43 protein-coding genes, 2 tRNA genes and 1 pseudogene are annotated in these 46,805 nt (G+C 72.3%); 14 read left to right on the top strand and 32 right to left on the bottom strand.

Translation table 11 applies throughout. The annotated features are described in order from the left end of the window. Window positions 1-579: 579 nt before the first annotated feature. Window positions 580-807, top strand: a complete 228-nt coding sequence (locus ACFYZF_RS29300) for a hypothetical protein (protein WP_387026197.1) — start codon at window positions 580-582, stop codon at window positions 805-807. A 76-nt stretch (window positions 808-883) separates the two neighbouring features. On the opposite strand, the gene ACFYZF_RS29295 is transcribed toward ACFYZF_RS29300, so the two are convergent. The 6 genes from ACFYZF_RS29295 to ACFYZF_RS29270 all read right to left on the bottom strand — a co-directional run bounded on the left by ACFYZF_RS29295 (window position 884) and on the right by ACFYZF_RS29270 (window position 6,348). Then, entirely contained in the window at window positions 884-1,681 is a 798-nt protein-coding gene (locus tag ACFYZF_RS29295) for a carbon-nitrogen hydrolase family protein (protein WP_387026195.1), read from the bottom strand. Between the two features lie 96 nt (window positions 1,682-1,777). Next, the gene (gene clpX / locus ACFYZF_RS29290) at window positions 1,778-3,082 is read right to left on the bottom strand and encodes an ATP-dependent Clp protease ATP-binding subunit ClpX (protein WP_387026193.1); all 1,305 of its coding nucleotides are present in this window, start codon (window positions 3,080-3,082) and stop codon (window positions 1,778-1,780) included. 208 nt (window positions 3,083-3,290) lie between these two features. Then, entirely contained in the window at window positions 3,291-3,953 is a 663-nt protein-coding gene (locus ACFYZF_RS29285; protein ID WP_350886248.1) for an ATP-dependent Clp protease proteolytic subunit, read from the bottom strand. Window positions 3,954-3,967: 14 nt separating this feature from the next. Then, window positions 3,968-4,609 (bottom strand): ATP-dependent Clp protease proteolytic subunit, encoded by a 642-nt coding sequence (locus ACFYZF_RS29280; protein ID WP_161684732.1) that lies wholly within the window; start codon window positions 4,607-4,609, stop codon window positions 3,968-3,970. Between the two features lie 170 nt (window positions 4,610-4,779). Then, on the bottom strand, window positions 4,780-6,132 hold the full coding sequence (gene tig, locus ACFYZF_RS29275; protein ID WP_387026191.1) for a trigger factor: 1,353 nt from the start codon (window positions 6,130-6,132) through the stop codon (window positions 4,780-4,782). Between the two features lie 142 nt (window positions 6,133-6,274). Beyond that, window positions 6,275-6,348, bottom strand: a tRNA-Pro gene (locus tag ACFYZF_RS29270). A gap of 479 nt (window positions 6,349-6,827) precedes the next feature. Between ACFYZF_RS29270 and ACFYZF_RS29265 the strand changes: the two genes are divergently transcribed. Further along, window positions 6,828-6,901 (top strand) — tRNA-Gly (locus ACFYZF_RS29265). Window positions 6,902-6,979: 78 nt separating this feature from the next. Here the strand turns inward: ACFYZF_RS29265 and ACFYZF_RS29260 are convergent. Next, complete coding sequence (locus ACFYZF_RS29260) at window positions 6,980-7,492, bottom strand: hypothetical protein (protein ID WP_387026189.1); 513 nt, start codon at window positions 7,490-7,492, stop codon at window positions 6,980-6,982. Beyond that, window positions 7,489-7,950: a hypothetical protein gene (locus ACFYZF_RS29255; RefSeq protein WP_387026187.1), complete on the bottom strand. Its 462-nt coding sequence runs from the start codon at window positions 7,948-7,950 to the stop codon at window positions 7,489-7,491. The genes ACFYZF_RS29260 and ACFYZF_RS29255 overlap by 4 nt, the downstream gene beginning before the upstream one ends. 77 nt (window positions 7,951-8,027) lie before the next feature. Between ACFYZF_RS29255 and ACFYZF_RS29250 the strand changes: the two genes are divergently transcribed. From ACFYZF_RS29250 to ACFYZF_RS29240, 3 genes are all read left to right on the top strand, one after another. Beyond that, entirely contained in the window at window positions 8,028-8,492 is a 465-nt protein-coding gene (locus ACFYZF_RS29250; protein ID WP_387026185.1) for a hypothetical protein, read from the top strand. Between the two features lie 390 nt (window positions 8,493-8,882). Beyond that, complete coding sequence (locus tag ACFYZF_RS29245) at window positions 8,883-9,263, top strand: hypothetical protein (protein WP_387026183.1); 381 nt, start codon at window positions 8,883-8,885, stop codon at window positions 9,261-9,263. Between the two features lie 6 nt (window positions 9,264-9,269). Next, window positions 9,270-10,283: a caspase domain-containing protein gene (locus ACFYZF_RS29240; protein WP_387026181.1), complete on the top strand. Its 1,014-nt coding sequence runs from the start codon at window positions 9,270-9,272 to the stop codon at window positions 10,281-10,283. Window positions 10,284-10,383: 100 nt separating this feature from the next. On the opposite strand, the gene ACFYZF_RS29235 is transcribed toward ACFYZF_RS29240, so the two are convergent. Both ACFYZF_RS29235 and ACFYZF_RS29230 read right to left on the bottom strand, forming a co-directional pair. Next, on the bottom strand, window positions 10,384-11,850 hold the full coding sequence (locus ACFYZF_RS29235; protein ID WP_387026180.1) for an ATP-binding protein: 1,467 nt from the start codon (window positions 11,848-11,850) through the stop codon (window positions 10,384-10,386). Window positions 11,851-11,861: 11 nt separating this feature from the next. Continuing rightward, on the bottom strand, window positions 11,862-16,433 hold the full coding sequence (locus tag ACFYZF_RS29230; RefSeq protein ID WP_387026178.1) for a hypothetical protein: 4,572 nt from the start codon (window positions 16,431-16,433) through the stop codon (window positions 11,862-11,864). Window positions 16,434-16,698: 265 nt separating this feature from the next. Here ACFYZF_RS29230 and ACFYZF_RS29225 point away from each other — a divergent pair, with 265 nt between their 5' ends. Next, on the top strand, window positions 16,699-19,485 hold the full coding sequence (locus tag ACFYZF_RS29225) for an Hsp70 family protein (protein ID WP_387026177.1): 2,787 nt from the start codon (window positions 16,699-16,701) through the stop codon (window positions 19,483-19,485). Between the two features lie 103 nt (window positions 19,486-19,588). On the opposite strand, the gene ACFYZF_RS29220 is transcribed toward ACFYZF_RS29225, so the two are convergent. Together ACFYZF_RS29220 and ACFYZF_RS29215 are read right to left on the bottom strand one after the other, a co-directional pair. Continuing rightward, the gene (locus ACFYZF_RS29220; RefSeq protein ID WP_387026176.1) at window positions 19,589-21,469 is read right to left on the bottom strand and encodes a propionyl-CoA synthetase; all 1,881 of its coding nucleotides are present in this window, start codon (window positions 21,467-21,469) and stop codon (window positions 19,589-19,591) included. 286 nt (window positions 21,470-21,755) lie between these two features. Then, window positions 21,756-22,322 carry a hypothetical protein gene (locus tag ACFYZF_RS29215; protein ID WP_387026174.1) on the bottom strand — a complete coding sequence of 189 codons (567 nt, stop codon included), beginning with the start codon at window positions 22,320-22,322 and terminating at the stop codon, window positions 21,756-21,758. A gap of 109 nt (window positions 22,323-22,431) precedes the next feature. Between ACFYZF_RS29215 and ACFYZF_RS29210 the strand changes: the two genes are divergently transcribed. Together ACFYZF_RS29210 and ACFYZF_RS29205 are read left to right on the top strand one after the other, a co-directional pair. Next, window positions 22,432-23,667, top strand: coding sequence for a GNAT family N-acetyltransferase (locus tag ACFYZF_RS29210; RefSeq protein WP_387026172.1), 1,236 nt, complete (start codon window positions 22,432-22,434; stop codon window positions 23,665-23,667). Window positions 23,668-23,744: 77 nt separating this feature from the next. Further along, entirely contained in the window at window positions 23,745-24,083 is a 339-nt protein-coding gene (locus tag ACFYZF_RS29205) for a hypothetical protein (protein ID WP_387026170.1), read from the top strand. Window positions 24,084-24,087: 4 nt separating this feature from the next. Here ACFYZF_RS29205 and ACFYZF_RS29200 read toward each other — a convergent pair whose 3' ends face one another. From ACFYZF_RS29200 to ACFYZF_RS29185, 4 genes are all read right to left on the bottom strand, one after another. Further along, window positions 24,088-24,555: a ribose-5-phosphate isomerase gene (locus tag ACFYZF_RS29200; RefSeq protein ID WP_387026168.1), complete on the bottom strand. Its 468-nt coding sequence runs from the start codon at window positions 24,553-24,555 to the stop codon at window positions 24,088-24,090. A 111-nt stretch (window positions 24,556-24,666) separates the two neighbouring features. Continuing rightward, window positions 24,667-25,866 (bottom strand): DUF1015 family protein, encoded by a 1,200-nt coding sequence (locus tag ACFYZF_RS29195; RefSeq protein ID WP_350886224.1) that lies wholly within the window; start codon window positions 25,864-25,866, stop codon window positions 24,667-24,669. 11 nt (window positions 25,867-25,877) lie between these two features. Then, window positions 25,878-26,177 (bottom strand): hypothetical protein, encoded by a 300-nt coding sequence (locus ACFYZF_RS29190; protein WP_387026167.1) that lies wholly within the window; start codon window positions 26,175-26,177, stop codon window positions 25,878-25,880. Window positions 26,178-26,428: 251 nt separating this feature from the next. After that, complete coding sequence (locus ACFYZF_RS29185) at window positions 26,429-27,028, bottom strand: disulfide bond formation protein DsbA (protein WP_387026203.1); 600 nt, start codon at window positions 27,026-27,028, stop codon at window positions 26,429-26,431. A gap of 248 nt (window positions 27,029-27,276) precedes the next feature. On the opposite strand from ACFYZF_RS29185, the gene pepN reads away from it, so the two are divergent. Beyond that, on the top strand, window positions 27,277-29,829 hold the full coding sequence (gene pepN, locus ACFYZF_RS29180; RefSeq protein WP_387026165.1) for an aminopeptidase N: 2,553 nt from the start codon (window positions 27,277-27,279) through the stop codon (window positions 29,827-29,829). A gap of 66 nt (window positions 29,830-29,895) precedes the next feature. Here pepN and ACFYZF_RS29175 read toward each other — a convergent pair whose 3' ends face one another. The 15 genes from ACFYZF_RS29175 to ACFYZF_RS29105 form a co-directional block, all read right to left on the bottom strand. Further along, entirely contained in the window at window positions 29,896-30,303 is a 408-nt protein-coding gene (locus tag ACFYZF_RS29175; protein WP_387026163.1) for a DUF5130 family protein, read from the bottom strand. Then, on the bottom strand, window positions 30,290-30,574 hold the full coding sequence (locus tag ACFYZF_RS29170) for a hypothetical protein (RefSeq protein WP_387026201.1): 285 nt from the start codon (window positions 30,572-30,574) through the stop codon (window positions 30,290-30,292). Before ACFYZF_RS29170 ends, ACFYZF_RS29175 begins: the two co-directional genes overlap by 14 nt. 238 nt (window positions 30,575-30,812) lie before the next feature. Next, window positions 30,813-31,241 (bottom strand): PIN domain-containing protein, encoded by a 429-nt coding sequence (locus tag ACFYZF_RS29165; RefSeq protein ID WP_387026162.1) that lies wholly within the window; start codon window positions 31,239-31,241, stop codon window positions 30,813-30,815. Continuing rightward, window positions 31,238-31,456, bottom strand: coding sequence for a type II toxin-antitoxin system VapB family antitoxin (locus ACFYZF_RS29160; RefSeq protein WP_161684768.1), 219 nt, complete (start codon window positions 31,454-31,456; stop codon window positions 31,238-31,240). Before ACFYZF_RS29160 ends, ACFYZF_RS29165 begins: the two co-directional genes overlap by 4 nt. 29 nt (window positions 31,457-31,485) lie before the next feature. After that, window positions 31,486-32,511, bottom strand: a complete 1,026-nt coding sequence (locus ACFYZF_RS29155) for an amidohydrolase family protein (RefSeq protein ID WP_387026159.1) — start codon at window positions 32,509-32,511, stop codon at window positions 31,486-31,488. Then, window positions 32,511-33,035: a 3-hydroxyanthranilate 3,4-dioxygenase gene (locus tag ACFYZF_RS29150; RefSeq protein WP_387026157.1), complete on the bottom strand. Its 525-nt coding sequence runs from the start codon at window positions 33,033-33,035 to the stop codon at window positions 32,511-32,513. Before ACFYZF_RS29150 ends, ACFYZF_RS29155 begins: the two co-directional genes overlap by 1 nt. Then, entirely contained in the window at window positions 33,032-33,460 is a 429-nt protein-coding gene (locus ACFYZF_RS29145) for a RidA family protein (RefSeq protein ID WP_387026155.1), read from the bottom strand. The genes ACFYZF_RS29150 and ACFYZF_RS29145 overlap by 4 nt, the downstream gene beginning before the upstream one ends. Then, window positions 33,457-34,230, bottom strand: coding sequence for a 2-keto-4-pentenoate hydratase (locus tag ACFYZF_RS29140; protein ID WP_387026153.1), 774 nt, complete (start codon window positions 34,228-34,230; stop codon window positions 33,457-33,459). Before ACFYZF_RS29140 ends, ACFYZF_RS29145 begins: the two co-directional genes overlap by 4 nt. Further along, window positions 34,227-35,300: a 4-hydroxy-2-oxovalerate aldolase gene (gene dmpG / locus ACFYZF_RS29135; RefSeq protein WP_387026151.1), complete on the bottom strand. Its 1,074-nt coding sequence runs from the start codon at window positions 35,298-35,300 to the stop codon at window positions 34,227-34,229. Before dmpG ends, ACFYZF_RS29140 begins: the two co-directional genes overlap by 4 nt. Next, window positions 35,297-36,268, bottom strand: coding sequence for an acetaldehyde dehydrogenase (acetylating) (locus ACFYZF_RS29130; protein ID WP_387026149.1), 972 nt, complete (start codon window positions 36,266-36,268; stop codon window positions 35,297-35,299). Before ACFYZF_RS29130 ends, dmpG begins: the two co-directional genes overlap by 4 nt. Next, entirely contained in the window at window positions 36,265-37,059 is a 795-nt protein-coding gene (locus ACFYZF_RS29125) for a 2-keto-4-pentenoate hydratase (protein WP_387026147.1), read from the bottom strand. The genes ACFYZF_RS29130 and ACFYZF_RS29125 overlap by 4 nt, the downstream gene beginning before the upstream one ends. A gap of 55 nt (window positions 37,060-37,114) precedes the next feature. Next, on the bottom strand, window positions 37,115-38,596 hold the full coding sequence (locus tag ACFYZF_RS29120; protein WP_387026199.1) for a 2-hydroxymuconic semialdehyde dehydrogenase: 1,482 nt from the start codon (window positions 38,594-38,596) through the stop codon (window positions 37,115-37,117). A 23-nt stretch (window positions 38,597-38,619) separates the two neighbouring features. Continuing rightward, complete coding sequence (locus ACFYZF_RS29115; RefSeq protein WP_387026145.1) at window positions 38,620-39,957, bottom strand: FAD-dependent oxidoreductase; 1,338 nt, start codon at window positions 39,955-39,957, stop codon at window positions 38,620-38,622. Then, on the bottom strand, window positions 39,954-41,255 hold the full coding sequence (gene kynU / locus ACFYZF_RS29110; protein ID WP_387026143.1) for a kynureninase: 1,302 nt from the start codon (window positions 41,253-41,255) through the stop codon (window positions 39,954-39,956). The genes ACFYZF_RS29115 and kynU overlap by 4 nt, the downstream gene beginning before the upstream one ends. A 14-nt stretch (window positions 41,256-41,269) precedes the next feature. After that, entirely contained in the window at window positions 41,270-42,172 is a 903-nt protein-coding gene (locus ACFYZF_RS29105; RefSeq protein WP_387026141.1) for a tryptophan 2,3-dioxygenase, read from the bottom strand. A 147-nt stretch (window positions 42,173-42,319) separates the two neighbouring features. Between ACFYZF_RS29105 and ACFYZF_RS29100 the strand changes: the two genes are divergently transcribed. From ACFYZF_RS29100 to ACFYZF_RS29090, 3 genes are all read left to right on the top strand, one after another. After that, window positions 42,320-42,772 (top strand): Lrp/AsnC family transcriptional regulator, encoded by a 453-nt coding sequence (locus tag ACFYZF_RS29100; protein WP_387026139.1) that lies wholly within the window; start codon window positions 42,320-42,322, stop codon window positions 42,770-42,772. 141 nt (window positions 42,773-42,913) lie between these two features. Further along, window positions 42,914-43,438, top strand: a complete 525-nt coding sequence (locus tag ACFYZF_RS29095; protein ID WP_387026137.1) for a hypothetical protein — start codon at window positions 42,914-42,916, stop codon at window positions 43,436-43,438. Between the two features lie 10 nt (window positions 43,439-43,448). After that, on the top strand, window positions 43,449-44,288 hold the full coding sequence (locus tag ACFYZF_RS29090) for a class F sortase (protein ID WP_387026135.1): 840 nt from the start codon (window positions 43,449-43,451) through the stop codon (window positions 44,286-44,288). 24 nt (window positions 44,289-44,312) lie between these two features. Here the strand turns inward: ACFYZF_RS29090 and ACFYZF_RS29085 are convergent, their stop codons facing one another. Beyond that, entirely contained in the window at window positions 44,313-44,855 is a 543-nt protein-coding gene (locus tag ACFYZF_RS29085) for an HNH endonuclease (protein ID WP_387026133.1), read from the bottom strand. A 906-nt stretch (window positions 44,856-45,761) separates the two neighbouring features. Between ACFYZF_RS29085 and ACFYZF_RS29080 the strand changes: the two are divergent. Next, window positions 45,762-46,082 (top strand): annotated as a pseudogene (locus ACFYZF_RS29080) (transposase); the annotation flags it as partial. 23 nt (window positions 46,083-46,105) lie between these two features. Beyond that, complete coding sequence (locus tag ACFYZF_RS29075; RefSeq protein ID WP_387026131.1) at window positions 46,106-46,420, top strand: hypothetical protein; 315 nt, start codon at window positions 46,106-46,108, stop codon at window positions 46,418-46,420. The last annotated feature ends 385 nt before the right edge of the window (window positions 46,421-46,805 follow it).

Below are 46,805 nucleotides of genomic sequence, written 5' to 3'. Positions count from 1 at the left end.
GCCCTAAAGCCCCAACCAGCCCGGGTATAAATCATATTGGCACTGGCTTATCAAGCACCCTGTTGAGTTCTCAAAGAACAACCACACACCATCCGGTGAATCCCACTGATGGGACCCCCTTCCGGGGCAACCTCGCTAACCTACCCGATCGACTCTTCGCGGTCAACCTCGTTGCCGAGGTTTTCTTTGTTGATTCGATCGAAACCACGTCTACGCACGCCATCACTGGCGGTCGCTGCTGTCGTGGGAAGCCGCAGACCGGCCGATCGCCGCTTCGCGGCCACCCGCCCGGCTCCTGCCGGCTTCAGCACTCTACCCGGTCGGCTTCGCGATCGCAACTCCGTCTCACCGGCGTTGCTCGCACCACCCAGGTTCCCAGCCTCGCTCGGCGTGTCCGCCACGAGCCTGGTGCCCGCTCTCGGCCGGTTTGTCCGGCCTCCCGCTTGCAGAGAGAAAGTTACGCGTACGGCCAACAGAAGGCAAATCAGCCCTCATCGATGTCGTTGTGGGCTCGTCGCCCCGAGGACCGTCCGCACGGCTCACCCACACACCATGCGCCGGCGTGCCAGAGTGTCTGGCATGGATGACGCTCCCGCCCTACCGGCGGCCACCCTCGCCGAGGAAGCCCTGCTCGGCCTGCTGATGCCCTTCTGGCAGCTGGTCATCGGCGCCGTCGTACTGGTCGTCATCCTGGTGTCGGTCGGCCGGCTGGCCCGTCGAGGAAGGTCCCGGATGACCACCGCCCTCCTGGTCACCGCCGGCGCCATCGCCGGTCTCACCGTGATCGGCGTTCTGCTCCAGGGCTGACGACCGGCCACACGCGACCTCTTACGGGCCCTGGGCGCCGGCCGCAGACTCCGGAACGGCCTCCCGGTAGCGGCGCTCAGAGGCGGCGGTTCGCCAGGCTCGGCAGTTCGGCGCGGATCACCCGGAGCCGCTCCAGGTCGAGGTCGACGACGGTCAGGCCGGGGCCGTCCGGCACCTGACCGAGGACCGTCCCCCACGGGTCGACCACCATGCTGCGGCCGAAGCAGGTACGCCCCGGCTCGTGGTCGCCGGTCTGACCGGCCGCCGCCACGAAGCACTGGTTCTCGATGGCGCGGGCCCGCAGCAGGACCTCCCAGTGGTCCCGCCCGGTGTGCAGCATGAACGCCGCCGGCAGCACCAGCAGTTGCGCGTCCCCGTCCGTGACCAGTTGCCGGTAGAGCTCGGGGAACCGCAGGTCGTAGCAGATCGACAGGCCGACCCGGACGCCCTCGACGTCGACCACCACGGGCTTCTCCCCTGGTGCGACCGTCGCCGACTCCAGGTAGGAGACCCGCCCCGGGATCTCCACGTCGTACAGGTGGATCTTGCGGTAGCTGGCGACCAGCGTGCCGGACCGGTCGAAGACCAGCGACGTGTTGAAGGTGTGTTCCGGATCCGGGCCGACCTCGTGGAAGGATCCCGCGACCAGCCAGATGCCGAGCCGGCGGGCCACGTCGGCGAAGAACCGGCCCACCGTGCCGTCGACGGGCTCCGGCGCGGGCAGTCCGGCGGCGGGGCCCAGGTAGTCGACGTACTCCGGGAGGACGGCCAGGTCCGCTCCGGCCGCCGCGGCGCGGGACAGCAAGGCCTCCGCGGCCGCGAGGTTGGCCGCCCGGTCATCGCGGGCGTTGAGCTGGCAGACGGCGACGCGCATGGCCCTCAGCGTACGGCCGAAGAAACGCCCGCGACAGCCTCGGACTTCTCCGGGGCCGTCGCGGGAACACGCTCCCCCGGTCCGGGGGAGAACGGGTCAGGCGGACTTCTCCTCGCGGTCCCCGCGGTCGCGACGGGCCCGGCGGCCGGTGAACTCCCGCGGCACGATCGTCGGGTTGACGTTCTCCAGGACCACCTCGCGGGTGATCAGCACCCGGGCGGCGTCGGGGTTGCTCGGCACCTCGTACATCGCGGAGAGCAGAACCTCCTCGATGATGGCTCGCAGGCCACGGGCCCCGGTGCCGCGCAGCATCGCCTGGTCGGCGATCGCCTCCAGGGCCGGTTCGTCGAACTCCAGCTCGACGCCGTCCAGCTCGAAGAGGCGTTGGTACTGCTTGACCAGGGCGTTGCGCGGCTCGGTGAGGATCCGCACGAGGGCCGTCCGGTCGAGGCTGCGGACGTTGGTGATCACCGGAAGCCGGCCGACGAACTCGGGGATCAGCCCGAACTTCAGCATGTCCTCCGGCATCACCTGGCTGAAGACGTCGTCGGACGAACGGTCGGAGATCGACCGGAGCCGGGAGCCGAAGCCGGTGCCGCCGTGGCCGGTGCGAGCCTCGATGATCTGGTCGAGACCGGCGAAGGCGCCACCACAGATGAACAGCACGTTGGTGGTGTCGATCTGGATGAACTCCTGGTGCGGGTGCTTCCGGCCGCCCTGCGGCGGCACGTTGGACACCGTGCCCTCCAGCATCTTCAGCAGGGCCTGCTGGACACCCTCGCCGGAGACGTCCCGGGTGATCGACGGGTTCTCCGACTTGCGGGCGATCTTGTCGACCTCGTCGATGTAGATGATGCCGGTCTCGGCGCGCTTGATGTCGTAGTCCGCGGCCTGGATCAGCTTGAGGAGGATGTTCTCCACGTCCTCACCGACATAGCCGGCCTCGGTCAGCGCGGTGGCGTCGGCGATGGCGAAGGGGACGTTCAGCATCCGTGCGAGGGTCTGCGCCAGGTGCGTCTTGCCACAGCCGGTCGGCCCGAGCAGCAGGATGTTCGACTTGGCCAGCTCGACGGCGTCGCCACCGGAGCCCGGCGCGCCGGCCGCCTCGGCCTGGATCCGCTTGTAGTGGTTGTAGACCGCGACCGCGAGCGCCTTCTTGGCCTGGTCCTGGCCGACCACGTAGTTGTCGAGGAACTGGCAGATCTCCATCGGCTTGGGAAGCTCTTCCCACTTCACCTCGCCGGACTCGGCCAACTCCTCCTCGATGATCTCGTTGCAGAGATCGATGCACTCGTCGCAGATGTAGACCCCAGGGCCCGCGATGAGCTTCTTGACCTGCTTCTGCGACTTGCCGCAGAAGGAGCATTTGAGTAGGTCGCCGCCGTCACCGATCCGTGCCACCTACGTTCTCCCTGCACTCATCGGCCGTGCGCCGGCCATGACTTGCGGACGCTGCGCTCCGTCCGGCTCTGCTCGCTCGCCGGACCGTCCCGACGCAGCGGTACGAACCCGACGTTACCCGCTGGCGGGGGTTTCTCCGACCCCCAATTCGGGCGTGTCAGAGGCCGACCGGGAACCCGCCCGGCCGGCCTCTGATTCGATGCTCGCCTCAGCCGGCCGCGTTGGCGGCCAGCAGGCCCTTCTTGCGACTGCTGAGGATCGTGTCGACCAGCCCGTACTCGCGGGACTCCTCGGCCGTCATGATCTTGTCACGGTCGATGTCCTTGCGGACCAGGTCGACCGCCCGGTTGCAGTGCCGGGAGAGCATGTCCTCCAGCTGCGTCCGCATCCGCAGGATTTCCCGGGCCTGGATCTCGATGTCCGAGCCCTGCCCGTAGCCGCCCTCGGTGGCCGGCTGGTGGATGATGATCCGCGAGTTCGGCAGCGCCATCCGCTTGCCCGGCGTGCCGGCGGCCAGCAACACGGCGGCCGCGCTGGCGGCCTGGCCGAGGCAGACCGTCTGGATGTCCGGCCGGACGTACTGCATGGTGTCGTAGATCGCCGTCATGGCGGTGAACGAGCCACCGGGCGAGTTGATGTACATGATGATGTCGCGGTCCGGGTCGGTGCCCTCGAGCGTCAGCAGTTGCGCCATCACGTCGTTGGCGGACGCGTCGTCCACCTGGACACCGAGGAAGATGATCCGGTCCTCGAAAAGCTTGTTGTACGGGTTGGACTCCTTCACCCCGTACGACGTGCGCTCGACGAACGACGGCAGGACGTAGCGGTTGTGCACGGCCGCGAACTGGGGCGGCAGGCTCAGGTCGGTCATCGTCAGCTCCTCGCTCAGCTCAGGGTCCCGGCGCCTTCCGGAACCTGGGTGGCTCCGGTGATCACCTTGTCGATGAAGCCGTAATCCCTGGCCTCCTGGGCGGTGAACCAGCGGTCGCGGTCCGAGTCCGCCTCGATCTGCGCCTGGGTCTGGCCGGTGTGGTGCGCGACCCGCTCCTGGAACATCCGCTTCGTGTAGAGCATCTGCTCCGCCTGAATGGCGATGTCGGAGGCGGTGCCGCCCATGCCGCCGGACGGCTGGTGCATCATGATCCGCGCGTGGGGCAGGGCGTACCGCTTGCCCTTGGTGCCCGCGCAGAGCAGGAGCTGGCCCATGGAGGCCGCCATGCCCATCGCCACGGTCGACACGTCGTTGTCGATGAACTGCATGGTGTCGTAGATCGCCATGCCGGAGTAGACCGAGCCACCCGGCGAGTTGATCCAAAGGTTGATGTCGCGGTCCGGGTCCTCCGCGGCGAGCAGCAGCAGCTGCGCGCAGATGCGGTTGGCGACCTGGTCGGTCACCTCGCTGCCCAGGAAGATGATGCGCTCCTTGAGCAACCGGTTGTAGACCGAGTCGTCGAGGTTGCCAATGTTGTCGCCACCGCGGGCCTCGATCGCCCGGAGCGGCTTCGCTGGGATGTGCATGTCGGTCATGGCAGCCCTTCGCTCTCCGTACCGTCTTCCACGACACTAACCGCTCGCCCGGGTGGCACAGTCCCGGTCGGGGCGCTTTTCGCTCTCAGCGCAGCCCCTCGCAGACGTACCCGGAAAAGGGTTTCGGCCGCCGTCCACCGGTCCCGGTGGACGGCGGCCTCAGCCGACGATCAGTGCTCGTGGTCGTGGTCGTGGGTCTCGTCGCTCTCCGCGCGGATCGCGTCGAGGCTGACCTCGTTGCCCGCCGAATCCTTGATCTTGATGCGCTCCATCACCGAGGCGAGCGCCTTGCCCCGCCGCACGTCGCCGAAGACGGCGGCCGCCGCGCCGGAGCGGACGAGCTGGTCGTAGTACTGCTGCGGGGCCATCCCGGCGCGCTGGGCGCGGTGGACGATCTCGTGGCCGAACTCGTCGTCGGAGACCTGAACGTCCTCGGCGTCGGCCAGGATGTCCAGCAGCAGCTGGATCTTGACCCCGTCGGTCGCCGCCTCGTTCAGCTCGGCGTCGATCTGCTCCTCGGTCTTCTCCTCGGCGGCGAGGTACTCCTCCAGCGAGGCGCCGATCCGCTCCAGCTGGTCGACCATGGCCTGCTTGCGGCTCTCGACCTCCTCGCGGACCACGCCCTCCGGCGCCGGCACCTCGGCGGCCTCGACGAGCTGCTCGAGGGCCTTGTCCCGGGCGGCGTAGATCTGCTCGACCCGCTTGCCCCGGGTGACCTTCTCACGCAGGTCGCCGCGCAGCTCCTCGATCGTGTCGAACTCGCTCGCCAGCTGCGCGAAGTCGTCGTCGAGCTCGGGCAGCTCCTTCTCCTTGACCGTACGCACGGTCACCGCCACCTCGGCGTCCCGGCCGGCGAAGTCGCCGCCGACGAGCTGGGTGGTGAAGGTGGTGCTCTCGCCGGCGGCGAGGCCGACGACCGCCTCGTCCAGCCCCGGCAGGAGCTGCTTGCTGCCGACCTCGTGGGAGAGGTTGGTCGCCTGCCCACCGGGGACGTCCTCGCCGTCGACCGTGGCGTTCAGGTCGATCTGGACGAAGTCGCCCTCGGCGGCGGCCCGCTCGACGGTCTTCAGGGTGGCGAACCGGTCGCGCAGGCTCTTCACCTGCTCGTCGATCTCGCTGTCGTCGATCTGGAGCTCGTCGACGGTGACCTCGATGCTGTCCAGGTCCGGCAGGGTGATCTCGGGCCGGACATCGACCTCGGCGGTGAAGTTCAGCGAGTCACCGTCGTTGAACTCGGTGATCTCGACCTCGGGGCGGCCGAGGGTCTTCAGGTCGTGCTCGCGGACCGCGGCGAGGATGTTCTGCGGGATGGCCTCCTGCACCGCCTCGTTGAGGACGGTGCCCCGACCCACCCGCTGGTCGATCACGGCGGTTGGCACCTTGCCCCGGCGGAAGCCGGGCACCTGCACCTGCGACCCGATCTCCCGATACGCCTTCTTGAGGCTCGGCTCGAGCTCGACGAACGGCACCTCGATGGCGAGCCGTACGCGCGTCGGGCTCAGAGTCTCGACGGTGCTCTTCACAGGCGTACTCCTTGACGGATCTCAGTTGAGTCTGGGCGAAATTCGGCCCATCGAGTGTAGGTGAGCCGGCGCGGCTCTCCGGCAGCGCCCGGGGACCGCGCGGAAACGACGGCTCCCGGGACGCCCCGGCCGCGGACGACAGTCGGGGTGGCGGGATTTGAACCCACGGCCCCTCGCTCCCAAAGCGAGTGCGCTACCAAGCTGCGCCACACCCCGTGGCGACGAGAAGTGTATGCCTTGGCCGCCTGCCGGGAGTGCCGGGGCGTCGCCCGACACCCCGGAACCACCCCGACGGGAACACCGGACCCCATTCGGCGCACGCCCCGCACCCGCCCAACGGCGGCACCCCGACTGGCCGGCGGCAGTCCATCCGGCGTCCCGCAGGCCGCCCGTGGGCTGCGCCCCAGGCCCGGCGCCGGGCCTGGGGCGCAGCCAGGCGCTCGGTCCCGCCCCCGCCGGCCCGCCCTCGCCCGCTCGGCCCCGCCCGCCCGGGCCCGGCCTCGGCCTCGGCGTGGACAACTTCAGGGAAAGTGTGGCCATGCCGCGCTGGGAGGCCATACATTCCCTGAATCTGTGCGGATCTTGGTACGGGAGAGGCCAGGCGGGCGGGGCCGAGCGGGGTAGGGAGATACGGATGCGCGGTCGGGCCCGGGCACCGGGTAGGCTGTCGGCGCGCCCTGTGCTGCGGGGCGCACGCGGGCGTAGCTCAATGGTAGAGCTTCAGTCTTCCAAACTGACGGTGCGGGTTCGATTCCCGTCGCCCGCTCCATAAATACATGCAGGTCAGCGGCATGATCAGCGATCATGCCGCTGACCTATCAACGACGGCCGCTTTTCCACGGTTGTGTCACATGAGGTTGTTGATCATGCGGGCCCCGGCTGCCCGAGCGAGCGCCTCGCTCAAGCCGGAGTTGATACCCCCATCGCTCTCCCCTGCCGCCCAACGTGGCTCGATCTCACAGCCCTGCAGCCCAGCAGGCGACAGCGTGATGAAGATGGACCGCTCTCGGTTTCGCCCTGCGGCAGGCACCGGCTGCTCGACGGCCCGCCCACGTGCGTTCCGCAGGGCCTTGAGCACGTCCTCGGTCATTGCCAGGACATCACGGGGCTGGCCGCACACCGGGGCCTCAGGCGTCGGGCTCACAGGTGCGCCCTCGTTCTGCTGCTCGCCTCGTGTCTCGACGCGCTCAGCCTCGGCCAGCCACGAGGCGCTGTCGAACCCCTCCGACCATGCGCGCTGGCCCTCGGTCCCTGTCGCCTCCTCCGGGGGCGTCTGAGCCTGGACCGAGGCCATCAGGGCAGTCAGGTCCGACGTGTACTGGTGCAGCCGGCGCAGCTTGTCGGTGATCTCGTCGCTCATCTACCCGTCACCGCGTGACGGACCGCACGGGAGGCCTGCCTCGCGGGCCACGACACAACGGCTGCCAGCAGCGCCGTCACGAACGCGACCGCGAGCGCCGCCTGCGTATCCGGGGAACCGAACGCTGCATCAGCGGCAACCTCCGGAAAAGAGGTGACGGCCATAGCTGTCACCGGCAGCCCGAAGGCTGGACCGAGCGCCCAAAGCACGATCAATGTTGATGTCTCGCGTCTGCGGCCAGCCGTCGAAGTCGAACCCACCGTCTCCCCCGTACGCCCGACCGCAAGGGCACCCGTCACCCCTGCGCGATCGATCAGTAGCTGTCGGTGGCCAGCCACCTTGCCGCACCACCTGACCGGGGTGCAACCCCGTCGGTCGGAGCCGAGTCCCCGCACCATGCGGCTCATCTTGCCCCGATTCAGGACCTCTTCGCCGACCGTCGAATCGAAGTTGTCCACAATGCGCGTTTCGGCTAGCGTGCGCGCCTGTGAAGCGTTTTCGGGTTACCTCCACTCTCTTGATCTGTGCCTCCCTGATGGCTCTCACCGCCTGCGGTGGGGAGGAGACCACGACCACGGCCGGGTCCACGCCGTCCGCCTCCACGGCGCCCACCTCGGCGGCCGCCTCCGCCTCCTCGGCGCCCTCCCCGTCAGCCGCGGCGGGTGCCACGGACGGCACGAGCGACAAGAAGCTCTGCGAGTCGGCGAAGAAGGCCGGCGACGACATGAAGGCACAGCTCGTCGCTGCCCTGCAGTCCGGCGAACCGTCGCCGGCCGTGTTCAAGAAGATCCTCACCGATCTGGAAGGGAAGATGACCACGTTGGCCTCCACCGGGGGCGACAGCAAGGTGGCCACCGCCCTGAAGCAGTTCGGGGTGGAGGCATCCAAGGCGGCAGCGGAAGCGGACCCGGCGAACGCCGCCGACAACCCCGCCTTCGAGAAGGCCGGCGCGGACATCACGGCCGCATGCAAGGCTGCCGGAGTCAGCGTCAACTTCTGACGACGCCGCCGCCCCTCAGCGGCTGATTCGCCACCATCGCGGCTGTGTCGCGGGCCACACGACCGGCCCGCGACACAGCCGCACTCGGTTCACGGTCCCCAGACACAGCGGGGGACACCGTTTTCTTCTCGCCGGCGCGGCGGCTCGTGCTGTACGAGCCATGTGGTGCAAACCATGGCCGCCGGGAACGGTCCCGAGACGGGCGGTGGGGGTACGACTCCTGTCGTCCGCTCCATACTCGACTCACCCGGTTGGCGGTCAGAACGGGCACCGACGGGACGGGAGTCGTAGATCGGTCACTCGGCCCGGATCTCCCACGGCCTTCGGAACTGCCCCCGTTGGTCGGCCTCGGCTAGCCTGGATCACACGCGGTCGAAACCGGGAGGCGCAATGGAACTGTGGCTCAGAATCGACAACGATCCGGCGGGGACCGAGGCGACGACGCTCTACCGTTGGCTCGCCCGCGACCGGCAACTCGCCCGGCACGCGCGGCTCTCGCCGGCCGCCGCAGCGCCGACCGACGGGGAAATGAGCGGCGGCTCGCTGGAAACGATCAATGTCATTCTCTCCAACAGCATCGCGCTGGCCAGCCTGATCACCTCGATCGTGGCGTTCCGGAAGGCCCAGAAGCAGCAGCGGGGCGGGCCCGGGGATCCGATCGTCGTGCTGCTGGAACAGCCGGGCAGGTCCATCGCCATCGACGACGACTCCACGGCCGAGGGCGTGGTCGAACTGCTCGACGCGGCGGATCCCGCCCCCCGGTCGAGGTGACCTCCGATGGCAACGCTCGCTGACCCGACCGCCTCCCGAGCGGTACTGGTGGGAGTGCCGGAGTACAGGTCGCTGCCGCCCCTGCCGGCGGTGCGCGAGAACGTCGGCGCGCTACGCCGGCTGTTCGCCGACCCGGCGGTGTGGGGATTGCCCACCGAGAGCATCCTCGTGCCGGACCTGTCCGGCCCGGACCCGCTCGACGCCGTGATGGGGGCGCTGCGCTCGGCCGCCCGGGAGGCCACCGACACCCTGCTCGTCTACTACGCCGGTCACGGCCTGACGAACATCCTGACCGGGGATCTGACCCTCGCTCTGCCCGGCGTCGAGGATCTCGACCAGTGGTGGCGGGCGCTGTCCTTCAACCACATCCGTCGCGCACTCACGGACCCCGCCCTGGCCGCCACCCGCCGGGTGGTCGTCCTGGACTGCTGCTACTCCGCGCTGGCGCTGGACGGTGACATGGGCCCGGCACCGGCGAGCATCGACGTGGCCGCGCTCACCGAGGTCAACGGGGCCTTCGTGCTGACCGCCTGCGCCGAGTCGGAGACGGCGAAGGCGCCGCCCGGCGCGCGGTACACCGCCTTCACCGGTGAACTGATCACCGCCTTGGAGGAAGGTGTCGCCGACGGTCCGGAACTGCTCGACCTGAACACGCTCTACCGCCACCTGGCCGCAGCCCTGGCCGAGAAGCGCTGGCCGGTCCCTCAGCAGCGCAGCCGCAACTCGATCGGGGACCTGGCCCTGGCCCGCAACCGGGCCTGGTCGGCGCCCGTCGCCGCCGCAGGCGGCAGCGGCGACGCGGGGCGGGGAGGACCCGTCCTCCGGCGTGTCGCCGTGCCGGCTACCGAGCGCGCCCGACTGCTGCAGCGCGTGGGCAACTTCCCGGGTGCGGCGGCGGCGCTGCGCGAGGCAGCGGTCGACCAGGAGCCCGAGGCGCTACGCCAACGCATCAGGCAACTGCGTCGCGCGAATCGGCACTCGGAGGCCGCCGCGCTGTGGCGGCTCGCCGAAGGCGTGTAGGACGCCGAACCCACACAGGCCGCTGAACACACACAGGACGCCGAGCACACGCAGGGCATCGAGGGTCCGACGTCCTCGCCGCCCGGAGAACCCGGCCGGGTCAGGCCGGCAGTAGCCCGTCGAGGCTGCGTTCGGCCCGGCGGCGCAGGTCCGCGTCCAGCGGGCTGCCGCGATCGGCGGCCTGCCGGGCCTGCGCAACCGCTTCCGAACGTTCCTTCCAGGTGGCCGGGTCACCGCCGAGGTGGGACTCGAACAGTTTCCAGTTCAGTAGCACGAGGTCGATGACTTCGGCGGTGTCCAGGCGGTCGAGCGGGTCGAGCCGGTCAGCCGGGACGAGCGGGACGCCCTCCGGCCCGCCGTACCAGCGCCCGGCGGCGGCCGCCGCGCCACCGACCCGCCGGCTCACCTCCGCACCCCAGCCCTCGCCCCACGAGCGGGTCAGCCGCTCGCGGACGTGGGCGCGCAGCGCCAGGTCCCGGTCGATCCACCAGCCGTGCAGCGCATTGGTCAGCACCGTGCGGCGTACCTGCTGAGCGAACTCCGGGGACAGCAGCGCCACCGTGGCCCCGTCGGGGCGGATGAGGCCCAACCGGCGCAGCAGCGCGATGTCCTGCGAGTCGATCGTCAGGTAGGTCCGGGTGAGAACCTGGTACAGCAGATCTCCCCCGCGCTCGCCGGTGTCCGCGTTGAGGTTCGCGATCGAACGGGTGAACTGGTCACGGAACTGCGATTCCACCTGCTCCCAGGCCAGCTCCGCGTCCAGCCGGTCGGTCAGGTGCGTCTCCACGAGTTCGTGGCAGAACAACTCGATCAGGTAGGGGTGGTTCCCGGCCCGCCGGACGATCTCGGGCCGCAGGTCGGTGAGGTCGACGCCCGCATCGTCGGCCCGGGCCAGCATGGCGGCGACCTCGTCGTCCCGGAAGGGGCCCACCGGCCGTCTCATCCCCATCACCCCGTCGAGCGTCGAGTGGGCCACGGCGGCCAGCTCGATCGACTTGATCGACCGACGGGACAGGGTCACCAGCCCGGCGGAGTAGTTCTTCTCGCTGACCAGGTCCCGTAGGAGCTGGAACTCGACGCGCCGGAAGACCTCCGCCTGGTCGAACTCGTCGAGGATGACGCCGACGCCGACGCCGACGCGGTGCAGGGCGGTGAAGAACGCCTCGAAGCACTCCTTCAGGTCCAGCCACTCGGTGCTGCCGTGCACCGACAGCTCGATGTCGTTGAGGCCGGCGAGCCAGTCGGGCGGCCCGCCGTCCCCCGGCTGGTTGAGCCGCTCGGCAGCCTGACGCACCCGGGCGACGACGGCCCGGAACACGTCGGCGCCGGTCTCGTACCCGGCGACGCTGAGGTAGACCACGAGCAGGTCGGGGCGGTCGACCGCGAACAGTTCCTGAGCCCGGCGTACGACGCTGGTCTTGCCCATCCGGTGGTTGCCCTGGAGGCTCAGGTTGGCCGGGCGCGGGCCCCGCCAGGAGTTCTCCAGCAGGCGCAGCAGGTCGCGCCGGCCCACGAATCGTTCGGCGGTGGCCACCTGCCCGACGCCGAGGTACGGATTGACCGTCATGGCAGCCGACCCTAGCGCCCCAGTTCGATGGACGCCCCGACGTGGTGCATCAGCAGCCAGTCCTGGTAGAGGCGGACGACGATCCGGTACGCACCCCCCTCCTTACGGACGACGTCCCGGATCACCAGGTCGTTCAGCAGCTCGGTGAGGTCACCCCTGCCGAGGTAGACGGCCTGCACCCGTTCGATGGTGGCCAGGCCCTGCCGGGAGGCGACCGCCACCGCCAGCAGGACGGGGCGGAAGTGCTCGGCGGTGGGGGCGTCAGGTTCGGTGTAACCGGCGGTCTCCAGGTTGTCGAAGTCCTCCTCGCCGAGCGAGTCCAGCAGTTGTTCCCGGACGAGTTCCACGTCGGCCTCGGTGACCAGCGGGGCCCGGTTGAGGTTCATCTGCTCGACCAGGGAGAAACAGAACTTCTGGATGTAGAAGGCGCTGCCGCCGGTCAGCTCGACGATCCGGTCCACGGCGTGCTGCCGGTACCGGCTGTGCCCGTCCCGGCCCCCGATGAGGATGGGCAGCTCGATCAGCTTCCGGGCGTTGATGTCGTCGAGGTAGGTGACCCGTTCCCGGGCGAACACCACGAAGACGTTGGCGTGCTCGCGGATCACCCGTTCCAGCGCGTCCTGGCCCACCACCACGAGGTGGAAGACGCGCCGCTCGATGATCGCCTTCAGCGCCTGCATGAACGACTGCGGCAGCAGGCGATTGCGGATCCACTCGTCGAAGTACTGGAACTCGTCGATCAGGACGACGACGTGTGGTGGCCGGTCGAGCGTGGCGAAGTAGTCCTCGATGATGGAGATGAAGTCCACCACCGGCTGCGGGCTGGCAGCGAACTGTTCCCGGGTGACGTGCGCGGCCAGGCGGGGCCGACCGGCGCCGGCCGGGTCTTCGAGTAGTTTGCGGCCCGTCCGGTTGAGGATCTCCCAGAGCAGCTCGCCGAGCAGGGCGTGCGGGCCGCGGCCGACGAGGCCACCCTCGGGGCTGAAACTGCCGATGTTGCCGAGGTCGACCACGATCAGGTTGTTGGACGCCCGCCGCTCGCTGAGCCGGTCGATCAGCCGGAACCGGATGGAGGACTTGCCGGCCCGCTTCTGGCCGAAGATCGCCACACCGGTGCCCGGCACCGGGGCGAGCCGGAGCCGGCGTTCGATGTTGTCGAGCAGTTCCTCCCGGCCGAAGAACATCTCCGGGTCCTGCACCGGGGCGCCCGTGGAGCCCTGGAAGAACGGGTTGTCGATCTCCTCGAACTTCGACGGGTCGGCGAGCTGGACGGCCAGGCTCGCCTCCACCTGGTCGTACTCGTCGTCGGAGCGGGACCGGTACAGCAGGGTCACCGGCAGCGAGAAGGCGCCGGCCCGGACCCCGCTGTCGCTGACCCGCAGCTTCACCACCAGCACCCGGTGCTGCCCGCCGCTCACCGCGCTGGTCAGCCGCAGCACCTCGTCCTGGGGGATGAACAGGTCCGGCTCGCTGCGGATCCGCAGTTCCCCGGACTCCAGCGGGGCCATGCCCTCCTTGTTGCGAATCTCGATCTGCACCGTCACCAGCCCGTGCTGGTCGCGGTTGCTCTCGGCCAGCGCGAGCGCCAGGTCCGGCTTGGGGCGGCGCTCGGCCAGCAGGTGGTCCTGTGCCTGCTCCACCAGCGAGGCGATGCGGACGGCGATCGGCTCGACGCCCTCGACCGCGAAGCTGGTGGGCGCCTTCGCCACCTCGCTGCGTACCCCCTTCATGGTGTCCGTCACCCGGCGCAGGGAGGCGTCGCGTTCCTCGAAGGACTGGGCGTAGATGAACTGGAGCAGCTCGCGCAGGGCGTCATCGACCCGGCTGAGGCTCTCGCTGTCCGAGTCGACCTCCGGGCGCACCTCGGAGAGCCGGACCAGCGCGGTCTTGATGACGTCCTCGGCGATCGTCAGCTCGTGCAGGGGCGCCAGGGCCGCGACCTTTCGTCGCTGCTCCCGCCCCCAGGCCGCGCCGTACCGCTGCCACGCCTCACGCATCACCTCGAAGGGCGGCCGACCCGACGGGTGCTCGTCGGGCCAGTCGTCGAGCAGGTCGCCGTCGAGGTAGCCGCGGTCGGCGAGGTACCTGGCGGCGGCGGTACGCAGCTCCGGGTCCTCCTGGATGACCGCGGTGACCCGCTCGGCCGCCACGTCCGTCTGGGCGACGAGCTGCGCCACCAGCGGGAAGATGGCGAAGCCGTGCTGGTCGAGCTGTTTGCGCAGGATCGGCGCGACAACCTCGTCGATGGGCGCGCCGTCGGGGGTGGAGTCGCGCCGCCAGCTCAGTGCCGGCCGCCCGTCCAGGGAGAGGAAGAACCGGCCGATGGCCAGCCGGGCGTCGCCGCCCCGGGCGGGGTTGCGCAGCCGCTCGGAGGCGGCCAGCGCCTCGCAGTACAGGTCCCGGGCGGCCTCGCTGGCCTGCCGGTCCAGCACCAGGTCGGCCAGCGCCGTGAGGCCGCTGCACAGCCAGCCGTGCAGCTGGTCCTCGTCGTCGTCGCGCCCGTTGGCGCCGTACTCCCGCAGGATGGCCGCGGCGGAGATGTAGCCGTCGGCGCTGTTCTCCCGCTGGTACCCCCGCGAGTGCCCGGCGTTGTCGGCGAGCCGCAGCGCGTCGCGGAAGATGGGCTGCTTGTTCTCCCGCTTGCGCTGGTCCTTGATCCCGGCGGCCTGCTCGGAGTACCGGTCCATCACGTAGGCCACCAGGGCCGAGGTGAACAGGCGGTCGATGAACTTGGGCGTGCTGAGGGACAGCTCGTTGCCCTGCCGGATCGCGACGACCTGGCGGCGGATGTCGTCCGCCCGGTCGGTGCTGTCGTCGCGGATCAGGTTCTCGGCCTCGTCCAGGCTCGCCGACGTCCGCTGCTGCACGTACGCCATGGCCAGGCCGCGCCGGACGGCGGGATTCGCCGGGGTGGCGTCGAGCAGTGTCCTCCACTCGGGGATCGAGTCCTGCCCGGCCGAGAACTTCACGAACGCGATCTGGTGGAGCAGGTGCCGCCCCTTGGAGCTGGACGGGTCCCGGGAGGCGAGCTGCCGGTGCAACGCCTCCAGCGCGTCGCGGTACCTTCCGGCGGCGATGTAGAAGTCGATCAGGATGTTGTCCAGGGAGTCGCCGGGCGGCACCACCCCGGGGAACTCGACCTCCAGGACCCGCAGCGCGGCCTCCGCGCCGTCGAGCCGTTTGATCAGCCAGGCGAGGTCCTTCACCGCGCTCTCGCGCTTCGGCCCGCCCGAACGGATCTCCTCCCGGTACGCGGCCTTCGCCCCCTCGAAGTCGCGCTTCTTCTTGTTCAGGTGGTCGGCGCGGGCGAAGTGGTCGCTGGCCGCCCGCGCGGGTGCGGCGGGCGGCCGGGGCGCGGGATCGGGCGGCTTCCCCACGGTGCGACGCGGGGTGGGCAGGAGCCGGCCGGGTGTGCCGGGGCGGCCCGGCGTACCCGGCCGGACGGCCGGCGGGAAGCCCGCGGCCCGGAACCGGATCGGACGCGGCTGTGCCCCCTCGGGGCGGGCGCGGGGCTCCGGCGTCACGCCGCCGGGGCAGGCCTCCTCCACCGCCCGCCGGGTGATGGGCGGCAGGTTGGGGGCGAGGAGCAGGTCGCCCAGGGGCGCCCGGGAGCCGGCCGCGTCCAGCACGCCCAGCAACGCGTGCCAGGCCGCCGAGTCGATCATGGGGGTGATGTTGCGGAAGTACCGGAGCAGGGCGTACACCACGGCGTCGCTGTCCGCGTTCTTCGCCGCGGCGACGGCCAGCAGCCGCCAGCTCTCCGGGTCGGCGGTGAGGTCCGCCGCGGTGGCGAAGTACTGCTGGGCGGTCGCCGGCGCGGCGTTGAGCAGCTCGATGACCCCGATCAGGTGGTAGAGGTCGCCGTTGACCGGGTCTGCGGTGAGGATCCGGCGCAGGCCCGTGGCGATCTGACCCAGCCGGCCGAACTTGGGTGCCAGCTCGTTGATGTTCGCGGCGTTGCGGTACCGCTGGTACTCGGAGTGCAGGCCGCTGTACTGGTCCTGCGGGACGTCGATGTCGAAGGACACCTCCACCGGCATCGAGGCCACGGCGCGCAGGGCCAGGTCCGAGGTGACCGCGGTGGAGGCGGCGGCCACCTCGACCGGCGCGAACGGCGGGCCGCCCTCGGTCACGGGCATCGCCTGCCGCAGGGGTTGCTCGACGGCGGCCGGCGGAACGGGGTCGTCCGCAGCCGGTGCCGGTCGCGGGTCGGGCGCCGCCGCCGGGATGGGCTCGGCCGTCGGGGTGGACACCGCCACCGCCGCCGCCGACGCGGGCTCCGCCGTCGGGGTGGGCTCGGCGGCCGACACCGCCGCCGGGCCGGGCCCGTCCGGCTGCGTCGGCGGGACGGGCCCGGTCGGCGGCGCCACCGGGGCCGGCTCGGCCGGGGGCATCCCCACCAGGGTCCGCAGCCCGAGGATGCCCGCGAGGGCCAGGACGCTCCGCCCGCCGTCCGGCTGCTGGAGCACGAGCCGGTTGAGCGTCAGCTCCACGAGTTGTCCGACGAACGGGTCGCCGGAGATGAGACGGACCTCGACGTGGTCGCCGACCCGCGCGACCGACTGGACAAAGTCAGCGTCCATCACACTCCACAGTCGAACGTTGGCCGGACAGATGATCCGCCTACCAGCTAGCCCGGCCCATGGCAGCAGTGTCAAGCACAAAGCCGACAGTAATCACCGACACCGGGCTCCTCCGGGCGGCGCGGGAGGCCACCTCCCCGGCTCGTCGGACCGGCCCCGGCTCCCGTCGTGCCTGGCCGCCCCGCAGGCGCTGGCCGGACGGGTGTTCCGCCTGCGTACGATGCGGGGCCGGACATCCCCTCGTCCCCGGCGGAGGTAGCGGCACATGGCAGGCCAGCACGAGGGCTTCGCCCTCGGCGTCGACCTCGGCACGTCCAACACCGTGGCCGTGCTCCGCTGGCCGGACGGGCGGACCCGGCCGCTGCTCGTCGACGGGCAGCCGGTCGTCCCCTCCGGGGTGTACGCCGACGCCGACGGACGCCTGCACGTCGGCCGGGACGCGCAGCGGCTGGCGCAGGCCGACCCGGGCCGCTACGAGCCGAACCCGAAACGCCTGATCGACTCCCCCACCGTGCCGCTCGGCGACCGCGAGTACGCCCCAGCCGACCTGCTGGCCGCGATCCTGCACACGGTGGGCCAGACGGCGGTCGCCACGGTCGGTTTCCTCCCCCCGGCGGTGCTGACCTGCCCCGCGTCCTGGAACGACGCCCGGCGTCAGGTCCTCGCCGACGCGCTGCTGCGGGCGGGCTGGCCGCAGGCTGCCGAGCACACCCTCTCCGGCCCCACCCCGCTCGGCACCCGGCTGCTGCGCGAGCCCGTGGCCGCCGCCCGCTACTACGCCCAGGTGCTGCGCCGGCCGGTGCCGGTCGGCGGCTCCATCGCCGTGTTCGACCTGGGCGGCGGCACCCTGGACGTGGCGGTGCTGCGCAACGAGGGCGCCGACCCGTGGGGCGACTCCGGCTTCGCCGTGACCGCCACCGGGGGCGTGCCCGACCTCGGCGGGCTCGACCTGGACGCCGCCCTGACGAGCCGGCTCGGCGAGCTGGTGTCCGCGACCGACCCGGCGCGGTGGGCCGCGCTGACCCAGCCGGCCGACGCCGGGCAGCGGCGGGACCTGCACCGGCTCCGGGAGGGCGTCCGCGAGGCGCGGGAGATGCTGTCCAGGGCCCCGGTCGCACCGGTGGTCGTGCCGGGATCGCAGGAGGTCGTCCAGCTCACCAGGGAAGACCTGGAGCGGGTGGCCACCCCGCTGCTGGCCCGGGCCGTGGCCGAAACCGGGCGGGTGATCGCCGCCGCCGGCCTCACCCCCGACCGGCTCGTCGGCCTGTTCCTGGTGGGCGGCCCGACCCGGATGCCGCTGGTGGCCCGGATGCTGCACGCCGAGTTGGGCGTCGCGCCGACCGTGCTGGAGCAGCCGGAACTGCCGGTGGCCGAGGGGGCGCTGACGGACCTGCCGGCCCCCCGCCCGCCACGGCAGGCGGCGCCGGCCGCGCCGGCGGGTGGCGCCGGGGGCGTACCGGCGACCGCGCCTGCGGTGGCCGGGGCCGGCGGCCTGCCACCCACCTGGGTCGACGGCGGGCCGGGGCTGCCGCCGACCGTAGCCGCCGGGCCCGGGCAGGCGCCGACCACGCCCGCCGGGCCTGGGATACCACCGACCGCGCCCGCCGGGCCGCCCGGGATGCATGGAACGCCGGAAGCCCCGTGGGGCGTGCCCGTCTCCGGTACGCCGACGCCGCCGGCCGCCCCCCGGCGGCGGGCGCTGTGGATCACGGTCGCGGCGGTGCTCGCCCTCGCCGGGGTGGCCGGCGGCGTCGCGCTGTGGTACACCCGGGACCGCTACCCGGGCCTGGAGTTCCAGAAGACCCTGACCGAGGTCAAGCGCGTCCCCGCCGGGACGGACCGGCCGGCGGAGACCTTCACCGCGCTGCTCGGCGACACCGGCTACGCGGCGTACCCGCTGCCGGACGACCGGCTGGAGATCGTGGCGGTCGACGCGGAGACCGGCGCGCAGCGGTGGCGCAAGCAGACTACGCAGACGTCAGAGCGGTGGCAGTCGCTCGTCGCCGTGCCCGGGGCGGTGGCGGCCTTCTCCGACGCGTCCGGCGTCGGCGCCTCCCGCACGCTGGTGGTGCACAAGGCCGCCTCCGGCGAGCAGCGGTGGTCCCGGACGATCCAGGACGACGACCGGGTGTTCTTCGGCGAGGATGTGGCGGTACTCGTCGACCGGGACGGCAACCGGCTCGTCGGCCTGCGGATGAGCGACGGCACGGAGGCATGGAAGCTGGACAACCCGCGCGACGGGTCGGGCGACGCCCGCAGCACCGTGCTGCGCGTCGAGACCGCCGAGGGGGCCGGCGGGCCGGCGTACGCCGACGGGACGCCCCGCGACCCGTGGCGCGGGAAGGCCGACCGGCTCGTGCAGATCGGCGCGGACCGCTCGGCCCGGCTGATCGACCTGGACACCGGCTCGGTGCTGCGCACCTGGTCCGGGGTCGCGGACCGCGACGACCTCCTGGTCGCCCGGGACGACCGGCTGTACGTGGTCGACGATTCCACCGTCGGCCGGTACCGGCTGCTCGGCTACGACCTGACCCGGGTGGCCCAGCCGACGATCCTGCACAGCGCCACCGAGGACGGGCGGCGGGCGGAGGCGCTGGTGGCCTGCGGCGAACACCGGGCGTGCGTGCTGGAGGTGCCGTCCGGCGACGCGGACCGCGCCGAGGTGGTGGCGGCCACCGAGGGCGCGGGCCCCCGGCGCTGGTCGACGCCGGGGGCGAAGGACCTGGTGCCGGTGGGCGAGCATCTGCTCGTGCGGCGTCAGTACCCGGAGTCGACGTCGACCCTGTTCGACCCGGAGGGCAAGGCGGTGCTGCGGGACCGGGACGGGGTGGCGGTCCGGCTGGACGCCGGCAACATCCTGGTCTTCGCCGACAGGCTGAGCGGCAGCGAGGCGGACCCCAGCATCGCCGGGATGACGGTCGACTCCCCCGACCCCGCCGAGCTGGGCCGGGCCAAGGACGTGCGCGGCGAGTCCTGCTCGTGGAACACCAGCGTGCTGTTCTGCGGCGCGGCGAAGGACTTCGTGCTGTACCGCTTCGCCCCCAGCCCCTGACCGGCCACTCCCTGACCGGCCCGGGCACCTGCCCCAGCCCCAAGGCCGGCGAGCGCCGCCCGGCCCCGACCCTCGGTGCGGTGCGATCGGGGCCGAGGGGGCCTCAGTCGGCGGCGGCCAGGTTGCGGAAGAAGCCGAGCGTGGCCGGGTCGTCGATGGTGGCCGGGACCGGCTCGTCGCGCCCCTCCACCAGGCCCCGCATCGTCCGGCGCAGGATCTTGCCGGAGCGGGTCTTCGGCAGGGCCGGCACGACGGTGACCCGGCGGAACGCGGCGACCGGGCCGATCCGCTCCCGCATCCGGGCGACCAACTCGGCGGCGAGGACGCCCGGGTCCACCTCGACGCCGGCCTTGAGCACCACGTACCCGCTGGGCACCTGGCCCTTGAGCTGGTCCGCCACGCCGATGACGGCGCACTCGGCCACCGCCGGGTGGCCGGCCAGCACCTCCTCCATCGCCCCGGTGGAGAGCCGGTGCCCGGCCACGTTGATCACGTCGTCGGTGCGGCCCATCACGTACAGGTAGCCGTCGTCGTCGAACCGGCCGCCGTCGCCGGTCAGGTAGTAGCCGGGGAAGGTGCTCAGGTACGAACGGACGTATCGCTCGTCGTCGCCCCAGAGGGTGGGCAGGCAGCCCGGGGGCAGCGGCAGCCTGATCACGATCGAGCCGTCGACGCCCGCCGGCACCTGCGCGCCCCGCGGGTCCACCACCCGCACGTCGTACCCGGGGACGGGCACCGACGGCGAGCCGGCCTTGATCGGCAGCGGCTCCAGCCCACGCGGGTTCGCCGCCACCGGCCAGCCGGTCTCGGTCTGCCACCAGTTGTCCACCACGGGCACACCCAGCCGCGCGCCGGCCCAGGCGAAGGTGTCCGGGTCGAGGCGCTCGCCGGCCAGGAACAGCGCCCGGAGGCTGGACAGGTCGTACCGGCCGATCCGCGTGCCGTCCGGATCCTGCCGGCGGATCGCCCGGATCGCGGTGGGGGCGGTGAACAGGGCGGCGACCCGGTGCTGCGACACGACCCGCCAGAACGCGCCCGCGTCCGGGGTGCCGACCGGCTTGCCCTCGTAGAGCACCGTCGTCGCCCCGGCGAGCAGCGGGCCGTACACGATGTAGGAGTGGCCGACCACCCAGCCGACGTCGGAGGCGGCCCAGAACACGTCGCCGGGCCCGATGTCGAAGACGTTGGCCATCGACCAGCGCAGCGCCACCGCGTGGCCGCCGTTGTCCCGGACCACGCCCTTCGGCCGGCCCGTCGTGCCGGACGTGTAGAGGACGTAGAGCGGGTCGGTGGCGGCGACCGGGACGCAGTCGGCCGGCTCGGCGCCGTCGAGGGCCTCGTCCCAGGTCAGGTCCCGGCCGGGCGTGAGCGGCGCGGGGTGCTGGGGGCGCTGCACGATGACGCAGGCCTCGGGGGCGTGCTCGGCCTCCGCCAGCGCCGCGTCGAGGATCGGGTGGTAGGGCACGATCCGGTCCACCTCGATCCCGCACGAGGTGGCGACCACCACCTTCGGCCGGGCGTCGTCGACGCGGGCCGCCAGCTCGTGGGCAGCGAAGCCGCCGAACACCACGGAGTGCACCGCGCCGATCCGGGCGCAGGCCAGCATGGCGACCACCGCCTCGGGGACCATCGCCAGGTAGAGCAGCACCCGGTCCCCCCGGCCGACCCCCAGCCGGCGCAGGGCCCCGGCGAACCGGGCGGTCGCGTCGCACAGCTCGGCGTACGTGTACGTGCGGGTCGTGCCGGTGACCGGACTGTCGTGGATCAGCGCGGGCTGGTCGCCGCGTCCCGCCGCCACGTGCCGGTCCAGTGCGTTGTGGCAGGTGTTCAGCTCCCCGTCGGGGAACCAGCGGTACAGCGGGGCCCGGCTGTCGTCGAGGATCCGCTCCGGCGGCCGGTGCCAGTCGATGTCCGCCGCCGCGTCCCGCCAGAAGGCGGCCGGGTCGGCGATGCTCCGCTCGTACGCTGCTCGATACGCACCCATCCCGCCATCGTGGGGCGTGCCACCCGGCCGGCACGACGGCCGGCCCGCTCCGGTGCGCCGGACGCACCTGCCGGGTCGCCGAACGGCGGACCGGACGGCCGACCCGCGGTGTCAGCCGTCGGTGCCCACCGCGGATGAAGGCGCGTGGGGCGGGTAAGCAGCGCCGCCTGGTGAGGAACGGCCGGCGTCGCGGCGGACCGCGACTCCGGTGCCCGGGCGGGCGGCCCCGCGCCGGCCCGCCCGGGCGCAGGACCACCGCACCGGCGCCGCCCCGGCCCGGCCGGGGTCAGTTGCCGGTGACCCAGTTCCAGGCGGAGACCACCCACTCGGTCTGCTGGAGGTAGGCGACCCCCAGGCCGACCAGGAAGACCGCCGTCACGATGTGGGCGCCCCGCGCGCTGCGCCGGACCCGCCCGAGCTGCCGCTCCCAGATCACCCGGCCGAGCAGTCGGGACAGCCCGAACAGGCCGGCCGCGACCAGCAGGCTCAGCAGGAAGGTGAGCAGCGGCGCGCCGAGGTCGCCCCGCCCGGAGATGGCCCAGATGCCCCAGCAGACGAAGGCGAAGAGGCCCCCTGCGGCGCTCCACTCGCCGCCGACCCGCAACCGGGCCAGGTGCCAGCTCAACGGGCGGCGCGGCGCCGGCACGTCGCCGGACCAGAGCCCGTCGTGCCCGTCGTGGCCGCCGTGCCCGCCGTGCCCGACCGTGGGGAAGGGTTCGGTACGTGCAGGGCGCGGCTGCCCCACGGAGGCCACCCCCCGGCGGAAGACGTCGCGCTGTGGCGGCACCCCGACACCCGGTTGCGGCGACACCTCGACGGTCCGCTCCGCCCACGGCTGTGTCTGGTCTGCCATCTCGTGTCCTCCCCTGACGTCGGTGCCGGCACCGGCCGGCCCCACCTCCGAGGGTAACGAGCCGGCAAATCGGTCGCCTGCCCCGTGGGGTGTCCGATAGACACGGGCGATGACGAACCCTTCACCACCGATCCGGGTCGGCCGGCCCGACGACTTCGACGACCTGGCCCGCATGATCGAGATCACGTTCCACACCACCCTCGGCGAGGAGACCCGCGAGGCCGAACGGGGCATCTGGGAGCCGCACCGGAGCCTGCTGGTCCGGGACGACGGCGCGGAACTCGTGGCGCACGTCTCGGCGTTCACCCGGGAGCTGACCGTCCCGGGCGCCACGCTGCCGGCGGCCCACGTGACCATGGTCGGGGTACTGCCGACCCACCGCCGCCGTGGCCTGCTCACCCGCCTCGTGCGCCGGCAGTTGCGCGACATCCGGGACGCCGGCCGGGAGCCGGTGGCCGTGCTCTGGGCCAGCGAGGGCCGGATCTACCCCCGGTTCGGTTACGGCCTCGCCGCCCAGGAACTCTCCGTCGAGTGCTCCACCACCGAACTGCGGCTGCCCGCCCCGGCCGCCGCCGAGGGCCGGCTGCGCCTGGACCGGCCGGTGGCGCAGCAGGCCGACCTGGCCCGGCTGTACGACCGGCTGCGCGCCGACCGCCCCGGCTGGTCCGACCGGGACGACCGGTGGTGGCGGTACGTGTTGACGGACCCGGCCGACGAGCGCGCGGGCGCGACCGAGCGCCGGGTGATGCTGCACGAGGGCCCGGACGGTGAGGTCGACGGGTACGCGTTGTGGCGCTCGCGCCGGGACTCCGACGCCGCCGGCCCACGCGGCGTGACGATCGTGGAGGAGATGGTGGCCGCGAACCCGGCGGCCCGGCTGGCGCTGTGGCGGCTGCTGCTCTCGCTCGACCTGACCCGCCGGCTCTCCTACCGGGGGCCGGTGGACGACCCGTTGTTGCGCCTGGTCGACGAGCCGCGCCGGTTGGTGGCCCGGCTCTCCGACGCGCTCTGGGTGCGGGTGGTGGACGTGCCGACCGCGCTGGCCGCCCGCCGGTACGCCGCCGACGTGGACGTCGTCGTCGAGGTCACCGACGAGTTGCTTCCGGAGAACTCGGGGCGCTGGCGGCTGACCGGCGGGCCGGACGACGCCCGGTGCGGGCCCACCGACCGGCCGGCCGACCTCGCCTGCGACGTGCGGGAGCTCGGCGAGCTGTACCTGGGCGGGACGGGGCTGGCGACGCTGGCCGACGCCGGGCGGATCCACGAGCGGCGCCCCGGCGCGCTGGCCGCCGCCGGGCCCGCCTTCGCCTGGCACCGGGCCCCGGCGGGAATGGGCATCTTCTGACCGCCACCGCCACCGCCCCGCCGGCCGGGCCCCCACGTAGGGGGGCGCGGCGGCGGCGCGGGCGGTACGGTCGGCTGATGGGTGATGGGGATCGACGGCGACGCCGGCTGAGGCACCACTCCGACGGCGAGGTTCCCACGGCGCCCACTGCCGGGGTGCAGGACGTGGTCGAGCCGCCCCGCCGCCGGGGCGGCCCGGCCGGCGAGGAACGCGACGGCGAGCGGGGCCTGCGCAGCCTGGTCGGGCCCGGCGCCTCCCAGGTGGGGCCCCTGGCGGCGCTGCGGGCCCGGGACGCGGCCCGACCGACCGAGGAGGACCTGGCCGAGGCGGAGGCCCGGCTGGTCGTCGTCCGGCGCAACTGGATGCCCCGCGAGGACCTGCCCCGCCCCGGGCCGCTGACCCGGCCGGGGCGCTGACGGGTCAGGGCAGGTCGGGCAGCTCCCGGCTCCGCTCGTACGCGGCGACCTGGTCGATCCGGCGGGCGTGCCGGGGGTTGCCGGAGAACGAGGTGGTGAGGAACGCCTCGACGATGGCGGTGGCCTCGTCCAGGGTGTGCTGGCGGGCGCCGACGGCCACCACGTTGGCGTCGTTGTGCTCCCGGCCGAGCTGGGCGGTGTCGATGTTCCAGGCCAGCGCCGCCCGAACGCCCGCGACCTTGTTGGCGGCGATCTGCTCGCCGTTGCCCGAGCCGCCGATGACCACGCCGAGACTGCCGGGGTCGGCGACCACCCGGGCGCCGGTGTGCAGGCAGAACGCCGGGTAGTCGTCGTCCGGGTCGAAAGCGTGCGGGCCGACGTCGACCAGCTCGTACCCCTGCTTGGCGAGGTGGCCGGCCAGGTGCACCTTCAGCTCGAAACCGGCGTGGTCGGATCCCAGATAGACGCGCATACCGCGCAGTCTGTCAGGCCGTCGTCCGCGCCGCCGAGCGGGCGGCGGCGCGGAGCCGGCTTCGTCACAGAAAGGCTGGTCACCCGGGTCGTCGGCCGGCGTATCGCGCGCTCAGCGGGACAGTTCGGCCACCACCAGGCCGCCGCGGGCCTTCGGGGTGAACCAGGTGCTCTTGCGTGGCATCTTCTCCCGGGCCAGGTTGACCGCGACGAAGTCGTCCACGGTCACCGGGGCGATCAGCACCGCCAGCTCGGCCCGGCCCGCCTCGACCTCGCCGGTCAGCCAGCTCGCCGGGTAGTCCCCGCCGACGTAGGTGATCCGCTTGTCGCCCGGGTCGAGGCCGAGCGCGTCGCGCATCAGCACCCGCTCCACCAGCGCGTGGTCGAGGTTCTCCAGCCGGCCGCCGTCGACGTGCGGCAGTCGCACCGCGTACCCCTGGTCGGCCAGCCGGAGCGCGACGGTGCCGCCGGCCGTCGGGACCTCGACCGGACCGTCGATTCCGGTGACCTCGGCGCCCGCCGCGCGGAGCCGGTCGACCAGCTCCGCCGGGGTGACGGTCAGCTCGCTGACCAGCCGGTTGTACGGCTGGATCGCGACCGACGCGGGGGTGGTCACCACGGCCAGGAAGCGGGGCAGGCCGCCGGTCTGGGCGGCGAGGCTGCGGTGGTTCCCGTCGGCGACCACCAGCTCGCCGCCGCCGGCCAGGGCAGCCAGCGCGTCCTGCTCGGGGCCGGGGCCGAGCAGCCACACGGCGTGCGTGCGCCCGGACTGGTCGGTGTCGGTCGCGGCGGGCGCCCCGGCCGACTCGGTCGCCGCCGCGAGCGCGGCGTGCAACTCGTCGCCACGGCCGGTCTGGAGCAGCAGCACGGGCGAGAGCAGGTGCCCGAGCGCCTCGGCGAGGGCGACGCGCTCGCGGACCTTGGCGATGAAGACGTCCTCGTTGCGGATCACCAGGCCCGGCTCGTCGGCGCTGGTGGAGATCTGGTCGGTGTCGACCATGGCGAACAGCCCGTACGCGGTCTCCTCCCCCGGCGCGCTGATCCGGTAGAGGACCACCACCTGCTCGGCCGGGGTGTAGCTGCCGTCGGCCTTGGCCTCGGCGAGGCGGGCCGCCGCGTCGGGAAGCGCATCGAGGAAGGACTTCCCCAGGGTTTCCGGTGCCCGGTGCGGCATCTCGATGCCGAGAGCACTGTGCGGGTTCGCCTCGATGATCGCGGTGATCTCCGCGTCGTCGGCGAACTCGTCGTAGTTCTGCGCGCCGGTGCCGCCAGTGGTGATCCAGGCCCGGGCGATCGGATGTACGACCGTCATGTCCGCTGACGCTACCGCCGGCCGGTCATGCCCCGAAGCGCGCCCCGCACCCCGTCCACCTGTTGAATGGAGACACCGGACGGGTCCGGCCGACCCGACGCGACGGCGGGCGCGGTGAGCCGCGAGGTGGCGGCCGGCCGGGCGACGCCGACCACGATCGGCGGCGCCAGCAGGTCGACCAGCTCGGCCGGCAGGTTCGGCCGGACCGCCGGCCAGCCGGCGTCGTCCACGGACCAGTACGCCGCACCGGCTTCCCCGGTGGTCGCCGCTTCCGGCGGCGCGTCATCGAACGTACGGCGGTGCTTACCCATCGGATGCCTCCACAAGCTGCCGGGGGCCCACCCCTGCGGGCCGTTACCGGGACATCCGGTGGAACGACCCCCGCACCACCCGGTGACGCCCCCACGGCGCGCCGCCCACCGCAGGCCCTCGCCCACCGCCCGGCCCGTCCAGCGCCCGGACACCGCAGGCCCCGCCCGCCGCCGCCCTGTCGGAGCCCGGGCCGACGGCGGGCGGAGCGGCGTAAGAAGCTGCCCCTGAGCCGTTAAGGGGGTGCCCTTTTCTACTCGAAGGTCGGGGCGGCCTGGCGGAAGCGCTTCAGCTCATAGAAGCCGGGCGTCCCGGCGACCAGCAGGACGCCGTCCCAGAGCCGGCCGGCGGCCTCGCCCTTGGGCCGTGGGGTGACCACCGGGCCGAAGAAGGCCACCGGGTCGCCGTCCGGGCCGGGGGCGTGGATGACCGGGGTGCCCACGTCGGTGCCGACCGGCCGCATCCCGGCCTCGTGGCTGGCCCGTAGGGCCTTGTCGTACGCGGTGCTCTCGGCCGCCGCGGCCAGCTCCGGGTCCAGCCCAGCATCGGTCAGCGCCGCCGCGAACAGCTCCCGACCCAGCTCCTCCTTGCCGAGGTGGATCCGGGTGCCCATGGCGGTGTACAGAGCACGGACGGCGTCCGGGCCGTGCTGCTGCTCGACCGCGATGCAGACCCGCACCGGACCCCAGCCGCTCTGCAACATCTGCTGGTACTGCTCGGGCACGTCGCGCCCCTCGTTGAGCACCGACAGGCTCATCACGTGGAAGCGGACGTCCACATCACGGACCTGCTCCACCTCCAGCAGCCAACGGGAGGTGATCCACGCCCACGGACACATCGGGTCGAACCACATGCCGACAGTGACTCGATCGGTCACGGTGAGGTTCCCTTCGCAACGGCAGGGCCGGGGGGCCGACCCTTTGTCCCTCGATCCTCCACCCTGGCCGGCGTTGACCGGTACCGGAATGAGAGCGTGACGTCGCCCACCGCGACGTGCCCGCCCATGGAAGACTCGGTCCCGACCGACCGTCACGAACGGGCGGTGGGCTGGCGCCGCAGCGGCGCACGGCGAGAACGGGATGGAGACGAACAGTGCCGGGAGTGCGCAACCTGACCCAGGTCGAGGCCACCGAGCGGGCCCGCCTGCTCGAGGTCACCGGGTACGACATCAGTCTGGACCTGTCGACCGCCGTCCAGGCCGCCGACGCCCGGACCTTCCGGTCGGTGACCGAGGTCCGGTTCCGCTGCGCCGAACCGGACACATCCACCTTCATCGAGGCAGCCGCCGAGTCGGTGCGCTCGGCGACGCTCAACGGCGTCCCGGTCGACGTCTCCGGCTGGTCGGCGGACAACGGGCTGACGCTGACCGGGCTGACCGGGGAGAACACCCTCGTGGTCGACGCCGACTTCGCGTACTCGAACAGCGGGCAGGGGCTGCACCGCACCGTCGACCCGGTCGACGGGGAGACCTACCTCTACAGCCAGTTCGAGACGGCGGACGCCCAAAAGGTCTTCGCCTGCTTCGACCAGCCCGACCTGAAGAGCGTCTACACCTGGCACGCCACCGTCCCGGAGCACTGGCGGGTGGTGTCCAACATGCCGGTCGAGCGCGAGGTGCCGGCCGGTGAGGGGCTCAAGACCGTCCACTTCGTTCCGTCGGCCCGGATGAGCACCTACATCACCGCGCTCTGCGCCGGCCCGTACCACGAGGTGCGGGACAGCCACGACGGCATCGACCTGGGGGTCTACTGCCGGGCCTCGATGGCGCAGTACCTCGACTCGGACGACCTGTTCCTCGTCACCAAGCAGGGCTTCGACTTCTTCCACCAGCAGTTCGGCGTGCGCTACCCGCTGCCGAAGTACGACCAGCTCTGGGTGCCCGACTTCAACGCCGGCGCGATGGAGAACTTCGGCTGCGTCACCCACGCCGAGGGGCACTACATCTTCCGCTCCCAGGTCACCGACTTCGAGTACGAGCAGCGGGCCAACACGATCCTGCACGAGCTGGCCCACATGTGGTTCGGCGACCTGGTCACCATGCGCTGGTGGAACGACCTGTGGCTGAACGAGTCGTTCGCCGAGTGGGCCAGCCACTGGTGCAACGCCAACGCCACCCGCTTCTCCGACGCCTGGACGACCTTCCTGTCCATCCGGAAGAACTGGGGTTACCGGCAGGACCAGCTCTCCTCCACCCACCCGGTCTACTGCGAGATGCCGGACCTGGAGGCGGTCGAGGTCAACTTCGACGGCATCACGTACGCCAAGGGCGCGAGCGTGGTCAAGCAGCTCGTCGCGTACGTCGGCGAGGAGCCGTTCCTGGCCGGGCTGCGGGCCTACTTCGGCAAGCACGCCTGGGGCAACGCCACCTTCGACGACCTGCTGTCGGAGCTTGAGGCGGCCTCCGGCCGGGAGCTGCGCAAGTTCGCCGCGCAGTGGCTGGAGACCGCACAGGTCAACACCCTGCGTCCCGAGGTGACGATCGACGCGGACGGCAGCTATCAGCGGGTGGTGGTGCGGCAGGAGGCGCCGGCCGGGTACCCGACGCTGCGCACCCACCGCATCGGCGTGGGCCTGTACGACCTGACCGACGGCCGGCTCGTCCGCCGGAAGCGGATCGAGATCGACGTGACCGGCGAGCTGACCGAGCTGACCGCCCTGCACGGCGTGCGGGCGGCGGACGTGCTGCTGCTCAACGACGACGACCTGACGTACACGAAGCTGCGGCTGGACGAGCGGTCGATGGCCACGGTGGTGCAGCACATCGCCGGCTTCGAGTCGTCGCTGTCGCGCGCCCTGTGCTGGATGGCCGCGTGGGACATGGTCCGCGACGCCGAGCTGTCGGCCCGCGACTACGTGGCGCTGGTGCTGGCCGGGCTGCCCGCGGAGACCGACATCAACCTGGTCACCGCCACCCTCCGTCAGGCGACCTCCGCGCTGGTCTACTACGCCGATCCGGCCTGGGCGCCGACCGGCTGGGCCGAGCTGCACCGGACGGCGAAGGCCACGCTGTCCGCCGCCGAGCCCGGCAGCGGGTTCCAGCTCGCCTGGGCCCGCGCCGTCGCCTCGGCGACCCGCTCCGACGAGGGCCTGGCGATGCTGCGGGGCTGGCTGGCCGGCAACGACGTGCCGGCCGGGCTGGCCGTCGACACCGAGCTGCGCTGGACGATCCTCCAGCAGCTGGTGGCCAACGGGGCCGCCGGCGCCGAGGAGATCGAGGCCGAGCTGGCCGGCGACCGGACCGCCAGCGGCGAGCGGGAGGCCGCGCAGGCGCACGCGCTGGTGCCGACGGAGAAGAACAAGGCCGCCGTCTGGGCCCAGCTCACCGGCCCCGACGCGCTGCCGAACTGGCGCAACCGGGCGCTTTTGCAGGGCTTCGCCCCGTCCGTGCAGGCGGAGCTGGTCGCCCCGTACCGGGAGAAGTACTTCGCCGTGGTGGACCAGGTCTGGGCGCAGCGGGACAGCGAGCCGGCGCAGGAGTTCGTCCAGCTGGCGTACCCGGACCAGCAGGTCTCCGAGGAGACCGTCGCGGCCACCGACGCGTGGCTGGCCACCGCCGACGGGCGGCCGGCGTCACTGCGCCGGTTGGTCGCCGAGGGCCGCGACGCCGTTGTCCGCGCGCTGAGGGCCCGCGACCGGGACGCCCGCAGCGCCTGAGGCGAGGGTCAACCGGCCCGGGGCCGGCGCGGGCGAACAGCCCCGCCGGCCCCGGGCCGCTGCGTCTCAGCCCTTGCCGGCGTGGCTGGCGAGCTGGTCGAGGCCGTTGATGATGCCGCCGGCCAGGTCGCCGCCGCCGAAGGCCGCCACCATGGAGAGGGCGGCCAGCTTGGCGTACGTGTCGGGGATGCGCTTGCGGGCCTGCCGGCCGGTGACGACCTCCAGCTTGCGCTGGTTGGGCGACACCGCGATCAGGACCGACCGGTCGGGATCGGCGAGCTGCCGGTGCAGCCGCTGGGCGTGCTCGCGGATCGGCTCGTCGAGGCCGCCGACGTAGACCGAGAAGACCAGCCCGGTCCCCTGGTCGGCCAGGCGGAGCGCCTCGTCGATGCGCAGCAGCTGCCGGGTCGAGAACGGCCCGTCGAGCACCTCGGGCGGTGTTTCCGTGCCGGCCTGGATCTCACCAACGGTCACTTGCGCCTCCGGTTCCACCGGCCGGCGCCTCGATGCCGGCCTTCTCAAGCTTGTGGCTGCTCAGCGCCGGTGCCTGCGCACCCGCGGCCAGCACGGTGCCGGCCGAGTCGGCCAGCTGCTCCGGGCGGCCCAGGAACCAGACCGGAGTGAAGTCGAAGGGCCGGCCCGGCCGGTAGCGCTTGGCGGCGGCGCCCTTGCCCGGGCCGCCGGCGAATGCCAGCGCGGCGATCACCAGCACCACGGCCGCCGGGATGCCGACGAAGATCAGCAACGTCTCGGTAACAGACAATCCCAACGCCCCCAGGCGGAAAGAGAGACCAGGAATCCCGGGTCGGGTGGACGATCATGGACACCGACCGCCCGACTCCGCTCCTGTTCACGTTAGCGGAGTCGACGGCCCGCCAGACTGCGGGGTGGCGATCCCACCCGCCACCGCACCCCGCCCATCCTGCCCGCTCCGGCCACCGGCCGCACGGCAGACACGACGGTCAGCGGTCAGCGGGCTGCGGTCAGCTCAGGGTGCCGGCCGGCGCGACCCATTCGCATCGCGGGCCACCCACGTCCCGGATCAGATCGAAGTTGCGGTCGTAGTGCAGGACGACGGCGGAGTACTCGGCGGCGACCGCCGCCACCGTGACGTCCACCGGACTCGCCGCGCGGTGGTGTCCTCGGGCCGTCAACGCCAATTGCAGATCCCGCGCCCGGGTGGCCACCGCCACCGTGATCGGTAGCTCGATCATGAGCTCGGAGCGCCGAGCTCGCACCGCCATCGCGTCCCGGAAGTCGCGAGCGCTCCGCCCGTCCTCCAAATCCAGGGGGAGACAGGTGGCGGCCAGCCGCTCCTCCAGGATCACCGAGATCCGCTTCCGCACAGTCGGCTGCCGCAGCCGTCCCCAGGCGGAGGTGTCAATCAGATATAGGCCGGGGGGAGGTCTCACGCCGCGTCCTGCCGACCCTCGGGCGTCTTGTCGTCCTCCAAGAGTCCGGTCCAGTCCCGGTCGATGGCCAGTAGCTCGCGGATGGCCTCCATCCGCTCGCTCCGCTCGGCGACCAGCCGGAGCGCGGCGTGGATCGTGTCCTTCTTGCTCTTGGTGCCCAACTCCCGCCGGGCCCGGTCGAGCAGCTCATCATCAAGATCGATAACAGTCTTCACGCGGTCGAGTATATAAACCCGATCGCCGTTTATACATGCGACCTGCCGAGGAAGCGCAGGGCGTTGGCGGAGAGCAGCTTGTCGCGCTGAACCGCGGTGAGGAACTCCGCCGCGCGGACCACCTGCCCGGCCGGGCGCTCCCCCAGCGGGTACGGGTAGTCGCTGCCGACCAGCACCCGGTCCTCGCCCATGGTGTCCACCAACAGCCGCAGCGCCGCCGGCTCGAACACCACCGAGTCCACGCAGAACCGGTCGACGTACGCGCTGGGCGGCGCGGCGGACGCTCCCCGGACCAGGTCGCCCCGGCGGTGCCAGGCGTTGTCGGCGCGGCCCAGCCAGAACGGGAAGCTCCCGCCCCCGTGCGCGAAGCAGAGCCGCAGCGACTCCGGCACCCGGTCGAACACGCCGCCGAGGATCAGCGCCAGCACCGACAGGTGCGTCTCAGCGGGCATCCCGGTCAGCCAGCGGGCCATCCACCGGTCCAGCCGGGGCCCGCCCGGCATGTCCCACGGGTGCACGAACACCGGCGCGCCGACCTGGGCGCAGTGCTGGAGGAAGGTGACCACTCCCTCGTCGTCGAGGTCCCGGTCGCCGACGTGGTTGCCGATCTCCACCCCGACGTGCCCGGCCGCGAGGCAGCGGTCCAGCTCGGCGCAGGCCGCGTCCGGGTCCTGCAACGGCACCTGACAGAACGGCACCAGCCGGTCGCCGCCGGCGGCGGTGACCTCCAGGGTGAGGTCGTTGAAGATCCGGGCCACCTTCACCGCCTGGTCGGCGGGGCGGTCGTAGCTGAAGAAGACCGGGGTCGGGGACACCACCTGGACGTCGATCCCGTCGGCGGCCATGTCGGCCAGCCGGGTCGACGCGTCCCAGCACTGCGCGCCGACCGGCCGGAACTCCGTCTCCCCCACCATGATCATGGCGGCCCGCTCGGAGTCGATCCGCAGCCAGGGCCAGCCGGACCCGCCGCACGCCGCGCCGAGGTCCGGCCACCCCTTCGGTACGACGTGGGTGTGCACGTCGACCACCGGGAGCCGCCCGGCGGGCACCCCCATCAGCCCTTGCCCGGGTGCAGCGCGCCGCACCCGCCGCAGGTGCGGGCGGCCTCGTCGGCGTAGAACGCGCCGAACACCGGGGGCAGGTCGGCGGCGATGTCGCGGACCTGCAACTCCACCTCGTGCACCTTGTGCCCGCACTCCGGGCAGTACCACTGGAACTTCTCCAGCGTGCCCTCCTCGCGGACCCGCTCGACCACCACGCCGATCGAGCCGACCTCGGGGCGCTGCGGCGAGTGCGGGGTGTCACGCGGCAGCATCCACATCTGGCCCTCGCGCACGTGCACCGTACGCGGCCCCTGCGGGGTCATCAGGTTGACGTGCATGTTGCCCTTGACCTGGTAGAAGAACTCCTCGTACGGGTCGACGTGGAAGTCGGTGCGCTGGTTCGGCCCGCCCACCACCATCACGATGAAGTCGTCGGAGCCGGGGAACATCTCCCGGTTGCCCACCGGCGGCTTCAGCAGGTGCTGGTTCTCGGCGACCCACCCGGGGAAGCTGAACGGCTCGACGATCTCACTCACGACTGACCTCCCGACGGAAGAAGCGCCACGGCTTGCATCTCGATGAGCAGGTGCGGGTGCGGAAGCTGGTGCACGGCCACGGTCGTCCGGGTCGGCCCCGTGGCGTCGAAAAACTCCGCCCACACCTCGTTGTAGCCACCGAAGTCGTTCATGTTGACCAGGTACGACGTTACCTGCACGAGATCGGGCAGGTCCGCGCCGACCGACCGCAGCAGGTCCCGGACGTTCCCGATCACGGCCCGGGTCTGCGCCCGGACGTCGAGGTCGGTCGTGCCGAACTCGTCCACCGACACGCCCGCGAAGGTGTTGTCCGGCAGCCGGGACGACGTACCGGAGACGAAGACGAACCCGCCGGCGACCTTGACGTGCGGAAACGCCCCGCGCGGCACGGCCTTTCCGGCGACCACGCGCGCCTCGCCGCTCACGACGACGCCCGCAGCGACGCGGCGCCGAGCTTCTCCACGACGGCGCGCACGTGCGCGCCGGGGCGCAGGGGCACGGCGGCGGTGGCGGCCCCGGCGAGGAAGACCCAGCCCGACCGCAGCCGCACCCCGTGCCGCCCGGCGAGGCGGAGTCCTTCGTCCAGGGTCCGGCGGGGGTCGCCGAGGATCGCGGCGGTCGAGCCGACCTGGACGACGCGTCCGTCGATTTCGAGGAGCACGCCGAGGTTGTCCAGCCCGTCCGGCACCGGTGACCAGGCTCCGATGGCGAACGCGGCGGCGGAGGCGTTGTCGGCGATGACGTCGGGCAGGGAGAAGGTGAAGTTGGCGTACCGGGAGTCGATCAGCTCGATCGCCGGGGCCACCGCGCGCACCGCGTCGGTGAACGCACCGACCGGCTCGCCCGGCTCTGGCAGCCGGTCCAGCAGGAACGCCACCTCCGGCTCGACCCGGGGGTGGATGAACGTGGCCGGGTCGACCGTGCCGCCGTCGGGCACCCGCATCACATCGGTGAGCCGGCCCCAGATCACCTCGTCCACGCCGACCTGGGCCATCTTCGCCCGGCTGGTCAGCCCCATCTTCAGCCCGACGAGGCGCTCGCCCCGGTCCAGCCGGCGCTGCACCAGCGCGGTCTGCACCGCGTACGCGCCGTCGCCGTCCAGGCCGGTCTCGGCGGCGAGCTGCGCGATCGCGGTGGCCGTGTCGGCCGCCGCCCCCAGCCTGCCGGCGATGCCCGCGGTGTCCACCCCGATCACGCGACCTCCTCCTGCCCACGCCGACCCGCGAGGTCCAACGCCACATCCACGATCATGTCCTCCTGACCACCGACCATCCGCCGCCGCCCCAGCTCCACCAGGATCGACCGCACGTCCACCCCGTACTTCGCCGAGGCGCGCTCGGCGTGCCGCAGGAAGCTGGAGTACACCCCGGCGTAGCCGAGGGACAGCGTCTCCCGGTCCACCCGCACCGGCCGGTCCTGTATCGGCCGGACCAGGTCGTCGGCGGCGTCCATCAGGGCGAACACGTCACAGCCGTGCTTCCAACCGTGCAGCTCGGCGACCGCGACGAACACCTCCAACGGGGCGTTGCCGGCCCCCGCGCCCATCCCCGCCAGCGACGCGTCCACCCGCACCGTGCGCCCGTGCGGGGCGTCCGGCCCGGCCGGAACGCCGCCGGCGACCCGGCCGTGCTCCACGGCGACCACGCTGTTGGCCACCCCGAGCGACAGGTTGTGATGCGCGTGGATGCCGATCTGCGTCTGCGCCGACAGCACCTGCCGGTACGCGTCGACCCGCTGCGCCACGTCCGACATCAACAACCGGCCGCCCGAGTCGGTGACGTAGACGCAGTGCGCCCCGTACGACTCCATCAGCGCGGCCTGCGCGGCCAACCCGGCCGGGTCGGTCATGTGCGACATCATCAGGAAGCCGGACACGTCCATGTCGTTCTCCCGCGCCCAGGAGATGTGCTGGGCGGAGATGTCCGCCTCGGTGCAGTGGGTGGCGATCCGGACGCTGGTCACCCCGAGCGCCTTCGCCGCCCTCAGGTCGGCGATGGTGCCGATCCCCGGCAGCAGCAGCGTGGTCAGCCGCGCGGTGGTCAGCACCTCGGCCGCGGCGGAGATCCAGTCGGCGTCGCTGGCCGCGCCGTGGCCGTAGTTGACGCTGGACCCGGCCAACCCGTCGCCGTGCGCCACCTCGATCGCCGCCACCCCGGCCGCGTCCAGCGCCGCCGCGATCGCGCGCACCTGGTCGACGGTGTACCGGTGGGCGACGGCGTGCATCCCGTCGCGCAACGTCACGTCCTGCACATACAGGTCGGTCATGCGGTCACCGCCTTCCGGAGGGCGATCAGCCGCTCGGCGGTACGCAGCGCGGCCGAGGTCATGATGTCCAGGTTCCCGGCGTACGCGGGCAGGTGGTGCCCGGCCCCGGACACCTCCAGGAACACCGACACCTGCAATCCGGTGAGGTGCCGCCCGAGCGCCGGCACGTAGGCGTCGACCGGGTCGAACTGCACCTCCTGCTTGAGCCGGTACCCGGGGACGTACTCCTGCACGGTCGCCACCATCTCGGCCACCGATCCGGCGATCGCGGCCCGGTCGGCGTCGGCGTCCGGGCACAGGCAGTAGACGGTGTCCCGCATCATCAGCGGCGGATCGGCCGGATTCAGCACGATGATCGCCTTACCGCGCCCCGCGCCACCGACCACCTCGATCGCCCGCGCGGTCGTCTCGGTGAACTCGTCGATGTTCGCCCGGGTCCCCGGCCCCGCCGATTTCGAGGCGATCGAGGCGACGATCTCCCCGTACGCCACCGGCGTGACCCGGCCGACGGCGGCCACGATCGGCACGGTCGCCTGCCCACCGCAGGTCACCATGTTCACGTTCGGTTCGTGCAGGTGCTCGTCCAGGTTGACCGGCGGCACCACGTACGGGCCGATCGCCGCCGGGGTCAGGTCGACCACGGTCCGGCCGAGAGCGCGGAGCACCTCGTCGTGCCGCTGGTGCGCGCCGGCCGACGTCGCGTCGAAGACCAACTCCACGTCCGCGAACTCGGGCAGCGCGACGAGCCCGTCGACGCCCTCGGCCGTGGTGGCCACGCCGAGTCGGCGGGCCCGGGCCAGCCCGTCGGAGTCCGGGTCGATGCCGGCCATCGCCACCATCCGCAGGCTCCCCGGGGAAGGCATGGAACGTGGGCCCGGCCCGTCGGGACCACCGCTGCGCCGCAGCACCTTGATCATCAGGTCGGTGCCGATGTTGCCCGACCCCAGCACCGCCACGCCGGTACTCATGAGGGTTCCCTTCCGAAACTGGTACGGACCGAGCCGAGCCCGGAGATCCGCGCCTCGTAGGCCGCCCCGGGCGTCACCGGCACCACCGGGCCGAGCGACCCGGAGAGCACCAGGTCCCCCGCCCGCAGCGGGTCACCGGCGCGCACGAGCGTGCCGACGAGCCACTCCAGGGCGTTCAGCGGGTTGCCCATGCAGGCCGCCCCGGCGCCGACCGAGACCGGCTCCCCGGCGTGTTCGAGGACCATCCCGCACAGCCGCAGGTCCACGTCGGCGAGCCGGCGGGGCGTGGTGCCCAGCACGAACAGGCCGCTGGAGGCGTTGTCGGCGACGGTGTCCACGAGGGAGATGTCCCAGCCGGCGATGCGGGAATCGACGATCTCGATCGCCGGCAGCACGTGGTCGACAGCGCGGATCAGGTCGACGGCGGTGATCCGCTCGTCGGTCAGGTCCCGGCCGAGCACGAAGGCGACCTCGGCCTCCACCTTCGGCTGGAGCAGCCGGCCGAACGGCACCTCGACGCCGTCCCCGACCGCCATCGCGTCGGTCAGCAACCCGAAGTCCGGCTGGTGCACGCCGAGGCTCTCCTGGGCCGCCCGGGAGGTCAGCCCGATCTTCGCGCCCACCCGGCGCTCGCCCCGGCCCTGCCAGGCCCGCGTCTGGAGCTGCTGCACCCGGTACGCGGACTCGACGTCCCCCTCCGGCAGCAGCCGGCCCCGCAGTGGTGGGCAGGGCTTCCCGCTGCTGCGGGCCTCGGCCAGCTCACGGTTGGCCGCCTCGATGTCGACACTCATGCCCGCTCCTCGGTGCGCTCGCTCACGACGCCGTGCATTCTGCCCGCCGCGCCGCTCATGAGAGGTCCACGCAGACGTTGGTCAGTTCGGAGTAGAAGTTCAGGGAATGCACGCCGCCCTCCCGGCCGATGCCGGACGCCTTCACCCCGCCGAACGGGGTGCGCAGGTCCCGCAGGAACCACGTGTTGACCCAGACGATCCCGGCGTCCAGCCGTGCCCCCGACCGGTGTGCCCGGCCCACGTCGCGGGTCCACACCGTCGCGGCGAGCCCGTACTCGGTGCCGTTGGCCAGCGCGTACGCCTCCTCCTCGACGTCGAACGGGGCGACGTGCACCACCGGGCCGAAGATCTCCTCCCGGTTGGTCCGGGCGTCCGGGCCGAGCCCGGTGAGCACGGTGGGCCGCACGTACGCGCCACCGTCGCGGGCGTCACCGAACGTGGGGCGGCCGCCCCCGGCGCGCACCTGCGCGCCCTCGGCACGGGCCAGGTCGTGGTAGCCGAGCACCTTCCTGCGGTGCTGCTGCGAGATCAACGGCATGTTCACCGTCGCCTCGTCCGCCGGCCACCCGTACGCCAGCGCGTCGGCCGCCTTCGCCAACCGCTCGACGAACTCGTCGAAGACCGGCCGCTGCACGTAGATCCGCTCCGTGCACAGGCACACCTGGCCGCCGTTGGTGAAACTCGACCGCACCGAGCCCGCGACCGCCGCGTCCAGGTCGGCGTCGGCGAAGACCAGGCCCGCGTTCTTGCCACCCAGCTCGAACGAGACCGCCTTCACCCCGTCCGCCGCCGCCCGCATGATCGCCCCACCGGTCGACGACTCGCCGGTGAACGTGATCGCGTCCACCCCCGGATGCCGGGTCAGGAACTCCCCCGCCGAGTCCGGGCCGAACCCGTGCACCAGGTTGAACACCCCGTCCGGCACCCCGGCGGCGGCCATCACCTCGGCCAGCACCGTCGCCGACGCCGGCGTCTCCTCACTCGGCTTCACCACCACCGCGTTGCCGCACGCCAGCGCCGGCGCGACCTTCCACGTCAGCAACAGCAACGGCAGGTTCCACGGCACCACCACCGCGACCACACCAACCGGCTTGCGGACGGCGTAGTTCAACGCCCGCCCACCGGACGGGGTGACCGTGGTGAACGACTCCGTCGGCGCGGTCGCCACGATCTCCGCGAACGCCCGGAAGTTCGCCGCCCCGCGCGGGACGTCCAGGGTCCGGGCCTGCGAGACGGACTTGCCCGTGTCGGCCACCTCGGCGGTGACCAGGTCGTCGAAGCGGCGCTCCAACTCGTCGGCGACCCGACGCAGCACCTCGGCGCGCTCCCGCTCGCCCATCCGGCCCCACGGCCCGCGCAGCGCCGCCCGAGCGGCGGCCACTGCGTCGTCCACCGTCGAACGGCCCGCCTCCACCACCTCGAACACCGGCTCCCCGGTCACCGGGCTGCGCTTGGTGAACCGCCGCCCGGCGTCGACGAACTCGCCGCCGACGAAGTGGCGCAGCAGCCCCGGCTCCCGGTTCGCCCGCCCGGCCATCAGGCCGGAATCCCAGCTCACGCTCATCGCCGCCACCCCCGGGCCAGTGCCGCGCCGATCGCGCCGACCAGCAGCGTCGCCGCCGTGGCGGCCACCGCGCCGAGCACCGCCTGCTGGCGGCGGACCCGCCGCCGCACCTGCGCGTACGGGGTGGTGGAGAAGGAGACCAGCTCGTACTGCGAGACGTACCGGCCGGGCAGGGCGCGCTCCAGCGCGTGGTCCAGCTCGCGCCGGGCCTGGAACACCGGGGAGGCCACCTTGTCTCGCATCTCCACGAAGTTGGTCAGCGCCATCTGGGCGATCGCCTCCGCGTCGTCCTGCCGCCGCGCCTGGAACAGCGGCAGCGCCGCGGCCCAGTCGTCGTCGCACTCGTCGAGGCAGCGGTCGAGCACGACCACGTCCTCGAAGGCGCAGTTCGCGCCCTGGCCGTAGAACGGCACGATGGCGTGCGCGGCGTCGCCGATCAGGCCGACCCTCCCGTTCGCCTGCCACGGGGCGCAGCGGACCGTGCCGAGCACCCCGACCGGGTTGTGCTGGTAGTCGTCGACCAGGTTGGGCGCGAGCGGGACCAGGTCCGGGTAGTGGGTGGCGAAGTGCCGTTCGATCGCCGCCGGGCTGCTCAGCGAGGCGAAACTCGCGGTCCCGTGGGTGGGCCAGAACAGCGTGCAGGTGAAGGAGCGGTCCGGGTTGGGCAGGGCGATCATCATCGAGGTGCCGCGCGGCCAGATGTGCAGCGCCGCCGGGTCGAGAGCGAACTCGCCGCCGAGCGCCGGGATGGTCAGCTCCTTGTAGCCGTAGTCGAGGAAGTCGAGGCTCTCGCTCAGCCCCCCGTACGCGAGGAGCTGCCCGCGCACCGCGGAGCCGGCCCCGTCGGCGCCGAGGACGACCGGCGCGGCGGCCGTGACCTTGCCCTGCGCCGTCTCGAAGGTCATCTCCCCCGTGACCGGGTCGAGCCCGACGAGCCGGTGGTCGAACGCGACCCGCACCCCTGGCAGCGCGGTGGCGGCGGTGAGCAGGGCGTTGTTCAGCGCGCCCCGGCTGATCGAGTTGATCGCCAGGTCCCCGGCGGCGCTGTACGACTGGAACTGCGGCTCGCCCGCGACCGGGTGGATCATCCGGCCGCGCATCGGCAGCGCGTCCGCCATGACCTGACCGTCCAGGCCGATCCGGCGCAGCGCGTCGAGCCCGCGCTCGGACAGCGCCAGGTTGATCGAGCGGCCCCGCTCGGCCCCCCCGGCGCGCGGGTCTCCCCGCCGCTCGTAGAGCGCCACCCGGTACCCGCGCCGGGCCAGGAAGCAGGCCAGCAGGCAGCCGGCGAGCCCGGCCCCGACGACGGCGATCTCGTCCCGTTCCACGTTCATGAGTGCATCTCCACCGTCGCGGCCAGCGCGTCGGCGACCCGCCAGCAGTCGTGGTACGTCGAGTACAGCGGCACCGGGGCGAACCGGACGACGTCCGGCTCCCGGGCGTCGGCGATCACGCCGTGCTCGTGCCGCAGCCGCTTGGTCAGCTCGCCCGCGCTGCCCCCGCCGATGCGCACCGAGAGCTGGCAGCCCCGGCGCTCCGGCTCGCGCGGGGTGACCACCCGCAGCGGCCGGCCGGCCGTGACCTCGTCGAGCAGCCGCTCCAGGTATCCGGTGAGCCGCACGCTGCGCTCCCGCAGCGCCGGCATGCCGACCGAGTCGAACAGCTCCAGCGAGGTCCGCACCGGGCCCATCGCGAAGATCGGCGGGTTGGAGACCTGCCACGCCTCCGCGGTGGCCGGCGGCCGGGACACCGGGGTCATCTCGAACCGGGTGGCCGCCTCGGTGCTCCACCAGCCCTCGAAGCGGATCAGGTCGGCCCGGCCGAGGTGGCGCTCGTGGACGAAGACGCCGGCCAGCGCGCCCGGGCCCGAGTTGAGGTACTTGTAGGAGCACCAGGCGGCGAAGTCGACGTCCCAGTCGTGCAGCGCCAGCGGCACGTTCCCGGCCGCGTGCGCCAGGTCCCAGCCGACCACCGCGCCGGCGGCCCGGCCTGCGGCGGTGATCGCGGGGATGTCCATCAGCTCGCCGGTGAGGTAGTTGACCCCGCCGAGCAGCACCAACGCGACCGTGTCGCCCTCGGCGGCCAGGAAGTCCAGCACGTCGGCGGTGCGCAGGGTGTCCTCGCCGTCGCGCGGGCGCAGCCGGACCACGGTGGCGTCGGGGTCGAGGCCGTGCAGGCGGGCCTGGCTGCGCACCGCGTAGCTGTCCGAGGGGAAGGCGCTGTCCTCGATGACGATCCGGGTGCGCTTCCCCGCCGGTCGGTAGAAGCCGACCATCAGCAGGTGCAGGTTGACCGTGAGGGAGTTCATCACCACGGCCTCCGCGGGCCGGGCGCCGACCAGTCGCGCGACCGGCCCGGTCAACAGCTCGTGGTACGGCAGCCAGGGCCGGTCCGCCTCCAGGTGCCCCTCGACGCCGAGCCGGCCCCACGCGTCCAGGTCGGCGAGCAACTCGTCCCGGGTGGCCCGGGGTTGCAGGCCGAGGGAGTTGCCGGCCAGGTACGCGGCCTGCGGGTAGCGCCCGCCGTCGGCCGGCGGCACGTGGAACAGGTGCCGGTGCCCGGGATCTGCCTGGTCGAGGCGGTGCGCCTCCTGCTCCGAGGGACGTGTCGCGTCCCGCTCCGGGGTGTCCATGTCGTGCTCCTCGCTCACATCGCCGTCCGGGCCGACCACAGTTCCGGGAAGACCACCCGGGCCATGCTGCGCTGCAACCAGGCGAGGCCGGCCGAGCCGCCGCTGCCGACCTTGGCGCCCATGGTCCGCTGCACCGCCTTGACATGGTTCCACCGCCAGTCGCCGAACTGCTCGGCCACCTCGGCCAGCGCCTCGCCGAGCAGCCACAGGTGGTTGTCCGGGCCGCCGTCGGCGTACACGGTCACCCAGGCGGCCTCCAGGGCCGGGTGCGGCTGGTGCTCCTCGGCGACGTCCCGCTCCAGCACCTCGGCGGGCACGTCGGAGCCGCGCCGGGCCAGCAGGGCCACCACGTCGTCCCAGAGGCTCGGGGCGGCCAACACGGCGCACAGTTCGTCGTACACCTCGGTCTGCCGGCGGAACGGCCGGATCAGGGCCGGGTCGCGCAGACCGAGCGCGAACTCCAGGTGCCGGTACATCGCCGACTGGAAGCCGGAGCCCTCGCCGAGCAGGTTGCGGAACCGGTTGAAGTCCGCCGGGGTCATCCAGCGCAGCCCCTTCCAGGCCGCGTTGAGCCCCTCCAGGTGCAGGGCCGCGCGGCGCAGCGGGGCCAGCGCGTCCCCGACCCGGTCGGCGCGCAGGCAGCGCTGCGCCTCGCGCAGCTCGTGGCAGGTCAGCCCGAAGTACAGCTCCATGATCTGGCTGACCATCAGGAAGGACATCTCGCCCGGGTCGTCGCTGAGCGGCTGCTGCAACCGGTGCAGGGTGCTGGCGTGCACGTACGCGTCGTAGGGCACCCGCTCGGCGAACTCCAGCGTGGGTTCGCCGCCGTTGCGGGCAGCCCGGGCCGCCCGCTGCTGCGGGGTCGCCGGACGGACCGCCGCGGCCAGCGCGGGGGCCCGCAGGTCCGTCTGCTTCACCTGTCGTCTCCATCCACTCGGCCGGGTAGCGTCATGGTGCCCTGGTGGAAGGGCCGAACGGAATGCCGATTCGACGGCACTATCAGCCTCTGACCTGCCACGACAAAGGCGAACGCCCCTTCGGGGTTTCGGGAAGGAAGGTCAGGCGTGGACCACATGGACTGGGCGCTGCTGCGCGAGCTCCAGGCCGACGCCCGGTTGTCGTTCAGCGAGCTGTCCCGCCGGGTGCACCTGTCACCGCCGGCGGTGGCCGAACGGGTCCGCCGGTTGGAGGAGTCGGGGGTGATCATCGGCTACCGCGCCCACGTCGACCTGGCCCGGGCCGGCCGCGCCGTGGTCGCCCTGATCCGGATGTCCTGCTACGGGTCCCGGTGCATCCTGCACGACCCGGAGGTGCCGCACTGGCCGGAGATCCTGGAGATCCACCGGATCACCGGCGACGCGTGCAGCATGCTCAAGGTCGCGACCGGGTCGATCGGCGAGTTCGAGCGGGTGATCGACCGGCTCGCCCCGTACGGCCAGCCGTCGAGCACCATGGTCCTGTCCACTCCCCTCGACTGGCACCCCGTCACCCCGCTGGACGGCGGGCCGCCCGCCTAGCGCCCCACGCACCGGAGAGCCCCTGTCGAGGCCCCCGGCCCGCCGCGCCGCCGACCGGCGGGTTTGCCCCCACGCCAGGGGGAATGCAGGGCGGACTACCCGGGGGAGGATTCCGGTGCCCGGCACCGGGAGGGGGGAATCATGCGGGGGCTCACCGCGTCACATCGCGTCCTGTCGGCCGTGCTGACCGTGTTCGGCCTGGTCGGGGCGTTCGTCCTGGCCACGGTCGCGCCGGCCCGGGCCGGGGAGAACACCTTCGTCGAGGTCACGCCGAACAGCGCGCAGGCCGGCACCCGGGTCAACATCCGGGCGAGCTGCGACAACGACAACAAACGGCAGGAGGACGTGCAGTCCGACGCGTTCGGGCGGGTCGTGCTCCGGCCCGACAACGGCTTCCTGACCGGGGCGGTCACCATCCCGGAGAACAAGCAGCCCGGCGAGTACTCCGTCGAGCTGCGCTGCAAGAACGGCGGCACCGCGACCACCACGCTCACCGTGCTGAACATGGCCCAGCCGAGCAAGGGGCCCAACACCGGTGGCGGCGGCACGGCCGGCGACGACCGGGGCACCGGCCCACTGCTGCTCGTGGGCGGCCTCGCGGCGGCAGCCGTGGCGGCCGGGTTCGGGGCGTTCGGCGCGCGTCGGCGTACCGGGACGCGTTCCTGACGAGGTCACCATGGCCCGCCGACGTACGCGAGTCGACCCGGCCCGGAACCCGCGGCGCGGCGCCGGCCGGTTCCGGACGGTGGCCCGGCTGGTGGCCCGGGGGTGCGGCCGGGTCGTCCGGGTCACCGGGCAGGTCTTCTCGGCCAGCGTCGCCACGGTCGACCCGGCCGCCCGCCCGGTGGCCGTCGCCCCGGGCCGGGGCGGGTCGGGCGCGGGCCGGTGGCGGCTGGCCCGCCGGGGCCCCGGCGGGCCGGTGCTGGTCATCGCCGCCCTGATGGTGCTGATCGTGGCCATGCTCGGCGTCGAGCGGGTGACCGGACACAGCGTGCTGCCGGACCGGTTCATCGCCGGTCTGCGGCCACCGCCGAAGAAGTTCCCGGTGCTGCCGGCCAGCCGTCCGGTCGCCATCAGCAGCGACCCGATCGACCTGGACGCCCCGGTGCACGATGTCGGAATCGCGGCGGACGGCAGCATCGGGGTGCCCGACGCGGCCCGCGCACAGGAGGCAGCCTGGTACGACCAGGGGCCGACCCCCGGCCAGTACGGGCCGGCCGTGATCGTCGGCCACGTCGACACCCGGACCGGGCCGGCGGTCTTCCACGGGCTGAAGGAGCTGCGCTCCGGCGACCGGGTCGAGATCCGCCGGGAGGACCGCTCGGTGGCGGTGTTCGAGGTCGACTCGGTGCACCGCTACGACAAGGACCAGCTGCCGGTGAGCGAGGTCTACGGCGACTTCACCCGGCCGAGGCTGCGCCTGATCACCTGCGGCGGCCGGTGGGTCGGCGGGGAGACCGGGTACGCCGACAACGTGGTGGTCTACGCGTCCCTGGTGAAGGCCCGCCACGAGTGAGGCCCCAGCCCGTTCCGGGGCCGCTCAGGCCGCCACCTCGGTCTCGGGCTCGCGCAGGTCGAGCCAGTTGGCCCAGCGCGGGTCGGGGGTGCGGTGGCCGAGCACCCGCCAGGCCGTCCCCATCGGGACGACGGGCGGCGAGTGCAGCCGCCAGCCGAGCTCCGCCGGGGTCTTGTCGCCCTTGGTGTGGTTGCACCGGGCACACGCGGCCACCACGTTCTCCCAGGCGTGCCGGCCGCCCCGGCTGCGCGGGAACACGTGGTCGATGGTCTCCGCCGGGCCCCGGCAGTACCCGCACCGCCAGCCGTCCCTGGCGAAGATCGCCCGTCGGGAGAGCCCGACGTGGGTGCGGTAGGGAACCCGGACGAACCGGGTGAGCCGGACCACCGAGGGCACCGGGAGCGCGTTGCGGGCGCTGTGCAGCACACCCTCACCGTCGGCCACGCAGATGGCCTTGGCGGAGAGGACGAGGATCGCGGCGCGACGCACCGACACGACACACAGCGGCTCGTAGGTCGCGTTGAGAACCAGCGCGCCGGAGCCCACCGCGGGTCGTATGTCAGGCATCGAAACTCACCTTCCCGGTCCAGCCGCTCCCACCGCTGGTCGCGCCGGGCACGCCCGCGCACGGCGGAACCACGCCCGACGCCGGCAGGATCACCGACGTCCGTTGCGCCAATCGTCCCTGATAAGACCCAGGATTGCACGTACTAATGTCGGAAGCCGGGTAGGCATCACCCGGAAACGGGCAGACCTGGCCCCTGAGCAGGGCCGGACCCCTCAACGCCTCTCGACGTTTTACATCTGTTTTCGATCTCAGTTGTGCCGGATCTGTACCCGATGATCATGGGTCTACATTGAAGCCTATGAACTTGATCAAGGTGATCCAAGATCACTAGAGTGCCTGGCGTGAAGCGGGAAGCCCTCTCAAACGCTGGCCCTGGGTTCTCCTGTCCCTCGTCGTCCTGGCGTGCTCAGTCGTGCTGGCCGTTCCTGCGGCATGGGCGAGAGTCCAGGTTGAGGCGGAACGGGGAGTGCAGGCCCCCGAAGCTGCGGTGGCGGTCTACCTGCTGCGGTTGAGTAACGGGGATGATGCCGGGTTACGTCGAGTGCTTGCCGCCGATCGCCGCTGGTCGGTCAGTGGCGCGCGTACCGGGCACAGATGTCAAGATCGGCCAACCCGCCCAGCAAGCTGGAATCAGGGCCGTTGCAGGTCGACCATGCTCCGGATGGTGTCGCCCTGGTCGTCACTGAGGTTCGCGTGGTCTGGTGGCAAGATCGGGTGTCGCTGGTGGGTAGTCGGCGCCCTTGGCGCTTCGAGGTCCGAAGAAACTACGGCAGGTGGCGGGTCTGGAAGGTCGAGGCTCCGGCTTGGTGCGGTGGCTACATCCGTAGTAGTCACTGCTGAGCGAACGCCAACCCCCGACCGGCCGGCGTCTGCTCAGTGAGCCTTGACGAACGTGCCCTTCCCGGGCGATCCCCCCGATCAGAGGCACCCGCGGCCGGCCACGGCAACGACCGCAGCGGCTCTACGCGGATCGTGGCTACGACTACGACTGCTACCGCCGACAGCTTCGGGCCAGGGGCATCACCCCGGTCATCGCCCGACGCGGCGTCGGACACGGTTCCGGCCTCGGCGCCCGACGGTGGGTCGTCGAGCAGACCATCGCCCTGCTGCACTGGTTCCGCCGCCTCCGCATCCGCTGGGAGATCCGCGACGACATCCACGAAGCCTTCCTCACCCTCGCCTGCGCCATCATCTGCTGGCGCCGACTCCACCGTCTAAAGAGTTAGGAGTTGTTAATGAACGTAGCGCCATGTCGCCCATCGGCCTGCACTTCGGCGTTCTGAACACCATCATGAATGCGGCTGTTACCGACAAGGCGCTTACCGACAATCCCTGCGACGGAGTGAACCTGAAGCAATTCATACGGGGAATGTCGCGGGCGCCAAAGTGGGTGCCGAACGAAGGTCAGGCACTCAAGCTTATCGAGGTGGCTCCCAGACGCTTCCGCGCGGCTATCTGGCTAGGAGCCGGTGAGGGATTGCGTTTCGGTGAGGTGTTAGGCATGGAGGATAGTGCGCGGTGCCTCGACGGTACTCGTGAAGAGCTACACGTTGTGCAGCAGTAGCGGAATTCCGCCGAGCATTTCGGCGGCTTCTACCTCGCCCCACCGAAGAGCGGATCGGCAGGTACGGTCGATCTGGACGGTGTGGTTGCCGAGGAAATAGCGGCCCACATCAAAGAGGTTGGCCCGGTCGAATTCGAGCTTCCGGACATCACTGGCGAAAGGCCGATCGCCCGACCGGCGGCGCTCTTGTTCACCACCACGCGCGGGAAGCTGATCACGGACCGGTACTGGTCTGAGCTGTGGGTGGGGTGGCGGTCTGCCGCGGGCTGGCCCAAGGAAGGGACCTTCCACTGAGGCTTTTCCATCGTGATGGTGCTGGTCACGGTGGGTGCGGGGAGCCCGTGTCGACATAGGACGAGGCTCCCGGTAAGACAGCAGTCGACCA

The sequence above is a fragment of the Micromonospora sp. NPDC001898 genome (genome assembly GCF_042891255.1).
Lineage (GTDB): Bacteria > Actinomycetota > Actinomycetes > Mycobacteriales > Micromonosporaceae > Micromonospora.
Note: the sequence above shows the minus strand (reverse complement) of the source record. Positions and strands in the feature narration are given on the sequence as shown.

Bases quoted from the DNA above. Each gene is read 5' to 3' on its own strand.
- ACFYZF_RS29225 (WP_387026177.1), top strand. From the start codon at position 16,699: ATGGCAGGCCAGCACGAGGGCTTCGCCCTCGGCGTCGACCTCGGCACG.
- ACFYZF_RS29200 (WP_387026168.1), bottom strand. From the start codon at position 24,555: ATGCGCGTCTATCTGGGATCCGACCACGCCGGTTTCGAGCTGAAGGTG.
- kynU (WP_387026143.1), bottom strand. From the start codon at position 41,255: ATGGACACCCCGGAGCGGGACGCGACACGTCCCTCGGAGCAGGAGGCG.
- ACFYZF_RS29120 (WP_387026199.1), bottom strand. From the start codon at position 38,596: ATGGCCGGGCGGGCGAACCGGGAGCCGGGGCTGCTGCGCCACTTCGTC.
- ACFYZF_RS29300 (WP_387026197.1), top strand. From the start codon at position 580: ATGGATGACGCTCCCGCCCTACCGGCGGCCACCCTCGCCGAGGAAGCC.
- ACFYZF_RS29235 (WP_387026180.1), bottom strand. From the start codon at position 11,850: ATGACGGTCAATCCGTACCTCGGCGTCGGGCAGGTGGCCACCGCCGAA.
- ACFYZF_RS29115 (WP_387026145.1), bottom strand. From the start codon at position 39,957: ATGAACGTGGAACGGGACGAGATCGCCGTCGTCGGGGCCGGGCTCGCC.
- ACFYZF_RS29220 (WP_387026176.1), bottom strand. From the start codon at position 21,469: ATGGGTGCGTATCGAGCAGCGTACGAGCGGAGCATCGCCGACCCGGCC.
- ACFYZF_RS29250 (WP_387026185.1), top strand. From the start codon at position 8,028: ATGGCTCTCACCGCCTGCGGTGGGGAGGAGACCACGACCACGGCCGGG.
- ACFYZF_RS29245 (WP_387026183.1), top strand. From the start codon at position 8,883: ATGGAACTGTGGCTCAGAATCGACAACGATCCGGCGGGGACCGAGGCG.
- ACFYZF_RS29125 (WP_387026147.1), bottom strand. From the start codon at position 37,059: ATGAGTGTCGACATCGAGGCGGCCAACCGTGAGCTGGCCGAGGCCCGC.
- dmpG (WP_387026151.1), bottom strand. From the start codon at position 35,300: ATGACCGACCTGTATGTGCAGGACGTGACGTTGCGCGACGGGATGCAC.
- ACFYZF_RS29280 (WP_161684732.1), bottom strand. From the start codon at position 4,609: ATGACCGACATGCACATCCCAGCGAAGCCGCTCCGGGCGATCGAGGCC.
- ACFYZF_RS29075 (WP_387026131.1), top strand. From the start codon at position 46,106: ATGTCGCCCATCGGCCTGCACTTCGGCGTTCTGAACACCATCATGAAT.
- ACFYZF_RS29260 (WP_387026189.1), bottom strand. From the start codon at position 7,492: ATGAGCGACGAGATCACCGACAAGCTGCGCCGGCTGCACCAGTACACG.
- ACFYZF_RS29240 (WP_387026181.1), top strand. From the start codon at position 9,270: ATGGCAACGCTCGCTGACCCGACCGCCTCCCGAGCGGTACTGGTGGGA.
- ACFYZF_RS29215 (WP_387026174.1), bottom strand. From the start codon at position 22,322: ATGGCAGACCAGACACAGCCGTGGGCGGAGCGGACCGTCGAGGTGTCG.
- ACFYZF_RS29195 (WP_350886224.1), bottom strand. From the start codon at position 25,866: ATGACGGTCGTACATCCGATCGCCCGGGCCTGGATCACCACTGGCGGC.
- ACFYZF_RS29130 (WP_387026149.1), bottom strand. From the start codon at position 36,268: ATGAGTACCGGCGTGGCGGTGCTGGGGTCGGGCAACATCGGCACCGAC.
- ACFYZF_RS29090 (WP_387026135.1), top strand. From the start codon at position 43,449: ATGGCCCGCCGACGTACGCGAGTCGACCCGGCCCGGAACCCGCGGCGC.
- ACFYZF_RS29185 (WP_387026203.1), bottom strand. From the start codon at position 27,028: ATGTGGTTCGACCCGATGTGTCCGTGGGCGTGGATCACCTCCCGTTGG.
- ACFYZF_RS29085 (WP_387026133.1), bottom strand. From the start codon at position 44,855: ATGCCTGACATACGACCCGCGGTGGGCTCCGGCGCGCTGGTTCTCAAC.
- ACFYZF_RS29230 (WP_387026178.1), bottom strand. From the start codon at position 16,433: ATGGACGCTGACTTTGTCCAGTCGGTCGCGCGGGTCGGCGACCACGTC.
- ACFYZF_RS29285 (WP_350886248.1), bottom strand. From the start codon at position 3,953: ATGACCGACCTGAGCCTGCCGCCCCAGTTCGCGGCCGTGCACAACCGC.
- ACFYZF_RS29190 (WP_387026167.1), bottom strand. From the start codon at position 26,177: ATGGGTAAGCACCGCCGTACGTTCGATGACGCGCCGCCGGAAGCGGCG.
- ACFYZF_RS29095 (WP_387026137.1), top strand. From the start codon at position 42,914: ATGCGGGGGCTCACCGCGTCACATCGCGTCCTGTCGGCCGTGCTGACC.
- ACFYZF_RS29205 (WP_387026170.1), top strand. From the start codon at position 23,745: ATGGGTGATGGGGATCGACGGCGACGCCGGCTGAGGCACCACTCCGAC.
- ACFYZF_RS29155 (WP_387026159.1), bottom strand. From the start codon at position 32,511: ATGGGGGTGCCCGCCGGGCGGCTCCCGGTGGTCGACGTGCACACCCAC.
- ACFYZF_RS29295 (WP_387026195.1), bottom strand. From the start codon at position 1,681: ATGCGCGTCGCCGTCTGCCAGCTCAACGCCCGCGATGACCGGGCGGCC.
- ACFYZF_RS29210 (WP_387026172.1), top strand. From the start codon at position 22,432: ATGACGAACCCTTCACCACCGATCCGGGTCGGCCGGCCCGACGACTTC.